Source organism: Streptomyces sp. BE20 (assembly GCF_036322525.1).
Lineage (GTDB): Bacteria > Actinomycetota > Actinomycetes > Streptomycetales > Streptomycetaceae > Kitasatospora.
The window spans coordinates 56107-108702 of sequence record NZ_JAQYWW010000448.1; the positions used below are offsets into that span (position 1 = coordinate 56107).

Consider the following 52596-nt stretch of genomic DNA (forward strand, 5'->3'; position numbering starts at 1 on the left):
GGCAAGCTCTACGGCCTCCCGGTCACCAACTACAAGATGGGCCTCATCTACAACCGCAAGCTCTTCACCCAGGCCGGTCTCGACCCCGACAAGCCGCCGACGACCTGGGCGGAGATCCGGACGGCCGCCCAGAAGATCTCCGCGCTCGGCAACGGCGTCAACGGCTACGGCGAGTACAGCGCGACCAACCAGGGCGGCTGGCACTTCACCGCCGAGCTGTACGGCCTCGGCGGCAGGATGACCGGTGACGACGGCAGGAAGGCCGCCTTCAACACCCGCGAGGGCAAGCAGGTCCTGCAGAACCTCCACGACATGCGCTGGACCGACGGCACGATGGGCGCCGCCCAGGGGCTCAAGTGGCCCGACCTGATGACCCAGACCTCCACCGACAAGCTCGGCATGTACATCGGGGCGCCGGACGACATCACGTACATGGTCCAGACCCTCAAGGGCAACTACGCCGACTACGGCATGGGTCCGATGCCAGGAGGCAGGGCCACCCTGCTCGGCGGCGACACCCGGCTCTTCAAGAAGGGGTCCACGCCCGACCAGATCAAGGCCGGCATCGCCTGGGTCACCTTCAAGTACCTGACCATGGGCAAGGGCCAGTTCGACTACGCCCGCAACAGGTCGGACAACCTGCCCGTCGGCATCCCTCAGCCCAACTTCTTCACCGGTTCGACCCTCGCGGCGGACAACGCGGCCAAGGCCGCCAGTGCAACCGTCCCGGTCCGGAACTACGCGCCCTACATCTCCGATCAGGTCCCGGGAAAGACCGAGCCGGCCAACGCCCAGCAGCTCTACAAGGTCCTCGACAACGCGGTCTCCGCCGTGCTCACCGACCGGGGCGCCGACATCGACAAGCTGCTCGCCGACGCCGAGTCCCAGGCCAACAAGGTCCTGGCGAGCCTCGGTTAGCCGACGCGGGGGACAACCCGCCCCGGGCCTCAGCCGCCCACGGCCACCCCGACGGACACACACGGATACGAAGACCGACCGACAAGCAGACCGACCGACAAGCAGACCGACGGACATGCAGACCGGCGGACCGGGCACCGCCGACCCGCCCGACCCGCCGGTCCAGCCGGCACACCAGGAGCACCGATGGCCGGGACCATCTCCCCCTACAAGACCACCCGCCGGGCCAGTCGCATCCCGGCCGACCGCACGGGTGGCTCCGGAGGCCGCTCGCCCAAGCGTCCGGAACTCGGCCGGACCGTCCGCCGCAACGTCTCCGCCCACGGTTTCCTCTTCGGCGCCCTGGTGTGCTTCGGGTTCTTCACCTGGTACCCGATGGTCCGCGAAGTCGTCATGAGCTTCCAGAAGACCAGACGCGGAAAGACCACGTGGGTCGGGCTGGAGAACCTCGAACGGATCTTCGGCGACCCCGACTTCTGGACCGCCTGGCGCAACACCTTCCTCTTCACCGCGCTCGCGCTGCTCCTGGGCTTCGCGGTGCCGTTCTTCGTGGCCGTGCTCCTCAACGAGCTCCGGCACGCCAGGGCCTACCTGCGGATCCTGGTGTACATCCCGGTGATGATGCCGCCCGTCGCCGCGGTGCTGCTGTTCAAGTACTTCTACGACCCGGAGTACGGCCTCTTCAACTCGATCCTGACGACCCTCCACCTCCCCACCTCCGCCTGGCTCAACTCGCCGGACACCGCGATGGTCTCGGTGGTCGTCGCGGCCACCTGGATGAACATGGGCGGCGCCACCCTCATCTACCTGGCCGCCCTGCAGGGCATCCCCGGCGAGCTGTACGAGGCGGCCGACCTGGACGGCGCCGGCCTGTTCCGCAAGATCTGGCACGTCACCGTCCCGCAGACCAGGCTCATCCTCTCGCTCCTCCTGCTGCTGCAGATCGTCTCCACCATGCAGGTCTTCGTGGAGCCGTTCCTGCTCACCGGTGGGAACGGCCCGCAGAACTCCACGATGTCGGTCGTCTACCTGGTCTACGAGTACGCCTTCGACATGGGAGGCAACAACTACGGCGTCGCCTCCGCGATGGGCCTGGTCATGCTCGTGGTCCTCGCCGGCTTCTCGGCCCTGTACACGCGGCTCAGCCGCACCGACGACTAGGAAGGGCTCCGGCCATGGCAGCGAACGAACCCCGGACCCGGACGCTCGTCGCACAGACCCAGCTCGACCGACCGCTCGGGAAGGCCGTCTACCGGACGGTGCTCGTCCTCGTGGTCCTCGTCTTCACCGCCGTCTTCGTCGGCCCGCTCTACTGGCTGGTGACCGGCGGCCTCAAGAGCACCCAGGAGGTGATCCGGAGCCCGCCGACCCTCTTCCCGTCCGAGATCCACTGGGGCACCTACGCGGAGGCCTGGCGCCAGCTCAGGATGGGCCGCCTGCTGACCAACACCCTCTACTACGCGCTCGGGGCGCTCGCCTTCCAGCTGGTGTTCGACGTCGCCGCGGCCTACGCGCTCTCCAAGCTGCGGCCGATCCTCGGCAACGTGATCCTCGGCATGATGCTCGCGACCCTGATGGTCCCCTCCGCGGTCCTGATCGTGCCGCAGTACCTCACCGTGCTGGACCTCCCGCTGCTCCACCTCAACCTGATCGGCACCCCGTGGGCGATCTGGCTGCCCACCGTCGCCAACGCCTTCAACATCTTCCTGCTGAAACGGTTCTTCGACTCCGTCCCGGAGGACCTGCTGGCCGCAGCCGCGATCGACGGCGCCTCACCGACCCGGGCCCTGTGGTCGATCGTGCTGCCGATGTCCCGACCGATCCTCGGCGTGGTCTCCATCTTCGCCGTGGTCGCGGTCTGGAAGGACTTCCTCTGGCCGATGCTGGTCCTGCCGGACCCGGCCGACCACACGCTCAACATCGGCATCCGCTCCCTCGCCACCGGCCTGCCGCAGAACGTCGTGATCGCCGCCCTGGCCATCGCCTCCGCACCGACGATCGTCTTCTTCCTGATCTTCCAGCGCAGCATCGTGTCCGGCCTCACCTCCGGCGGCCTCAAGGGCTGAGCGCCCCGCCCGGAAGCGGTCGACCACCACGCCCCTCCCGTCCGGTCGAAAGGACCCCCCACCGTGGGACAGAACTCCAGCCGCCAGCCCGAGCACCCGGCCTGGTGGCGCGACGCGGCGATCTACCAGGTCTACCCGCGCAGCTTCGCCGACGGCAACGGCGACGGCACCGGGGATCTCGCCGGGGTCCGGTCCCGCCTCCCGTACCTCGCCGAACTCGGCGTCGACGCCATCTGGGTCAACCCCTGGTACCCGTCCCCGATGGCGGACGGCGGCTACGACGTCGCCGACTACCGCGACGTGGACCCGCTGTTCGGCACCCTGGAGGACGCCGAGAACCTGATCACCGAGGCGCTCGCTCACGGCATCCGCACCATCGTCGACATCGTCCCCAACCATGTCTCCGCCGAGCACCCGTGGTTCAGGCGGGCCCTCGCCGCCGTCCCCGGCAGCCCCGAGCGCGAGCTGTTCCACTTCCGCCCCGGCCGCGGCCCGGACGGCGAACTGCCGCCCAACGACTGGGAGTCCGAGTTCGGCGGCTGCCCCTGGACCAGGACCACCGACCCGGACGGAACGCCCGGCGAGTGGTACCTGCACCTCTTCGCCAGCCAGCAGCCCGACCTCAACTGGGCCCACCCGCAGGTCCGCAGCGAGCACGTGTCGATCCTGCGCTTCTGGTTCGACCGCGGAGCCGCCGGCGTCCGCATCGACTCCGCGGCCCTCCTCGTCAAGGACCCCGAACTGCCCGACTTCCGCAAGGGGGTGGACCCCCATCCCTTCACCGACCGCGAGGAGCTGCACGAGATCTACCGGTCCTGGCGCAGGATCGCCGACTCCTACCCGGGCGAGCGCATCCTCGTCGGGGAGGTGTGGCTGCCCGACGCCGAGAGGTTCACCCGCTACCTGCGCCGCGACGAGCTGCACACCGCGTTCAACTTCGACTTCCTGGCCCGCCCGTGGGAGCCGGAGGCGCTGCGCGAGTCCATCGACTCCACCCTCGCCCTGCACGCCCCGGCCGGGGCCCCCGCGACCTGGGTCCTCTGCAACCACGACGTCACCCGCACGGTGACCCGCTACGGCCGCAGGGACACCCGTTTCGACTTCGCGGCCAAGGCCTTCGGAACCCCCACCGACGTCGCCCTCGGCCTGCGCCGGGCCCGCGCCGCCGCGCTGCTCTCCCTCGCCCTGCCGGGTGCCGTCTACCTCTTCCAGGGCGAGGAGCTCGGCCTGCCCGAGGTGGAGGACCTCCCGATCGATCGTCTCCAGGACCCGATGCACCTGCGCTCCGGCGGCACCGACCCCGGCCGGGACGGCTGCCGCGTCCCGCTCCCGTGGTCCGGCCCCCTCCCGCCGTACGGCTTCTCGCCGGCGGGCACCGAACCGTGGCTGCCGCAGCCGGAGGGCTGGGCCGCGCTGACGGTGGAGGCGCAGAGCGCCGACCCGGACTCCGTGCTGTCGCTGTACCGCGCCGCGCTCCGGATCCGCCGGGGATCGCCCGGTCTGCGCGGCGACAAGTTCGAGTGGCTGCCCGGCGACCGCGGCGTCCTCGCCTTCCGCCGAGGCGCCGAGTTCGCCTGCGTCGTCAACCTCTCCCCGGCGCCCGTCGTCCTGCCCGCGCACGACACCGTCCTGCTCACCAGTCGGCCGCTCGACGGAAACCTCCTTCCCGTGGACGCCGCGGCCTGGCTGCGGTCGCGGTGACGGCCCGCCATCACCGGGCCCTCCCTCGCGGATCCTGCCGGGCGCAGGATCCGACCGAAAAGGGCTGAAGCGGTCGGCCAGCCACGGCCGCCCCTGCGCTCCCCTGCGCTCCCTGCCCTCCCCGGCGGCGCCGGCCGGTCCGGTGCCGTCGCCCGTCCTGAGCTCGTCGGCCCTCCCCGGAGGATCCAGATGATGTCGGCTCGGTCACCGCCCCCTCTCGCCAGGCCCCTCCGCGACGCCCGCCCGGACCGCCCCGCCGGTCGGGGCCGCGGCACGCACGCGCCCACTCCCTCCCGGAGAGGCTCCGCTTTCCGGGCCTGTCCGCCCCCCCACCTGTCATCCTGATGAGATCCAGAGGACTCCCGTGAGATCGACAGCTCCGATTTCCCGACTCGTGGCAGGGCTGGCCTCGGCCTGCCTGCTGCTCGTCGCCGGCCCGTTACTGCCCGCCCGGGCCGCCGGCGGCCCCGACCTGGCCGCCGGCAAGCCGGCCGCCGCCGGCAGCGCCACCGCCGGCCGAGGCGCCGCCTTCGTCAACGACGGCGACCAGAACACCTACTGGGAGAGCGCCGGCACCGCCCTCCCGCAGTGGGTCCAGGTCGACCTCGGCAGCACCACCGCCGTCGACGAGGTGGTGCTCAAGCTCCCCGCGAGCTGGGGTGCCCGCACCGAGACGCTCGCCGTTCAGGGCAGCACCGACGGCACCGCCTTCTCCACCCTCACCGCCTCGGCCCCGTACTCCTTCGAACCGGGCGCCGGCAACACGGTGAGGATCGGCTTCCCGTCGACCGGTACCCGCTTCGTCCGGGTGGACATCTCCGCCAACACCGGCTGGCCGGCCGCGCAGATCTCCGAGCTGGAGGTGCACGGCACCACCGGCTCCAGCGCCAACCTGGCCCGCGGCCGGGCCTTCACGGCCGGCAGCAGTTCGGGCGGCTACGGCGCGGGCAACGTCGACGACGGCAACCAGGGAAGCTACTGGGAGAGCGCGAGCAACGCGCTCCCGCAGTGGATCCAGGTCGACCTCGGGACGGCGGTCGCCGTCAGCCGGCTGGTCCTGAAGCTGCCGACGGGCTGGGAGCGGCGGACCCAGACCCTCGTCGTGCAGACCAGTACCGACGGCAGCACCTTCACCGACCGGGTCGCCTCCGCCGACTACGTCTTCGACCCGGCCACCGGCAACACGGTGACGGTGGACACCGGCACCACCACGGCCCGGTACGTCCGGCTGAAGGTCACCGCCAACACCGGCTGGCCGGCCGCCCAGCTCGCGGAGTTCGAGGTGTACGGCCCGGTGACCGGGGACACCCGGGCGCCGACCGCGCCCGCGAACCTGACGTACACCCAGCCGTCCTCCGGGCAGGTCCGGCTGGCCTGGAGCGCGGCGAGCGACAACACCGGGGTCACCGGCTACGACGTCTACGCCGACAACGCCCTGGTCAGCAGTGTCGCGGGAAACGTGCTGACGTACACCGACAGCCGGGCCGACGGCGCCACCGTCTCGTACTACGTGAAGGCCAGGGACGCGGCCGGCAACCAGTCGGCCGCCAGCAACACCGTGACCCGCACGGGCGCCCCCGGGGACACCCAGGCGCCGTCCGCGCCGACGAACCTGACGTACACCCGGCCGACCTCCGGGCAGGTCCGACTGGCCTGGGGCGCGGGCGCCGACAACGTCGCGGTCACCGGGTACGAGGTCTTCGCCGACGGCGCGTTGCAGGCCGAGGTGGCCGGCAACGTGCTGACGTACACCGACAGCCGGGCCGACGGCGCCACGGTGTCGTACTACGTGAAGGCCAGGGACGCGGCCGGCAACCGCTCCGAGGCGAGCAACACCGTCGTCCGGACCGGCAACGACGGTGGCGGTGGCACCAACCTGGCCGGGGGCAAGCCGATCACGGCCGACTCCAGCATCTACACCTTCGTCGCGGCGAACGCCAACGACGACGACGTGACCACCTACTGGGAGGGCGCGGGCGGCAGCTACCCCAATGAGCTGACCACGCGGCTGGGTTCCAACGCGACCGTCGGTTCGGTGGTGCTGAAGCTCGACCCGGCCGCGGCCTGGGCCACCCGCACCCAGACCGTGGAGGTACTCGGCCGGGAGCAGAACGCGACCGGATTCACCAGCCTGGTGGCCGCGAAGCCCTACACGTTCTCCCCGGCCTCGGGCAACACGGTGACGATCCCGCTGACGGCCACCGCGGCCGACGTCCGGCTGCGGATCACCGCCAACTCCGGTGCCGGAGCCGGGCAGATCGCGGAGTTCCAGGTGATCGGCACCCCGGCGCCCAACCCCGACCTCACGGTCACCGCGGTCTCGGCCTCTCCGGCCGCTCCGGTGGAGACCGACCCGCTCACGCTCTCGGCGACGGTCAGGAACGCCGGCACGGCCGCCTCCGCCGCCACCGCCGTCGACCTCTACCTGGGCGGTGCCAAGGCCGGCACCGCGCAGCTCGGCCCGCTGGCCGCCGGTGCCTCCGCGACCGTCTCGGTCCCGACGGGCCCGCAGAACGCGGGCAGCTACCAGCTGCGAGCCGAGGCCGACCCGGCCGGCGCCGTCGTCGAACGGGACGAGACCAACAACGCCCACACCGCGCCGGCCCCGCTGGTGGTGAGTCAGGTCGCCGGTTCCGACCTGGTCGCCGCGCCCGTCAGCTGGACCCCGGGCAACCCGGCGAGCGGCAACGAGGTCACGTTCTCGGTGGCGGTCAAGAACCAGGGCACGACCGCCTCGGCGGGCGGCGCCCACGGCATCGGTCTGACGGTGACCGACGCCACCGGTGCGGTCGTCAGGACCCTGACCGGCAGCCACACCGGCGTCATCGCGCCCGGTGCCACCGGCTCCCCGGTGAACCTGGGCAGTTGGACGGCGGGCAACGGCCGGTACACCGTGAGGACGGTCATCGCCACCGACGCCAACGAACTGCCGGTCAAGCAGGCGAACAACACCTCCACCCAGTCGCTGTTCGTCGGCCGCGGCGCCAACCTGCCGTTCGACACCTACGAGGCCGAGGACGGCGTGCTGGCCGGCGGCGCCGCGGTGGTCGGGCCCAACCGGACCGTCGGCGACCTCGCGGGCGAGGCCTCCGGCCGCAAGGCCGTCACCCTGAACACGACCGGCGCCTCGGTCGAGTTCACCACCAAGGCGCCGACCAACACCCTGGTGACCCGCTTCTCAATCCCGGACGCGCCGGGCGGCGACGGCATCGACGCGAAACTCGACGTCTACGTCGACGGGGTCTTCCTCAAGGCCCTCGACCTCACCTCCAAGTACTCCTGGCTGTACGGCAGCGAGACCGGTCCGGGCAACTCGCCCGGCGCCGGCGGCCCCCGGCACGTCTACGACGAGGCGAACCTGCTGCTCGGCACCACCCTCCCGGCCGGCAGCAGGATCAAGCTGCAGAAGGACGCCGGCAACAGCACCACGTACGCCATCGACTTCGTCAGCCTGGAGCAGGCGACCCAGCTCCCCAACCCCGACCCGGCCCGGTACGCGGTGCCGACCGGCTTCACCCACGGCGATGTGCAGGCGGCTCTGGACCGGGTCCGGATGGACACCACCGGCGCCCTGGTGGGCGTCTACCTCCCGAGGGGGGACTACCAGACCGCCAGCAAGTTCCAGGTCTACGGCAAGGCGGTGAGGGTGGTCGGCGCGGGCCCCTGGTTCACTCGGTTCCACGCCCCGTCCTCGCAGTCCAACACCGACTTCGGCTTCCGGGCCGACGCCTCGGCCAACGGCTCGACCTTCACCGGCTTCGCCTACTTCGGCAACTACACCTCCCGCATCGACGGCCCCGGCAAGGTCTTCGACTTCGCCAACGTCGCCGACATCACCATCGACGACATCTGGACCGAGCACGTGGTCTGCCTGTACTGGGGCGCCAACACGGACCGGATGAAGATCACCAACTCCCGGATCCGCAACACCTTCGCCGACGGCGTCAACATGACCAACGGCTCGACCGACAACCTGGTCTCCAACAACGAGGCCCGGGCCACCGGGGACGACTCCTTCGCGCTGTTCTCGGCGATCGACGCGGGCGGGGCGGACGAGAAGAACAACGTCTTCGAGAACCTGACCTCGATCCTGACCTGGCGGGCCGCCGGCGTCGCGGTCTACGGCGGGTACGCCAACACCTTCCGCAACATCTACATCGCGGACACCCTGGTCTACTCGGGGATCACCATCTCCTCGCTGGACTTCGGGTACCCGATGAACGGCTTCGGCGCCTCGCCGACGACCGATCTGAAGAACATCTCCGTCGTCCGGGCCGGCGGCCGCTTCTGGGGGGCGCAGGTCTTCCCGGCGATCTGGGTGTTCTCGGCCTCGAAGGTGTTCCAGGGCATCAGGGTCACCGACGTGGACATCGTGGACCCGACGTACAGCGGCATCATGTTCCAGACCAACTACGTGGGCGGTCAGCCGCAGTTCCCGGTCGCCGACACGGTGTTCAGCAACATCTCGATCTCCGGTGCGCGGCGCAGCGGTGACGCCTCCGACGCCAGGTCCGGTATCGGCGTCTGGGCCAACGAGCTGCCCGAACCGGGGCAGGGCCCGGCGGTCGGTTCGGTGACCTTCGACCACCTGCGGTTCAGCGACAACCACCAGAACATCCGCAACACCACCTCGACGTTCACCATCAAGGTCAACCCGTAGGGAGGGGAACCTCCCGGTGACGGGCGGTTCCGTGCCGCCGGGAGGTCTCCGACCTCCCGGCGGTCCTTGCGTTCCGGCGCGGCGCCCCACCTGGCATACCGGGCTCAGGGCTTGCGGGGATCGGCAAGCGGCGTGCGGTTCCTGTCCGATCGACCGTTGGAATTTGCGTCTTCGTCGCAAGACCATGCAATTTCCTTGCGTGGCGGAGCTAGAATGGCCGCATGACACGACGACTGGCCCAGGTGGCGAAGAAGGTCGGGGTCAGCGAGGCCACGGTCAGCCGGGTGCTGAACGAGAAGCCCGGCGTCTCGGAGACGACCAGGGCGGCGGTGCTGACGGCGCTGGACGTGCTGGGATACGAGCGCCCCACCCAACTGCGCGGTGAGCGGGCGCGGTTGGTGGGCATGGTGATGCCGGAGCTGCAGAACCCGATCTTCCCGGCCTTCGCCGAGGCGGTGGGCGGCGCGCTGGCCGGGCAGGGGTTCACCCCGGTGCTGTGCACGCAGTCCGCGGGCGGGATCTCGGAGGCGGACTACGTGGACCTGCTGCTGGCCCAGCAGGTGTCGGGGGTGGTGTTCTTCGGTGGTCTGTACGCGCAGGCCGACGCCGCCCACGACCACTACGAGCGGTTGGCGGAGCGCAGTCTGCCGACGGTGCTGCTGAACGCGGCGATCGAGGGCCTGGACTTCGCGCGGGTCTCCTGTGACGACGCGGTGGCCGTGGAGCAGGCGATGGGGCACCTGCGGCAGCTCGGTCACCGCAGGATCGGCCTGGTACTGGGGCCGGCGGACCACGTGCCGTCCCAGCGGAAGTTGGACGCGGCGCGGCGGGCCGCGGCCTCGGCGGGCCTGGAGCTGCCGGACAGCCACGTCAAGCGCGCGCTGTTCACCCTGGAGGGGGGCCAGGCGGCCACCACGCGGCTGCTGGGCGAGGGGGTGACCGGGATCGTCTGTGCCAGTGACCCGCTGGCGTTGGGCGCGGTGCGGGCGGTGCGCCGGGCGGGGCTGTCGGTGCCCGGCGACGTGTCGGTGATCGGCTACGACGACTCCTCGTTCATGACCTGCACCGATCCGCCGCTGACCACGGTGCGCCAGCCGATCGAGGCGATGGGCCGGGCGGCCGTGGACCTCCTGGCGGGGGAGATCGCGGGCGCGAGGATCACCCACGACGAGCTGCTGTTCGAGCCGGAGCTGGTCGTGCGCAGCTCCACCGGGCCGGCCCCCGCCGCCGGCTGACCGCACGCGGCCCTACACAGCCCCACGCGGCCGCAGGCCCCGCCGTTCCGGTCCATCGGAACGGCGGGGCCTGCGGCGCTTCGGGTTCTGCCCGGGGGACGCGGGGTCAGGAGGTGTAGGCCTCGAACTCGGCGAGCTGGGCGGCCGGCCAGCCGGTGTTGCCGGTGAACGAGAGCCGCAGGTGACGTGCGGTGGTGCCCGGTACGGCGAGGGTGACCGTGTTGCCGGTGGCCGGGTCGAAGCGGTGGGCGGCTTCGGCCCTGGCCGTGGTCCACGTCGTGCCGTCGGTGCTCGCGAGCACCGCGAGGGTCTGGGTCCGGGCGGTCCAGGCGGGGGCCGGCGGCAGTTTCAGCACCAGCCGGCCGACGGCGGTGGGGGCGCCGAGGTCGGCGGTCAGCGACTGCGGGAAGGCGTGGCCGGTGCTCTCCCAGTAGCTTCCGGTGTCGCCGTCGGCGGCCTGGCCGGGGCCGTAGCCGCCGACCGAGCCGGTGGCGGTGAGGGGCTTGCCCGCGAGGAGGTTGGTTCCGGCCGGGGGTGTGGTGGTCGGCGTGGTGGGCGTCGGGGTGGCGGTCGCGCCGGTGGCCCGGATCTCCAGCTCGCCGAGCTGGGCGGCCGGCCAGCCGGTGTTCCCGGTGACGGTCACCCGGACGAAGCGGGCGTTGCTGCGGGGGAGTCCGATGGTGACGGCGTTGCCACCGGCCGGATCGAAGGTGCGCCCGGCGGCGGGGGCCAGGGTGGTGAAGGCGGTGCCGTCGGCGGAGCCCTCGACGGAGAGGGTCTGGGTGCGTGCACCCCACGAGGCGGGGAGCCTGGCGGTGACGCTGTCCACGCCGGTCACGGCGCAGAGGTCGACGGTCAGCGCCTGGGGGAACGCGTCGTTGGCGCTCTCCCAGTAGGTGGCGGCGTCGCCGTCCACGGCGTTGGCGGCGGTGTAGGTCTGGTTGCGGCTGGTGGCCGTGGTGTTCTTGCCCCGGGCCAGGTTGCCCGTGCCGGGATCGCAGGCCGGCGGTGTGGTCGGGGCGGTGGTCGTCGGCGAGGGTGCGCTGGGGGAGGGGGTCGTCGGGGTGGTGGGCACACTCGGTGTGGGGGACGGCGTCGGGGTTCCGCCGGTCGGGCGGCCGCCGTAGGTGAACCGCGGGGCGGGCCACAGGCCGGAGCAGGTGGAGCCGGACCAGCCGGAGTTCCCCCCGCCGTCGGTGACCTTGAATCCGGCGCCGACGCAGTTGTGGGTCGGGGTGGCGCTCTGGGCGATGTTCTTCGCGGTCACGTGGGTGAACCGCATGTCGGCGGCGGCCTGGGCCTGGATCGCGTAGGTGCCGGCCCCGTCGATGGTGGTGTTGGTGAACTCGATGCCCTCGGACGAGCCCTCGATGGTGTGGATCGCCGCGTAGGAGCTGTCGAGGACGTCGGTGTCGGTCACGGTGATGTGCGCGCCCCTGATCGGCTCGTTGAGGCCGCTGAACCAGATGGCGCCGACGCCGAAGTTCCAGTTGTAGTCGCTGTTGCCGGTCCGGATCAGGGTGTTCCTGGCAGCGGTGATGGTCCCGGCCACGGCGGTGCCGTTGCCGGAGCCGACCCCCGGGTAGCGGTTGGCGATGTGCAGGCCGCCGCCGTTGGTGACGGTGTCGGCCATCACGTTGTCGGAGATGGTGAAGTCCTTGCCGCCGTAGGTGACGATGTTGTTCGCCAGGATCGGCAGGACCACGGTGTTGCGGGTGAAGCTGTCGCCGACGTTGGGCACCCGCTCCGGCCAGGAGGCGAGGCCGTCGTCGCCGGTATTGCGGACGAAGGTGTTGGTGACCGTCGAGCCGGTGACGCCGGTGTGGAAGTTCACGCCGTCGGCGGTCTGGTCCAGGATGCGGCTGTTCCTGAGGGTGAAGCGGTCCATCGGACCGTCCATCCAGGCGGCCACCTTGGTGTGCTGGATCCAGAGGTTGTCGACGGTGGAGTTGCTCATCGCGCCGCCGATGGCGTTCACCTGGTCGTCGTCGACGCGCTCCCTGATGTCGCCGATGACGGCGAAGTCCTTGAGGATGACGTTGCGGCTCGGGCCGTTCGACTCGTGCGGGCGGACCGCCCCGCCGTACCCGCCGCCGGGGGCGTACTTGCCGTAGATGCCGGCGGCCCGGTTCCGGTTCACCGGGTCGCGTCCGCCGAGCACGCTGTACCAGGGCCCGGCGCCGGCCAGCGTGACGCCGTCCACCACGACGTGGTCGTAGAGGGTGAAGCTGCCCGGCGGGACGAAGACCGTCCGGCCCTGCGCCTGGCCGGCGTCGACCGCGGCCTGGAACCTCGCGGTGCTGTCGGCGGCTCCGGTGGGGTCGGCGCCGAAGTCGGCCACGACGTCGATGGCGCCGGCGGGTGCGGCGATCGGCGCGGCGACCTGCTCGAAGTCGGCCAGGTCGACGGTGAAGGTCGGCGACTGCGCGGTCGAGGTGACCTGCAGCCGGATCCTGGTGCCGGTCGGCAGCGAGGAGCCGAACATGGTCCGGGTCTCGTCGTAGAAGTGGTGCGGGTTGGTGTCCCCGGGGTTGTTGTTGAACGGGTACCCCCCGTAGTACCAGCCGTACTTGGAGGTGACCGGCAGGTCCTTCAGCTTCACCCCGTCGACCAGGAGACCGAGCGAGGCGTCCCGGCCCCGGCCGTCCGCGCTGTCCGGGAGGGAGTACCGGAAGCTCATCGCGTTGGCCGGTGCGGTGAGGGTGAACTCGACGTACTCGCCGGGGGCGTCGAGGGTGACGGCCTGGCGCCCGGAGGCCTCGGAGGGGAGCGTGCCGTACGCCCGCTCGGGGCCGATCACGGTGCCGTTGGTCGCCGCGTACTCGGCCTCCTGCTCCTTGAACGGCACGGTGGCGCCCCGGGCGGGGACGTCCAGCGGGGAGAGCGTCGGCACCGCGGCGGCGTGGGCGGGGGCGGCCGTCGTGACGGCGGCCGCGGTGAACAGGCCGGCCGCGCCCACCGCGACGGCGGTGAACGCGGCGAGGCCGTTCCGGAACCGGATCCGTGGCTGCGGGCGGCGTTGTCGTTGCATGGAGTCAGCACATCCTTGCCGGTCGTGGGGGTGATGGCGGGGTGGTGGTGACGGGGTGGTGATGGCGGGGTGGTGGCGGTGGGGTGCGAGCCCGCGAGGTCGGCCGTCGCCACGGGCGGGGCGCCCGGTGAACGGAGCGGAGCGCACCGGGAGTTGGGGAGCGGCGCGGGGGTTGCCGCCGAGGCGAGAGACTACGGTCGGTCATCGCATGAAGTCCATAGGAAAGAGCAAAGATGTGACACAGGACTGCAAGACATCGATTCTCATTCGCCCAGGACTGACCGTCCCCTCCCTCGCCTCCACGGGGATGTCCGGCAGGGTGCCGTCCACTTGATGCGAACGGACTTGGGCGGGGGATCAAGTGTCCTGCGGGCAGGGATCGGTCGGGTTCGTTGACACGCTCGTCGCCGGCCTGTATTCCTGGGAGCTCATCCCTGCGCAAAAGATGAACAGATGCATGTCGTCTAATCGACCGACTGTCTCTCCTCGGCAGGCAGCGGGAGCGGCGACGTCATGGGGACCGCCGTGCGTCCGCGGCCGTCCGCGGCGCCGCCCGGGCGGCGCCGGGGGAATCACCGGGCCGAGGGGCCGGACCGTCCGACCTGCCCCTCGGTTGCCCGGCTCGTGAGGTGCCACTGACGACTCGTCGGGCACGCGTACACCCGCTTCGGGTAGTAGCCGAGATCACGCCGACTCGTGATGGCCAGGAGCGCCTCCAGGGCGAGATCCCAGGAGTCGTAGCGGACCTTCCCGCACCGACACCCGTCGGCGTCGGTCCTCCGGGGATCCTCCAGCGGGCCGAGGCGGCCCGTGGCGAGGTACTGACACACCTCCGGAAGGGTCTTGAGGACGCCGGGCCCGAGGTGCGACGACTCGGCCGCGCGGTGGAGACCGGCGAACGTGGGGTGGGTCGGAGGCTCGACGCTCCGGACCGCGCGGGAGAGCCGTCGGCCGGTCCATCCGAGCAGGGTCTCGGCGAGGGGGTGCGGCTGCGGGAACTCGCCCGTGTCACGGACGTGCTGGAGCAGGTCGTCCGCGGTTCGGGACGCCAGGACGATCGTCACGTCGTCCGAGTGTTCGGCGGCCACGAGGCCCGCCAGCACGCCCAGCACGGCGGCTTCGTCGGTGTTGCGGGCGAGGGGGCCGGTCCGGAACCCGAAGACCTTCTTGTTGCCCGGGCTGTCCTTCCGTCCGGCGAAGGTACCGTCCGGCTTCCTCACGTTGATGATGCGCCGTATGTGGCAGGTCGCCTCGTCGCGGTTCCAGGCGGCCCACACGAAGATGCGGTGTCGCCTGCCGGCGTCCTCCGGTACGTGGTTCATCGGATCATCTTCCTCCGGGTGGTGGCGCCTTGACACGGAACCCGGGTCTTCCTTGCGGATCCTGCCTTCGTCCCGCGCCGTGGACTGCGGAGTCCGTCCGCCTTGCCGTGCGGCCCGCTGGTCACGGTCCTGCGGGCCGGACGACGTCAGGTGTCTGCCTGTGCTGCGTGAGGAAGGCGGCGAGCTCCTTGTCGTAGGCGGCGGGATCGGCGTTCCACGCGCCGGTGTGGCTCGCTCCTTCGACGGTGACGAGGGTGACCTTGCCGGGCCAGTCGCGGGCGAACTCGGCGCTGGTGGCGTAGGGCACGACGCTGTCGCCGGTGCCGTGGAAGAGCAGGACGGGCTGCTCGGGGCCGCCGGTGCGCCGGTTGACGGCCAGGGCGTCGATGTCGTCGAAGTCCACGTCCGCGCGCAGGCCGATGATCCCGGTCTCGAGGGCGGCGACGGGTGCGGGCAGACCGAGGCCGGTCACGATGGAGTCGAGGGCCGCGCGGTAGTCCAGGGCGGGCGAGTCGAGGACGACGGCGCTGACGGCGTCGGTGTCGGCGGCGCGCTGGAGGTAGGCCTCCACGACGGCCCCGCCCATGGAGTAGCCGATCAGGACGACATCGGTGGCCCCCTGGCTGCGGGCGTACCGGACGGCGGCGTCGAGGTCGCGCCACTCGGTGTCGCCGAAGTGGCGCTTGCCGCTGCTGTCCCTGGGGGCGCCGGGGTCGTTGCGGTAGGTGATGTCGAGGACGGGGTGGCCGAGTTCGTGCAGTTGGGGCATGGTGCGCAGTCCGGCGGCGCGGCCGGCGCCGAGCCCGTGGACCTGGATGGCCCAGGTGGTGCCGGTGCCGGGGACGAACCAGGCGGGCATCGGGCCGAGTTCGCCGGGGTAGGTGACGTCCTGGAAGTCGAGCCCGGCGGCCTGCCGGGGGTCGGAGTTCCAGACGGTGACGATGATCTTCGCGTTGGCGCCGGGGGTGGGCACCGTGTCGGCGGTGAGCTCCCTGGTGACGGTGTCGCCGTCGGTGGTGAGGACGGACCCGAGGATGCCGTGGTGGCGGCGGTCGGCGGTGTCCTGCCAGACCAGGCCGTAGGTGCCGGCGTAGCGGCTGTCGGTGGTGGCGGGGAGGGTCACCGTGCCGGGGCCGGAGGCGAGGACGCGGGTGTTGAGTGGGGTGTCGTCGATGGGGCTGACGATTTGGCCCGCGGCCAGCCAGAGCAGACCGGCGGCGGCGCCGAGCGCCAGGACGAGAATGCCTGCGACGACCGTGAGCAGGCGGCGGCGCAGCTTGGCGCGGCGAGTCCGGCGAACGGGCGTGGCGGGCGTGGTGGGCGCGGCCGGTCGGGGCTGGGGTGAGGGGTTCTGCGGCATGGTCGGCGAGGGCTCCCGGTTCACGAGTGCTTCAGGGTGGTCGGGCCTGCGGAGAGGGTGAGGGCGAGGCCGGTCGGAGTGACGGCGAGGGCGGTGGGCGAGAGGCCCAGTGGGTAGCCGCCGCCCTGCTTCCTGGCGGTGAGGCGCTCGTTGATCCGGTCGAGCTGGGGCCCGGTGATCGTGCGGCCGAGGAATTCGAGCGCGGTGGCGGTGATCGTCACCCTGCCGTCGGTGAGGGCGGGCTTGAGCGTGAGCCGGCCGGTGCCGCCGGAGCCCAGGCCGAGTTCGATCGTGCCGGCGGCCGGATCGGTGCGGGCGGCACCGACCGGAAGGCTCTGGCCGGAGTCGCGCACGGTGGCGGCCAGGGCGTCGGCGGGGACCGTGATCTGCGCCGACACCCCGGCCGCACTGGGTACGGACGCGGCGAACCGCACGTCGGTCAGCGTGATCCGGGCCGAGGCGCCGCTCAAGCCGCCGAGCCGGGCGTTGTCGGCGCTCAGGGTGACGTGCTCCAGCCGCCGGTCGAGGATCTTGACGAGGGCCGGACCGCTGCCGGTGTCCACCTCCACCGGGGCACCGAGGGCCTTCGCGGTACTCTCGGCGATCCGGCTCTCCAGTACGTGCCCGGCGGCGACCTCCGCACCGGCGGCGAGGACCAGGACGGTGGCCACGGGCACCGCGACAGCGCGCGCGATCCGGCCGCGCCGGGTGGCGGGGCGCAGCATCCGGCGCAGCCGGCCGGGTGAGGGTGCCGGGGAACGGGGTGGGGCGGGACGGCGGGTCATGCTTCTCCTCGGGATGACTCGGGACGGCTCGGGACGGCTCGGGGCGGCTCGGGATGACGTGGGTCGGCTCGGGGCTCGGCACGCGGGCTCAGGTCCGGCGGCGGAGGCCGCGGGTGCGCGGACGGCTGCGGGTCCGGGCGAGCAACCCCGCGCCGGCGGCGAGCAGGACGGCCGTGGCCGCCACGCCGGCCAGTACCAGCGCCCTCGGATCCGTGACCACCGGTGCCCTCCTTCGCGTCCGGGCCCGCCGGTCGGGGGGCCCGGGAACAGGCTGGACCGGGGCTGCAAGCGGTGGGTTCGGCGAGTGTTCGGGGCGTGTAAGGATCACCGGCGGCGCCCCGGAGCGACCCGTTCGGCGCGTTAGCATCGGAGCAGTTCGAGACCCGCGACCGGAGCGTGCGCGGCGGCGGAGGTCGGAAGAGGACGGCGATGACACCGAGCAAGGGCCTGGTCCTGGTCGTGGAGGACGAGCGCCACATCGCCGACCTCCAACGCCTCTACCTCGCCCGCGAGGGCTTCGGGGTGCACACCGAGAGCGACGGGGTGGCCGGTCTGGACGCGGTCCGGCGGCTGCGGCCGGTGGCGGTCGTCCTGGACATCGGGCTCCCGGGCCTGGACGGCACCGAGATCTGCCGCCGCCTGCGTGCCGCCGACGACTGGACGCCGGTCGTCCTGGTGACGGCGCGCGACGAGGAGGCCGATCGGATCCTCGGCCTCGAACTGGGCGCCGACGACTACGTCACCAAGCCGTTCTCCCCGCGCGAGCTGGTCGCCCGGGTGAAGGCGGTGCTGCGCCGGACCGCCGGACCGCAGGCCGTCGGCGCCTACAGCGTCGGACGGCTGCGACTGGACCCGGAGCGCCGCACCGTGCACCGCGACGGGGAGCCGGTGGAACTGACCACCACCGAGTTCAACCTGCTGGCCCATCTGCTGGCCCGGCCGGGCCGGGTGTTCGGCCGCGACCAGCTGCTCTCACAGGTCTGGGGGCACGCCGACTACCGGGACAGCAGGGTCGTCGACGTCTACGTGTCCCAGCTGCGGGCCAAGCTCGGCGGCGCCAGCCCGATCCGGACCGTTCGCGGCGTCGGCTACAGCGCCCAGGACGACGGGCGGTGAGGCTGCGCCCGCCGGCCCTTGCGCGAGCGGGTGCCCGTACAGGACCGGGTGCCCGTACGCGCGGCCGTACGCCGGGCGGTTCGCTGACCGGAAACCTGGTCCTGCTCGCCACCGTGGTGGCGACCGTGGCGGTGCTGCTGGCCGGGTTCGCGGGCTGGCGGACGGCCCGGTCCAACGCCGAGGCCCAGTACCGGGAACGGCTGGTCCGCCAGGCAGCCGTGCTGTCCGTCGCCCCCAACCTGTCGGTGCTGCTGCTCGACCAGGCGCAGCGGCTGACCGGGGCCACCGGTGTCCAGGTCGCCGTGATCGCCCCCGACGGCCAGGTGGCCGGCCCGTCGGCCGGTGCCGTCACCCCGGCCGACCGGGACGCCCTGCTGGCCGGCGAGGACATCTCCACCACGGCCGTGCTCGGTGGCGCGCGCGTCCTGCTGGAGGGCCGCCCGGCACGCGACGGCGCGGTGGTCCTCACCCAGCCCTTCACCGAAGTCGACGCCGCCGCCGACCGGATCCGCGCGGGCCTGACCCTTCCCCTGGTCGCCGGGCTGGTCGGGGCGGCGCTGGCCGGTGCCCTCCTCGCCCGGCGGATCGCCCGCCCCCTGGTGGACGCCGCCGCCGTCGCCCACCGGCTCGCCGGGGGCGAGCGCGACCTGCACTGCGCGGTCCACGGTCCCGCGGAGGCCCGCGAGGTGGCCCGCGCCCTCAACACCCTCGGCGCCGCCCTCGAACAGAGCGAAGGTCGCCAGCGCGCGTTCCTGACCTCGGTGTCCCACGAGATCCGCACCCCCCTCACCGCGCTGCGCGGCTTCGCCGAGGCCCTCGCCGACGGCGTGGTCGAACCCGGGCAGCAGGAGGAGGTCGGACGGATCCTCCTGTCCGAGACCGAGCGCCTGGACCGGTTCGTCACCGATCTCCTCGAACTCGCCCGCCTCGACGCCGACGACTTCCACATCACCCGGGAACCCGCCGATCTCGACGCCCTCGTCCGGGAGACCGCGCGGGCCTGGACCCAGCAGGCCCGGCGGCAAGGGCTGGACCTGCGCCTGGAACACCCCGACGAACCGGTGACCGCGGCCACCGACGCCTTCCGCGTCCGCCAGCTCCTCGACGGCCTCCTCGCCAACGCCGTCCGTCACACCCCGCCCGGCGCACCCGTCGTCCTCGCCCTCCGGCGCACCGCCGAGGGCCAGGCGGAACTACAGGTCCGCGACGGCGGACCCGGCCTCACCGAGGACGACGTCCGCATCGCCTTCCGACCGGGCGCCCTGCGCGACCGCTACGCCGCCACCCGCCCCACCGGTACCGGCCTCGGTCTCGCCATCGCCCAACGCCTCGCCGAGCGTCTCGGCGCCACTCTCGCCCTTCGCGGCCACGGTCCCGAAGGCGGCGCCCACTTCACCGTCACCCTTCCCGGGGAGGGCTGACGCCCTGGCCCCGACCCCGTCCTCTGCCCTCATCGGACGGGAAGATTCCCATGAATACGGGCTGATCAGCCGGGCAGACGGTCCTCCGACACTGACTACGGAGGTCGACTCATGGTTCCCCTTCTTCTCGTCCTGCTGCTGGCCCTGCTCCTGTTCGGGGCAGGTTTCGCGGTGAAGATCCTCTGGTGGGTGGCCATCATCGTCCTGGTGCTCTGGCTGGTCGGATTCGTCGCCCGCGGGACCCACTCCTCCGGTCGCCGCCACCGCTGGTACCGCTGGTGACCACAGGTCCGTCCGCACCCGGGAACGGGGGCGGGACCCGCGCACATGCGCCGGGTCCCGCCCCCGTTCCCGGGTACGGCCTTCCCGCCTCCGGCCCGCACCCGCCGTACGTCGAGGTCCACGGAGGGGCAGCCGGGTCCGCGCGCGCCGCCCGGAGCGGGCGACGGGCTGGGCGATGCCGAGGCGCCTGTCCGCGTTCCCCGTCGGTCGCCCGCCCCACGCCGCTCCCGCCTGCCCGCCCGCGAGTCTTTTTGTCCGCATTGCCCGGAACGTTCTCCGCCAGACGTGCGCGCGCCGGGAAGGACGGCTGCATCCGGCACCCCCACCAGTGAGAATGGTCCCGCAGCCGGGCTGCTCGCCGCGCCTGCCGGACGAAGAGTCCGAGACCCGAGGAGGCCGACATGGCACGCGATCGGATCGGACCGGCCGAGGTACTGGCCGCGGCGGAGGACGCCGCGCCGATGGACTCCCTCGACGTCGTGGCACGCAACCTGCGCGACCGCTTCGACGCGCGGTACGTGTCACTGCTGTTCGTCGACGTCGTCGGCCGGCGCCTGCTGCGGGTCAACGACACGGCGGCCACGCACGGAGAACGCCCCGCCGAACAGGTCCCCCTCGCGGGCAGCACCGTCTACGACGAGGTCCTGCGCACCCAGAAGCCGGTGCGGGCACCGCAGGACGGGCAGGGGGAGCGGGTGCTCGCCCCCGTCACCAACCGCGGCGACACCATCGGCGTCCTGGAACTGTTCCTCGACCGGGTCACCCCGGACGTGCTGGAGCAGGTCGAGGAGGCCGCGCACGCGCTGGCGTACATCATCATCGCGGACCGCCGCTTCACCGACCTCTACCACTGGGGCAACCGCACCACCCCGGTCAGCCTGGCCGCCGAGATCCAGCGCCAGCTCCTGCCCTCCGCCCCCTCCTGCGAAGCCGCCGAGTTCGCCCTCGCCGGCGCCCTGGTCCCGGCCGCCGACATCGCCGGCGACACCTACGACTACACCCTCGACCACGACACCCTGCACCTGTCCATCACCGACGCCATGGGCCACGACGTCGACGCCTCGCTCATGGCCACCCTCCTGGTCAACGCCTCCCGAGGCGCCCGCCGCGCCGGCACCGACCTCGCCGAACAGGCCCAGCGGATCCACCGGGCCCTCCTCGACCACGGCCGACAGACCTACGCCACCGGTCAGCTGCTGCGCATCGCCCTGGACGGGAGCGGCGCCCGGCTCGTCAACGCCGGCCACCCCTGGCCGCTGCGGCTGCGCGACGGCACGGTCGACGAACTGCGCCTGGCCGTGAACCTGCCCTTCGGCGTCCTCGGACAGGGCCCGTACCGGGTGCAGGACATCGACCTGCACCCCGGGGACCGCCTCGTCCTCTACACCGACGGCATGCAGGAACGCCAAGCGCACCAGGTCGACCTTCCCGGCCTCATCCGCAAGACCGCCGCCGAGCACCTGCGCGAAGTCGTGCGCACCCTGGTCGCCGCGGTCGCCGACGCCTGCGACGGCCGTGTCAGGGACGACGCCACCGTCCTGTGTCTGGACTGGTACGGCCCCCTCTCCGCGGACCGCGGGGCCGCCCGGGCCGGCACCTGACCTCGCGCGCGGCCCGGCCCGGCCGCGTCGGGACCGCGAAGCGTCGGTCGCGCCGGACGGACGGGGCCGATGCGGTGTCAGAGGCCGCCGAGCCCCGGGGGGTCGTTGACGGGCGTTTCGGTACTGCGCGGACGGTCGGGCCAGTTGAGGGCCCCGGACAGGGGTCCGAGCCTGCCGCCGAAGCTGCCCCCCTGCACGCCGGCGGCAAGCAGCTCGGCGTCCTGCGGGGACAGGCGGTCGTTGGTACGGGGGATCCACGGCTGGTGGCGGGCGTAGTGGGCCTTCAGTGCGGCCCGCCCCTCCTCCGTCGTGCTGCAGAACCAGTAGTGACCCCTCACCTTCGGGCTGGCGGCCCTCCAGCCGGCCGCGAGGAGGACGGCCGTGGCGGCGAGCGGGATCAGGAACGTCCGACCGCCCTCGGCACCGGCCAGTCCGACGGCGGTCAGTCCCATGGCGATGCACGGCACCTGGATCCACACCAGCCGGTCGTGGCCGCGCGCCGCCGCCCGGGACCGCCCGGGGTGACGCACCAGCCCCTGGTCCCCCAGCCTGTTCCCGATCGCGAGGATGGCGCGGCTGCGCCCGAACCGGCCCATCCGCCGCCAGGTCCTGCGGCTCGGCGAGAGACCGATCACCTTGAGCACGTCGGCTTCGACCGCATCGCGCGGTACGGGGTCGGTGACGGTGAGGACCTTGTCCCGGACCTTCATCCGGCCGCCCAGGATCATCGCCGCGATCGCCACCTGGGCGACCCGCTTCTCGTAGAGGGACAGGAAGGCGACCTCGTAGAGCGTGAACTCGTCGTCGGGCGGGCGCGGACGCACCGGAGCGTCCAGGAAGACGCGGAGCGCCCGGCGGTAGCGGAGGGCGCAGAGCGCGGTCGACCCGTAGGCGACGACAAGCAGGACCCACCACGGCACGGCGCACCCCCGGCCCGCCCCATACCCCGCCCGGTGGCACCTGACACGGAGAAGGGTTGACCACCGCGTTCCCGTGACGTCCCCGCTCGCCCCGACGCCGGTCCCGACGCCGACCCTGACACGGACGTGCCGCGACGCCCGGGCGCGCCGACGCCCGTAGGACGGGGCATCGCCTCGTCGACGAGAAGCAGGGTGTGCGGATGTCCTCGGAACGGGATCGCCGGCGGATGCTGCGCGACGCCCACAAGGCGGAGCACAAGCGCGCGGAGCGGGACCTGCTCGGCCTCGACCGCGAACAACTCGACGATCTCCTCGACCACGTCGAGGAGCGCCTCGCGGACACCGACTGTGATCACACCCTGAGGCACTCCCGGGCCTGGGCCGACGCCTGGTCGGTGCCGTGGTCCGCGCCGGAAGCGGGCCTCCTGGCCAACGGTGCCGGCTGCGACTGCGAGGTGCTCGCGAACCTCGACCCGGACGAAAGGGTCTGATTCCGCTCCGCCGCCTCCGGACGGGCCGGTGCCGGTCAGGGCAGGAGGACGGCCTTGCCGGTGAGGGTGCCGGTCTGGATCGCGTGGTGGGCCTCGGCGGCCCCGTCGAGGGGGCGGACGAGCCCGAGGTGGGGGCGCAGACCGGCGGCGAGCGCGGCGACGGTCAGGGCACGGCGGGCCAGGGGATCGGCGGCCTGGCCGCCGTAGCCGACCAGGGCCACCCCTCGGTACATCAGATCGGCCGGAGTGATCTCGGGCCAGTCGCCGCCGACGGTGCCGTAGGCGACCAGGCGGCCGGTTCCGGGGTTGAGCAGGCCGAGGGCGGTGCGGGAATGGGAACCCCCGACGGTGTCGAGGACGACGTCGACGCCGGCGGGCCCTGCCGCGTCGGCGACGAGGCCCGGCCAGTCGGGATCCCTGGAGTCGATGACGTGGTCGGCGCCGCATTCGCGGGCGAGGGACTGCCTGGCGTCGCCGTGGGCGAGGGCAAGGATCCTGAAGGCTCCGGCGCCGCGCAGCAGTTGGAGCAGCAGATGGCCGACTCCGCCGCCCGCTCCCTCCACCAGGACGGTCTCCGTTCCCGTGAGGCGTGCGGCGGCGACCACGCCGACGGCGGTGCTGCCCGCCACCGCCAGGGCGACCGCGTCGGCGGGCCCCAGCCCTTCGGGGAGAGCGATCAGGTGGCCGGCGGGGACGCCGGCGTACTCGGCGTATCCGCCGCACCCCGCCGCCAGGACGGCGACGACCCGGCGGCCGACCAACGCGGGGTCGGCGTGCGCGCCGACCCCGACCACGGTGCCCGCGACCTCGCCGCCGGGCACGACGGGGAAGCGGGCAGGCGGGGCGTGGCCGATGCTGTGCAGCCTGCCGGAGCGCAGCCAGGTGTCGGCGAAGCTCACGCCCGCGGCGGCGACCCTGACCAGGGCATCGTCCGGTCCGGGGGACGGGTCGGGGAAGGCGCGGTCCACCTCCAGTACGTGGGCCGGACCGTGACGGTGGAAGACGACGGCGCGCATGCTGATCTCCTGATCTGCTGACGACAGGGGGGACGGGGCCATGCCCGCGACGGGGCAGCCCGGCAGTGATCGGCCGGATCGCGGACCGGCCTTGTCTGCCTCGATCCGATGCTGCTAGAACGGCGCGGATGAGGGAAGAACGCACTTTGCTGTCCGTTGCTCACACTCCTGTTCCTGCCCGCGCCCGGGACGTGCTGGAGGAGTGTCCGGCCCGCGAGGCGCTGGACCGCCTGGGGACAAGTGGACCCCGCTCGTCGTCGCGCTACTGGCGGACCGTCCGCGCCGGTACGGCGAGTTGAACCGCCTCCTGGAGGGGGTGTCGGCGCGCATGCTGACCCTGACGCTGCGGCGTCTGGAGCGGGACGGGTTGGTGCTTCGCCGGGTGACACCGACCATCCCGCCGCGTGTCGACTACGAACTCAGCTCGGCAGGAGAGGAGTTGTGCGAGGTTCTGGCCGCAGTGGCCCGGTGGGCCGACCGGCACGGCGGCGGCATCCGGCGCAGCCGCGCGGACTACGACGCCGGGCGCGTCGCCCGGCCGGCTCCGATCGGACCAGTGGGACGTGGGGCCGGGCATGCCGTCGACTGACGCCTCGACCGGCCGACGGCACCGCCGTCCCTCCTGAACCGGCTCCGTTGGCCCGCCCGGCGAACGTCCACCGCCTCCCGCGACCGTTCCGGCGTACCCGCACGGGGCCGCGGCCACGGGGACGGGCACCGGACCCCTGCCGGACCGCGTACCCGCTGCTCGCCGGGCACGGACCGTGCCTCTACGCTGGCGGCGGGCGCCGGCCCCGGCGCGCACAGACCCGGGGGGACCGCGTGATCCGAGTTCAGCAGCGCACCTACACCCTGATCGCGTGGCCGTGGAACGCCATGTCCTGGGCCCGGGTGCCCGAGGGGTTCGGGTTCACCCTGTACGACGTCGTCGACCCGACGGCGCGCGGCGTCGAGGTGCCCGGAACGGAGCAGGACGCCACCCGCTGGAAGGTGGCCCACGACGCCTACCAGGACCTGCTGCGCCACGCCGAGGACACCGTGCGCCACGCCCACGGCGTGCGCAGCAAGGCCGGCTTCATGGTGGACCGGCGCACGGTGCGCCTGCGCCGCTACGATCTGGTGCCCGGGCGCGGGGCCCGCTCCCGACGGCTGTTCGCCGAGTGCGGGACCCTGATGCGGGCGGCCGAGGCGGCCTACCGGCCGATCCTCGACGAGATCGAAGCCCGCCTCGCGGACGCTCCGGGCGCGGCCTGAGCCGCCGGCGCCCCGGCCACGGGCCGGGGTCCGGTCAGAGGCTGATGATCTGCAGGCCGGAGCCGGCGGTGAGGTAGAAGGTGTGGCCGTCGGGGCCGAGGGCCAGGCCCGTCACCCAGGTGAGGCCGGTGATGCCCTCGCCCGGGACGAGGGTGTTGGTCGCGGTGTCCAGGGCGAGGACCGAGGCCGCGCCGTCGGTGCCGGTGAGGTCCTGCTGGACGAGGTACAGCCGGATGCCGCCCGCGCCCACCGACGGGTTCTGCAACCACTGGCCCGGGGCGATGTCGAGGGTGGTGAGGGTGCCGGTGGCGAGGTCGACGGCGTATCCGGTGCCGCTGCTCCCCACGCCGTGGAGCCGCGTGCCGTCGGGGGAGAGGGCCAGGCTCGGTACGGCGCCGATCGGGGCGGCGACGGCCCCGGCCACGGCGGGGGTCGCGGTGCTCGTGTCCAGGTGGACCAGGTTCTCGTCGGTGGCGGCGTACGCGGCGGCGCCGCCCGGCAGGGTGACGATCGAGCCCAGGTAGCGGCCGGGCACCGGCACGGCGGTGGTGAAGTCCTGCTGCTGCGGGGAGAAGGACAGGATCCGGGCGCTCGGTTCGGCCGGGCGGTGGAAGCGGGCCGGCCCGTTCTGGCCGACGTAGACCCTGGCGCCGTCGGGGCTGACCGCCAGTGAGGTGAGGGCCCCGGGGAGGGTTCCCTCGGGCCGGGGCTGGTCCGGTACCGCCGTGCTGGAGACCACGGCGTCGGTGGCCGTGTCGATGGCGGCCAGGGTGGACAGCGGTGCCCTGCGGGCGGTCGAGAACAGGACGTAGACGCGCGAACCGTCGGGGCTGACCGCGACCGGGCCGGGACCGGCCCCGAGTCCGGTGGAGAGCGTCACCACGGCGGTGATCGCCCCGCTCTGGGTGTCGACGACCTTCACCTTGGCGCCGTCGATGCTGTCCTTCACCGCGACGTAGGCCTTGTGCCCGTCCGGGCCGACCGCCACCGAGGCGGGCGACGAGTCCAGTTCGACGGTCCGCGGGACACCCGGGACCGGCCCGTCGGACGGGCCCGTGTCGGCGCCGGCGGAGCCGGATCCGGTGAGCAGCAGCGCCCCCACGGCGGCCAGGGAACCCAGCCAACGAGCCTTCGAGGCAAGCGAGTTCATTCAACCCTCCCCTTCGGACACCGCGGGTCCCCGCAGTGGAAGGCAAACGCTACGGGACGAACTCGGTATGAGTGCAGAGTTGTTGATGCATCATCAGGCCAATTCGAGAGTGACACCGGTCCGGTCCGGTGCCTCCACCGGGAGCCGCGCCCACGGGGTGATCCGCCGCCGGCCCGTCGGCACAGCGGGACCGCGGTGCCCGTGGCCGGTCTCCGCACCGCGAGCGGCGCCCTGCCTCCGGGCGCGGGTCGCGTCCGGAGGCAGGGCGGCGAAGCGCGCCGGTCAGCCTCCCGCGGGGGAGATGATGGCGTAGGCGCCGCGGGCCGCCGGGGAGAAGTGGCGGCGGATCACCTGGTCGCTGGAGTTGCCCTCGATGGTGTCGACGGTGCCGTCGGCGTTGGCCTTCTCGATGATGCCGACGTGGACGCTCGTGCTGGTGTTCTGCGGACCGGTGCCGAAGACGATGGCGTCACCGGGCTGCGGGTTGCTCAGACCGCTGTGCAGGGTGCCGTGGTTGCGGCCGTAGTAGTAGAAGTCCCCGCTGAACGCGGTGCTGAAGTTGACGCCGGCCTGGCGCCAGGCCCAGCTGGTGAACAGGGCGCACCAGGCCACGCAGGGGCCGTACGGGTTGCAGTTGTTGCCCCACTCGTGGACGCCGAGCTGGGAGCGGGCCGCCTGGACGATCTTGTCGCGGACACTGCCGTCCAGCGGGGGAACGGTGGGGGTTCCGCCGCTCTCGCCGCCCGGGGTGCCGCCGCCGAGCTCGCGGGGGATCCCCATCGACGCCATGGTCTGCGGCCCGGCGATGCCGTCGGCCTCCAGGCCGTGGGCGCTCTGGTAGCTGCGCACCGCGTTGATGGTGGCGGGGCCGTAGTCGCCGTCGGCGGGCGTGTTCGCCTTGCCCTGCACCTGCTTCACCTTTGCGGTCAGAGCCGCGTTGGTCAGCGGCCCGGCGATGCCGTCGACCGAGAGGTCGTTGTCGCTCTGGAACGAGAGCACCGCGTTCTTGGTGGCGGGGCCGTAGACCCCGTCCACACCGCCCTCGCCCAGGTAGCCGAGACCGGTCAGGTTGCGCTGGAGCAGCCGGGTGTCGTTGCTGCTGCCGGTGCCGCTGGAGGTGATGCGGTCGATGTTCATCGCGCCCATGGTCTGCGGGCCGGCGATGCCGTCGGCCTCCAGGTGGCGGGAGCTCTGGTAGCTGCGCACCGCGTTGATGGTGGCGGGGCCGTAGTCGCCGTCGGCCGAGACGCCGGCCTTGGCCTGGACCTGCCTCACCTTGGCGAGCAGCGCGGTCATCGTGTTCGTCCCGGCGACGCCGTCCACGGACAGGCCGTTGTCGCGCTGGAAGTGCCGCACCGAGTCGGTGGTCTGGGAGCCGTAGACGCCGTCGACGCCGCTGAGCGGGGCGTAGCTGAGCCCAGCGAGGTCGCGCTGGAGCAGCCGGACGTCCACCGCGTGGGCCTGCCCCGCGGTGGGGCCGAGCAGGAGGCCGAAGAGGATCATTGCCAGGGCCAGCGCCGTCGAGGTGAGCCGGGCGCCGGGAGCCCGGGTGGGTGGGCGGAGGTTCGTTGCGGACATGGACTTGCCTCTCGTTCTCGTTCTCGTTCGCCCGGGAAGCCCGGGACGGGTGGGCGAGGACGTGACGGGTCCACCGGTCGGCGGCGTCACGTCCTGGGGCGGTTCGGGGCCGGCGCCGAGGGGCCACCGGCGGCCGGGCCGCTGAGGCGCTCTCGGCCGCCGGTGGTCCGGCCGTACGGCCCGAGGGCCGCGCCGTACGGGGCGCGGAACGGGCGCGTGCAGTGCCTTTCGGTTCGCCACGCGGGTTCGTCCGTACTGGTCGTCCGTACGGACGGGTGCCGGTGGCGTTCGTCCGGCCGTTTCCCGCCCGACGGCGCCAACTCTGACCCGGCGTGATCCACGGGTCGAGGGGCGTCCGGATCTTTGAGACTTCGCGGAACGTCTCAGGCCGTGGACCTGCCCAGTGAGACACCGTCAGATTTATCCTGAGACGCCTGAACGCCTTCGGGGGAAAAGGCTCTGATGATGCGTCAGGACTGACTGTCCCGAATCGACTCCTTTGCCCTCGGGCCGCCTGCGGAGCCCACCGCCCGTGCCCCGCCGCCCGCTTCCCGTCGCCCGCTTCCCGTTGGTCGGCGGCAATCCCGTCGCCCGCGCATCTGCGACGGCCTGCGGCGGGATCCGGCCTGACCACCGCAAGTGACTACCAGGATCGTCCGATCGCGGACTTCGCGAACGACCTGCCCGTCGCGCGGGCCGCATGTGTCCCGGCCCGGCCGAAGCGATCGACCACGGTGACGGTGACTGCCGCCGGGTCGCGCCCTGGCCGCGGCAGCGCGAGTACCTCGCGAAGCTCTCATCTCCGCCACCCCCCCCCGAGCCTCGGTGACTGCTTCAGCGATCTGAGCGAACCCCCGCCCCTTTGTGTGCGCAACAGGCCTGTCTGCGCGACTTCTCAAGCCGCCTCCCCGGGCTTCCCCAGCTCGGACGGAAGGGCGCCGGACCGCACACGGTGACCTCTCCCGGTCGGTCAGGCGGTGTCCTGGACCGGCAGCGCCGCCACCATCGGGTGGTCCTTCTTGATCAGGCCGAGCTTCGCGCTGCCACCGGGGGAGCCGAGGTCGGTGAAGAACTCGGCGTTCGCCGTGTTGAAGGGCTGCCACGGATCCGGGGTGTCGTCCTCGAAGTAGATCGCCTCGACCGGGCAGACCGGCTCGCAGGCACCACAGTCGATGCACTCGTCGGGTTGGACGTAGAGCATCCGCTCCCCCTCGTAGATGCAGTCGACGGGGCACTCGTCCAGGCATGCCTTGTCCTTGACGTCCACGCAGGGCAGGGCGATCACATAGGTCATCGGGGCTGCCGTCCTCTCCGGGTCGGTGCTGCTCGCCGCTCTGGCACGGCCGACCGTAGGGCCTCAAGTAAGCTTGAGGTCAAGAGGAGGCGATGCATGGCGACCCACCAGCCCGGCGACGCCAGGGCCACCCCCGACGACTGGTTGGGCATCGGCGAGGTCAGCGCGCGGACCGGGGCGGCAGTTTCCGCCCTGCGGTTCTACGAGGAACTCGGCCTGATCGCCTCCGAGCGCGACGAGCGCAACCAGCGCCGCTACCCCCGGCACATGCTGCGCCGCGTCGCGCTGATCTCCGTGGCGAAACGGATCGGCATCCCGCTGCAGGACCTTCAGGAGGCGTTCGCAGACGTGCCGCTCGACCGGCCGCCGAGCCATCACGAGTGGCAGCGCGCCTCGCGCGGCTGGAAGCGCCGCTTGGAGGAGCGCCGGCAGACCATCGAACGGCTGGAGGCCGAACTCACGGGGTGCATTGGCTGCGGCTGCCTCTCGATGAAGGCCTGCGCCCTGCTGAACCCCGGCGACGCACTCGCCGAGGACGGTGTCGGACCCCGACGTCTGTGAGGGGTTCCGGGTCGAGGTCCACTCCTGTCCTCCCCGCGCAGGCGGGGCCGGCTGTACCTGCCCGTCTCCACGCCCACGCAGGAGAACTCCTTCCGCGCGGCTCGTGACAGCACCACCTGAGACGGCCTCGACCACGGCGTGTACCCGCCTGCTTCCGGGCGCCACAAGGCTCACCGGAGTGACGTGGCGAGACGCGTGCTGAGTCACACCTGACCGGTCAGCCCTTCGACCAGTTGCACCGTCGGCATCCCCGGAGGGCGGCCGAGGATCCTCCTCGGCCGCCCGCCGGCCGCCGCCACCGGGTCGCCGTACCGCACCGGCGCAACCGCCCTGGCCGGCCCCGACCGGCCCGATACGTCGGCGGCTCACACCGCAGGGGCTCCCGTTTCCCGGAGTGCTCCGTCGGCGAGCCGCAGCCAGCGGTTGACCCCGATCTCGGCGAGGAACCGTTCGTCGTGGCTGACCACCAGGAAGGCGCCCCGGTACGAGTTGAGCGCGCTCTTGAGCTGGCCCGCGCTGACCAGGTCGAGGTTGTTGGTCGGCTCGTCGAGGAGCAGCAGGTGCGGGGCCGGCTCGGCGCACAACACGCAGGCCAGGGTGGCGCGCAGCCGCTCGCCGCCCGAGAGTACGCCGACCGGCAGGTGGGCCCGGGCGCCGCGGAACAGGAAGCGGGCGAGCAGGTTCATCCGGTCCGCCTCGGGCCGCTCGGGGGCGAACGCGGCGAAGTTCTCCGCCACCGTGCGGTCCAGGTCCAGCAGGTCAAGGCGCTGCGAGAGGTAGGCGATCCGGCCGTCGTTGCGCGTGATCCGGCCGTCGTCCGGGGCGAGGTCACCGATGACCAGCCGCAGCAGGGTGGACTTCCCCGCGCCGTTGGGGCCGGTCAGCGCGATGCGCTCGGGGCCGCGGACGTTCAGGTGGACACCGCCGTCGGCGAACACGGGCCGGCCGGCGTGGCGCACCTGCAACCCCTCGCCGAGGAAGAGGTTGCGCCCGGCGGGTACCTGGGTGTCAGGCAGGTCCAGGGAGAGACGTTGCTCCTCGCGCAGGGCACGCCCGGCCTCGTCGAGCCGGGCCTTGGCCTCGTTGACCCGGGAGGCGTGCATCTGCCCCGCCCGGCCCGCGGACTCCTGTGCGCCGCGCTTCATGGTGCCGGCGAAGATACGGGGCAGGCCGGCGTTGTTGAGGTTGCGGGCGGCGTTGCTCGCACGGCGGTCGGCGCGTTCGCGGGCCTGCTGCAACTCCCGCTTCTCCCGCTTCAGTTCCTGCTCGGCGTTGCGGACGTTCTTCTCGGCGACCTCGTGTTCGGCCCGCACCGCGTCCTCGTACGCGGTGAAGTTTCCGCCGTAGAAACGCAGTTCGCCGCTGCTGAGCTCGGCGATGTGGTTCATGCGATCGAGCAGCGCGCGGTCGTGGCTGACCAGCAGCAGGCAGCCGTTGAAGTCCGCCAGCACGTCGTAGAGCTTGTGCCGGGCCTCCGTGTCGAGGTTGTTGGTCGGCTCGTCGAGCAGCAACACGTCCGGGCGCCTGAGGAGTTGGGCGGCGAGGCCGAGGGAGACGATCTGGCCGCCGCTGAGCGTGCTCAGGCTGCGGTCCAGGGCGAGGTGAGCCAGGTCGAGCCGGTCGAGCTGGGCGCGGGTGCGCTCCTCGATGTCCCAGTCGTCGCCGATGACGGCGAAGTGCTGCTCGTCGACGTCGCCGGACTCCACCGCGTCGATGGCCTGGACGATGTCGGCGATGCCGAGTACCTCGGCGACCGTGAGGTCGGCGGTCAGGGGGAGACTCTGACGGAGGTGGCCGAGCTTGCCACTGACGGTCAACACGCCGGTCGCGGGCTGGAGTTCTCCGGCGATCAGCTTGAGCAGGGTGCTCTTTCCGGAGCCGTTGGGGGCGACCAGGCCGGTCCGCCCGGTGGGCAGGGTGAAGGACAGGTCGTGGAAGACCGGGGTGTCGTCCGGCCAGGCGAAGGAGACGTTCGAGCAGATGACGGCGGCGTCGGACATGGAAGTGACCTCGAAAGAGACTGAGGGCAGGACTGGGAGCTCTGCCCCGGGCAGATACGGGAAAGGGGCACGACGAAGAAGACCACCTCGGCTGCGGCGCTCCTGAAGCACCGGCCGGTGGCCGTCAGATCCGGATCTCACCCGGAGATGTCGTCGTCACCCGCCACGTCTGCCACTCCTCGATCACTCGGATTTCAGGTCGTACGCAGGCTAGCAGGTGTCGTTCGTCGTCTGCCGGTATTTCCAGCGGCCATTCCGTGTCGGCTCATTGGCAGGTGCGGAGTGCGATGCCGGCATGCCTTGACGGTGTTCACATCTGTGCGGAGGCCCACCACTGCGCCCGGCCGGAGAGGTGGCCGGCCCTCCGGGGCGCCTCCTGCTGGAACGCATTGACCACGACGGGACAGCCGAGACGGCGATCCCGCGCGAGCGGTCCCGGAGTCCGCAGCCGCCCATGGTGTCCTCGGGCTTCGTGGTCGGCGGAAGGCGGCAGCCGCGTTCTGCGTGGGGAAGGGCGGCCGCTACCCTTAGCCTTCCCTCACCAAGATCCGGCCCGCGACGCGCGGGCTGCCCTTGCCTGCCCTTTTTTCCGAGAGGACGCCCATGTTCAAGGTCAACGAATACTTCGACGGCACGGTCAAGTCGATCGCCTTCACCGCGGAGGAAGGACCGGCGACCGTCGGCGTCATGGCACCGGGTGAGTACGAGTTCGGCACCGCGAAGCGGGAGATCATGCACGTGGTCTCCGGCGCCCTCACCGTGAAGCTGCCCGGCTCCGAGCAGTGGGAGACCTTCAAGGCCGGTGACCGGTTCAACGTTCCGGCCGACAGCAGGTTCCAGGTCAAGGCCGCAGTCGCGACCGCCTACCTCTGCGAGTACCGCGACTGACGCCGAGACCGTTGCCGATGGGCGAGGGGCGCCGGAGGCCGGGAGCGCTCCAGCGCGGCCGACCCGGCCTCCAACCCTCGCTCCAGCACGCTCGCCCTCGCCCGCCCCCGTCTCCTGACCGCCGCACACCGGGCATCCGTGTGCCCGCCGCCGCAGTGCGTGAGGCCGCCCGGAATCCGGATGGGCCGGCGGGCCGGTACGGCGTAACCGCCGCCACGGGGGCTGGGGACGGTGGGCCGCGCCCGACCGGTCAGGCCGTGGATTCCCCACTCGTTGACCTCCACCTCCCGGGCAGCGGTGACAGGACGTCTCGCCGCCGCGCAATCTCCGCGACGGGTGGCACCTCCGTGATCTACCGACCGGCGGTTCTGCCGACCGGGCGTACGTCCGGCCGCCGGCTCGATTGCGCGGAGCCGGTGACCTTCTGGCCGGTCGGATCAGGTCGGGTTCGTGGGTGGGGTGGCCGGCGGGGGTGCTGCGCCGGGCCACCGGTGGGGGTCGATGCTGCTCAGTTGAGGAAGTCGACGCGGTCGATCAGGCCTCCGCGCACCCGGTAGGCCACCAGGACGCGGACCGGCCCGTCGGCCAGCCCGTGGGCGATCTCGTGGTCCACCACCCGGTCGCCTTCGACGAGCCGCCCCACGATCTCCGCCCGGCAGCGGCCCTCGGCGAACTGTCCGGCGTACTTGTCCCGCAGGGCCTGCCGGCCCCGCAGCCGGCTTCCGTCGGCCCGGTGGACCGTGACGTCCTCGGCGTAGGTGGCGACGAAGGCGTCGATGTCGTGGTTGTTGTAGGCGGCGAGCTGCTGCTCGACCACGTCGCGCGGGTCGGACATGTGCGTGATTGTTCCTTCCTGGGCGAACGGGTTCAGGCCGCGAGACGGCGGGTGGCGAGTTCGGCGTAGAGCGCGGCTCCGTCGGGGAGCACCGCGTCGTCGAACTCCGCGTAGGGCGAGTGGTTGAGCGGCAGGTCGGCGGGGTCGTCGATCCCCTTCGGGGCGGCGCCGAGCCACGCGAACGATCCCGGAACGGCGGCAAGTATCCGGGAGAAGTCCTCCGCCCCGGTCATCGGGTTCGCCATCGTCTGGAAGCGCTCCTCGCCGAAGACCTCCCGGACGGTGTCCGCCAGGAAGTCGGTCTCGGCTCCGTCGGTCACGGTCACCGGGTACTCGAAGCGGTGCTCGACCTCCGCCCGCAGACCGTGGGCGGCCGCGATGGACTCCACCAGCTCCACCACGACGTCGGCCACCTTCGACCGCGTTTCGGCGGAGAAGGTCCGCACGGTCGCCTCGAAGCGGGCGGTCTCGGGGATGATGTTGCGCTGGGTGCCGGCCCGGAGGAGCCCGACGGTGATCACCACCGGATCGAACACGTCGAAACGGCGGGTCACCATGGTCTGCAGGGCGGTGACCATCTCGCAGGCCGCCGGGATGGGGTCCTTGGCCCGATGCGGCGCCGAGCCGTGGCCGCCCGCACCGTGGACGGTGACGTTCAGCGCGTCGGAGGCGGCCAGGATCGGACCGCGCCGGGAGCTGAACTCCCCGTGCGGCAGGGCCGATGCCACGTGCAGGGCGTACGCGGCGACCGGGAGCCTGCCCGCCGCGTCCAGCACGCCCTCGGCCAGCATGGCTCCGGCGCCGTCCCAGCCCTCCTCACCGGGTTGGAACATGAAGACCACGTCGCCGTGGAGCTGCTCCCGCCGTGCCGCCAGAAGGTGTGCGGCGCCCGCGAGCATGGTGGTGTGCAGGTCGTGCCCGCAGGCGTGCATGGCGCCGTTGTCGGCGGCGAACGGCAGCGGGGCCTTCTCGGTGACCGGCAGACCGTCCATGTCGGCGCGCAACAGCACCGCCGGCCCCGGCCGTCCGCCGCGCAGCACCGCAGTGACCGAACTCAGTGAGGTGCCCAGGCTCACCTCCAGCGGCAGTCCGTCCAGGGCCCTCAGCACCCGCTCCTGGGTGCGGGGGAGGGCGAGGCCCAACTCGGGGAACCGGTGGAGGTCGTGGCGGAGCCGGACCAGGTCCGGGGCCAGACCGAGAGCATCGTCGTGCAGGGACACAGGTACCTCCATCGAGCCCGCGCGTGGCGGGAACTTGTGCAGAGCGATCTGCTCCGTGATTCTGGTTCTTTCGGCGGGAGTTTCCCGTCATTTCGCAGGATCACGCCACGAGAGGCCCTTCAATGCACGGATCCACCGGCAGTCGACGGTGACCCGCTCCGACGTGACCGCGGATGAGCTCGACCTCGCCCTGGTGAACGCGATGCAGCTGCGGCCCCGGGCCCCCTGGTCGCTGCTCGGCCAGACCCTCGGGATCAGTCCGGTCACCGCCGCCCGCCGCTGGCGCCGACTCTCGGAGGCCGGGATCGCCTGGGTCACCGCCTACGGACTGCCGCACCCCGAGGACCCCGGGTGCGTCGCCTACCTCGACCTCGACTGCGCTCCCGACCGGCTCGGCCAGATCGCCGACGACCTGGCCGAGGATCCGCACGTGATGAGCATCGACCATCTCTCCCAGGGCTGCGACCTCGTCGTCACCGCGGCCTTCACCGACCTGGCGGCGGTCTCCCGGTACACCGCCGAACGGCTCGGCCGCCTCCCCGGGGTCAACGCCGTCCGCACCCACCTGGCGACCGGCTTCTACGCCGAGGGGATCCGCTGGAGGCTGGACTCGTTGGACCCCGCCCAGCGGGTGGAAATGCATGACGATCACTCGACGGCCAACGGGCCACCACCCGCCGTCCGAGCCGAAGTCCGTCAGGAGGACCGAGAGTTGCTCATCAGACTGGGCGTCGACGGCCGCCTCGACCAAGCCGAGCTGGCCGCCGCCACCGGGCTCAGCCCGTCCACGCTGCGCCGCCGCCTCGACCGGCTGGCCGCCTCCGACGCGATCCGCTTCCGCTGTGAGATCGCCGCCCGCGACGCCGGCCGACCGGTCATGACGACCTTCCGGGCGGACCTTCCCCCGGACCGGCTCGACGAGGTCGGCCCCCAGCTCGCCAGACTCCCCGAGGTCCGGTTGTGCGTGTCCGTCGCCGGCGCGCACAACCTCGTCCTCTCCGTCTGGCAGCGCTCCCTCGCCGACGTCCAGCGGCTGGAGGCCGCACTCACCCGCCGGTTCCCCGACCTGCGGGTGGCAGATCGCCGGGTGTCGCTGCGTACCGTGAAACGGATGGGCCGGATCCTCGACGCGGACGGACGCGCGGTCCGCGCCGTTCCTATGGACATCTGGCGGGACCCGGTGCCGGTCCGCTGACGGTCTCGGCCGCCGCCTCGCAGGGCACTCCCGCGCTGGGGCGCACCCCCGTCGGGAGGGCCGTGACCTCGTTCGGAGCGGGCCACAGGGTGCCGCGGACGGCGGGGCCCGGCGATGCCAGAGTTATCGGGGCCGCCGACGTACCTGCCGGACGGCAGGCTGCGCGTGGGCCCCACCGCCGACAGTCGGCGGACGGCTGCTCTCCGACCTCCACGGGCAGGAGCCCCTCCCCGGAAGACTCACAGTCGAATTGACGCGCCGTCTCCGAACACCGGCGAGTAACGGCCGCGCAGCCCCGTTCGGCTGCCCCGGCGTACAACCGGGACTGCCCGCGCCTGCGGCGACCCACGGTCGGAGCCCCGCCGGCCCCAGCTCCGCAGTACCCGTGCCCAACCAGGCCGGTTCGGCCGCCCGCGAAGCGCCCACTGCCCAGACGGGCAGCGCCGGGGTTCCCCGGCCGGCCCGCGCGCGGGGGCGACATGGTCGAGGCGTCCTCGTCGAGCCGCGCGGGCCGACGAGGAGGAGGCATCGAGGCGTCCGATCAGAACAGGACGGCGAACGGAGCGGCCACCGCGAGCCCGATCAGGCCGACCCCGGCCGCCGTGGCCGGTGAGGCGAGTGAACTCGCAGGCCCAGCACATCCGTTGGTGATGCGGCGGCTCCTGCTCGGTCAGCTCGGCCACCACCGAGATGCCCCGCAGGTGCAGCCGACGTTCCCGCCACGCCGACCGCGCCGCGAACAGCACGACAGCACCGAACCCCGCGATCAGCCAGCCGCAGAACCACCCCAGGACCACCTGGACGACCCCGCCCTGGTCGCCCGCCGCGATCGAGAGCCCGACCGGGCACAGAAGGAACAGCACCAGCAGCTCACGCGCAGGTCCCCACCCGTGATCGGAACGATGGGTGGATGAGTAGCCGGTCACATGAGCCACGGGGCAGTTCCTAGTCGGCCAGCAGCGCGCACACGAAGTCCTCCTCTACGGCGCGCAGGTGGGCCAGCAGGTCCGGGTTGACCCGCTGGTTCACCTGGCTGGTGACGGAGACGGTGAGGCTGCGGCGCCCGTCCGGGGTGCCCGCGCCGAACTGCGTGTAGCCCGCGGTGTTGCCCGTGTGCCCGAGCACGACGCCGCAGCGGGTGGTGTACTCGAAGATCGCCAGCCCGGCACGGTTGGCGCCCGGGCCGGCCGGCTCGGAGGCGCCCTCGATGAAGGCCCGCTGCTGCTGCCGGGTCTCGTCGCTGATCAGCGGGCCGCCCGCGTACCCGGCCGCGAACGTGTTGAAGTCCCTCGGAGTGGACACCAGGCCGCCCGAGGCCCAGGCGCCCGAGGCGCCGAACTGCGTGCTGACGTCCTCCGGCGGGTCGGGCGGCTGGACGGCGTAGCCGTGCAGGTAGGGCTCGGGCAGCTCGTACCCGGAGGGGAGGCTGGTCTGCGTGAGCCCCAGCGGCCGGTAGACCTGGGAGGCCAGCAGGTCCTCGTAGCGCTGCCCGGTCGCGGCCTCGGCCATCAGGGCGACGGCGATGTTGTCGGAGTTGGAGTACTGGTAGCGGGAGCCGGGGGTGAACTCCAGGTCCTCGTCGGCGACGAAGTCCAGCAGGTGCTGGGAGTCGAACACGTGGTGCGGGTCGGCGATGATCAGGTCGACGAAGCCCTGCGCCATGCTGTAGTCCGGCAGCCCGCTGGTGTGGCGGAGCAGCTGACGCAGCGTCACCGCGCCCCAGTCGCCCGGCAGCGAGGGCAGCCGGTCGGCGATCGTGTCGTCCAGTCCGAGGAGCCCGCAGTCGACCAGGCGCAGCGCGGCCGCGCCGCTGAACGCCTTCGCCGCGCTGGCCAGCCGCATGTGGTCGGTGGAGCGGGGCGGGCGGCCGGTGCCGACCTCGGCGACTCCGGCCCGGAGCACCCGCACGTGCCCGTCCTCGCGCAGTACGGCGATGGCGCCGGGCGGGCCGTCCGGACGGTCGACCAGCTCTTGCAGGCGGGCCCGAAGCTCGCGGTCGTCGCCGCGGGGCTCCGCCGCGGCGGGAGCGGCCGGTGCCAGGGCCATCGAGGCGGCGAGCAGTGCGGTGACCGCGTGCCCTGGACGGCGGGTGGGCCGCGGTCGGGCGGTGAGCGGCGAACGGCGGGAGCGCAGTGGCACGGCGGGGCCTCCGGAGGGCGTCGCGGCGACGGGAACGCCCGCCGCTCTGGCCGGAGAGGGATCACCCGTTCGCGGGCCGGAGAAACGGTCGGGCCCCTGCCGTGACCCGCCCGGCCGAGTCGTACCGGCCGAGCGGCCGCAGGCCGCGCGACGGCGACCGGCAGGTCGCGCGTCAGCCGTCGGAGCGGTGCCGGGCGGCTTCGATGTGTCCGAGGTAGCGGTGGGTCCAGTCGCACAGCCCGTCGATCGTCACTCGCAGGGCCTGGCCCGGCTCGGTGAGGGTGTACTCGACCCGTGGCGGCACGACGGGGTGAACCGTCCGCTCGACCAGGCCGTTGCGCTCCAGCATGCGCAGGTTCTGGGTGAGCATCTTGTGACTGATCCCCTCGACCGTGTCCCGCAGCTCACCGAAGCGCAGGGTGCGCTCCCCGAGGGACTCGATGATCAGGAGCGCCCATTTGTTGGCGACGTCCGAGAAGATCTCCCGCGCCAGGGAGTCGGCCCGCCGCAGGTCTGCGTTGTCGGTCGAGCCCGTGAACTGCTTGGTCACCATGAGGTTCCTCAGTCACCGAAAAGTGCGTTCTTCCATGTCAGCGCACACTCTCCTACGGTTCCCAAGTAACCACAAGAGAGCGGACGCATCGTGGCTCGACGGCCTCGGACCGCGGGCGACCCTGGCGAGGGAGACAGCAGCATGGCCATCACCCTGGTGAACCCCGGTGGACTGCCGGAGATCGACGTCTACCGGCAGGTGTCGATCGCGACCGGCTCGAAGCTCGTCTTCGTCGCCGGACAGGTCGCGTGGGACGCCGACGGGGTCACGGTCGGCGACGGCGACCTCGCCGTTCAGGTCGAGCGGTGCTACCTCAACATCGGCACGGCCCTGGCCGGGGTCGGTGCTTCCTTCGACGACGTGGCGAAGCTGACGGTCTACGTCGTCGACTGGACCCCCGACAAGATGCCCCTGCTCCTGGAAGGGATCGCCCGGGCGGCCGCGAAGCTGGGCGTCACGCCCGTGCCGCCGGGCACGCTGCTGGGTGTCGCGGCGCTGGACGTCCCCGAGCATCTGGTCGAGATCGAGGCCACGGCCGTCATCGACTGATCGGGCGCTTCCGAACCGCCGGACGTGTGCGGATCGTTGTCGGGTGCGGAGCGGTCGAACGGGGCACCGGTCCCGGCGGCGGGGCGGGGGACCGGTACGGCGCGCCGCCCCGGCACCAGGCCCGGGAGCGGTCACGAACGCACGGCCGAGGGCGCGGAGGCGAGCCCGGCGGAGAACGCCTTCGGTGCCCGGCCTGCTACGGGACGGCGATCTGCTCGGTCCTGTTCGCCCCGATCACCTCGATTCCCCTGGTCCCCAGGATGCCGTCCAGCGGCAGGGAGACCGTGTACGGGGTGGTGGCGGGGAGCCCGATGCCGGGCAGCGAGCCGATGACCTCGATGCCCCAGTACTCCGGACGCTCGATGTAGACCAGCGGCGAGAGACGAACCGTCATGTTCACGTAGGGCATGACGCCGTTGACGACCAGGATGAAGGTGCCCGGAACGATCCCCGGGACGGCCTTCGCCTCGTCGAAGTCGATGATGCGCACGGACTCCGGCGTCGGCAGATCCGCGTAGTGCTTCACCATGGTCGGTCCTCTCGTCGCTGTGACGTCACCAGTCACTTCGTCGACGCAGACTAGTGGACAGTCGCCTACGAACCGTATGTCCAACACGCCCGCGCACCAGGCAGCGGAACGCGGCTCAGCCCGGCTGCGCGGCAGCCTCCTCCTCGGCGGCCTCGCGGACCATCTCCTCGTACCGCGCTTCGGCCTCCTCGCGGGTGTCGGCCTCCTCGACGTAGCGGGAGTACGGCCCGAACCGGGCGGCGCCGTAGACGATGACGCCCTGTCCGGCGTCGTAGCTGATCAGCTCGATCCACAGGTCGTCGGACACGTCCGTACGGAGCAGGGTGGTCTCGAACCCGTCGTTGAGGAGTTCCTCGACGTGCTCGTAGTGGGGGAAGTCATCGGGGTGGGCGAAGATCAGGCGCACGGGGTCTCTCGGGGGTCGGCGGTCGACGGCGCGCGCGGCCTCGCCCGGGGGGTGGGGACACGTGCAGGCCGGGAGTGCGGGCCGCGCTCCCGGTGCCACCGTAGTCACCCGCACCGACAGCACGTCGCATCGGACGGAGGCACCCGGCACGCGCTCAGATCCACCCCTCCTCCCAGGCGCGGCGGGCCGCTTCGTGGCGGGTGCGGACGGCGAGTTTGGTGATCGCACCGGAGAGGTAGTTGCGGACGGTGCCGGGAGCGAGATGGTGCTCCGTGGCGAGGGCACTGATGGCCTGGCCGTGGTGGACGGCGCGCAGCACGTCCAGTTCGCGGGGGGTGAGGGGGCAGGGGGTTTCGGTGAGGGCGTGGGTGGCGAGCTGGTGGTCGATGTAGCGGCCGCCGTCGTGGACGTCGCGCAGGATCGCGGCCAGGCGGGTGGCGGGGGTGGTCTTGGGGACGAAGCCGTGGATGCCCGCGGCCAGAGCGCGGCGCAGTACCCCGGGCCGGGCGTGGCGGGTGACGAGGACGGTGGGGACGGGGCGGTGGCGATGGATGGCCTGGGCGGCGGAGATGCCGTCGAGGTGGGGCATCTCCAGGTCCAGGAGAGCGATGTCGATCGGGTGGCGGGTGGCGGCTTCGACCGCTGTGGGGCCGTCAGGGGCCTGGGCGACGACGGTGAGGTCGGGTTCGAGGCCGAGGAGCGCGGCGAGGGCGCCGCGGGTGAGGTCCTCGTCGTCGGCGAGCAGGATGCGGATCACGCGGGGGTCTCCCGGTGGCTGTGGCCGGTCAGTTCGAAGTGGCCGTCGGGCTGGGTGGCGATGCGTACGTACCCGCCGATGGCGTGGAAGCGTTCCTGCAGTCCGGCCAGGCCGCTGCCGGGCTCCGCCGGGCGTGAGGGTGCTCCGTCGTTGCGCAGCAGGACGCGGGCCCGGCCCGGGTCGGCGGTGATGGTGATGCGGCAGTGGCGGGCGCGGCTGTGGCGGAGGATGTTGGTGACGCCCTCGCGGACCAGGGCGGCGAAGGCCGGCTGGAGCTGGTGGGGGATGCGTGCGGCGTCGCCGTCGATGGTGGTGGCGATCCCGGCGGCCTCCAGGATTCCTGCGGCGTTGGCCAGTTCGGTACTCAGGCTGGCTCGCCGGTAGCCGTGGACGACGGCCCGGGACTCCTCGAGTGCGCTGCGGGCCAGTTCGGAGATCTCCCGGACCTGTGTGCGTGCCTCGTGGTCGCTGCGGCCGATCAGCCGCTCGGCCAGCTCGCCCTTGAGCGTGATGACCTGGAGCCGGTGGCCCTGGAGGTCGTGCAGATCGGCGGCGAACCGCAGCCTCTCCTCGGCCACGGCGAGGGTGGCCGTGGTCTCGCGGAGGTGTTCGGCCTCCAGTACCGCCCGCCACAGCCGGACCAGCATCAACTCCACCCCGGCGATGAACAGCACCATCCCCGCGCCGGTCGCCGCCGGCACCCCGGGCAGTAGTTCGGGGTGGTCGTGACGCCACTGCGCCACTGCCTCGCCCAGCACCGCGCAGCCCACCGCGACCGCCGTCAGCATCCGGCGGCGCGCCCGGGCGGGCAGGGACAGGGCCAGCGCCGCCGCCATGGCCCCGGGCAGCATGGCCCAGTCGAGTGCGGTGTACGGGCGGTCCGCCATCTCGCCCCACAGCGCGATCGCCGCGGCCAGCAGCAGGAAGCTCCACCGCCCTCCGGCGGTCGCGGAGCCGTGGAGGGGGGCCCGGCCCGCGCGGCCGACGGGGACCGCCCGGCGGATGAGACGCGTGTGCTGGACCGCGACGGCGATCAGCACCGGAGCAGCCATGACCTGGGTCCTGGTGCCCAGGTTGAACGCGAGGTCGTTCGCGGCCAGCAGCAGCCAGAGGGGGCCCAGGGCGAGCAGCGGCCAGCCGGTCAGGCGGCCCAGCCGCCCCGGCTCGGCCGTCCTGGGCCCCGCAGGTGAGATGATCATTTCCGGTCAGCCTAGAGTCCGCCGTCGCCGTCTGTCTGTGGCCGAACCAGCCAAACGTTATGACAGTTGTCACCGGCCGACCATGACACGGCCCGCCCGGCTCATGGCATCGGACACTACCGGCGCCCGGTGCGCCACGACGAGACTTTTCCTCACCCGGACCGCGGAGGTCCACGGTCCGGGCGCGTACCGACCGCCGGCCGGTACGGACCCCGACCCCGGCTCCTGTCCCGCGCATGCGATCTCCGAGGAACCGATCCGGGCAAGGGTCCTCAAGCTTCTGGACACAGAGGTCCGCCTCACGCAGAGCGCCGCTGCCGTCGTGTGCCTCACCACGGCAGCGGCACTGCTGCGAGGCCTGAAGCATCGCCAAGGACGCATACGCACGCGCATGACCTTCCTGCCCCTGTACGAGGCGTGTGTGCGCACTCGTCGTCGAGCGCACGTCTCATCCCTGTTTCCGCGACCGCTGGAGAAACACAGATGACCACCACCCGCAAGGCGCGCCTGCGCACCGTCGCCGCCTCGGCCACCACCGCCGTCGCGGTGGGCCTGCTGGGCCTGGGCACCGCTCCCGCCGCCCATGCCGACCCCCTCCCGACCCTTTGCAACCCCGCCGTGGACCACGCCACCACGGAGCCCTTGAACCTGCAAGTCACCCCCCTCGTCACCGACTTCCTCATCTACAACGTCACCGCGGGCACCACCGGACAGCACAGCGACACCCTGAGCCGGGTCAGCTCGGTGACCACCACCGTCGACAACAGGACCGAGATCACCGCCGGCGCGAGCGCGCTGTTCGCCAAGGTCGAGGTCAAGATCGGCTTCTCGGTCCAGAAGACCACCTCCAGCACCACCACCCAGACCGTCAGCGACACCTGGAACCTCGTTTCGCCCGGACGGTACGGCCTCTACCGTGGGACCCGCGTCGTCACCGGCCAGTACGTCAACCGCATCTGCGCCCAGACCGGCCCCACCACCGGCATCTGGGTCACCACGTCGTCGAGCCCCGGGACCTTCACCACCTACGAGTCCCCGGAGATCGGCTCGGTCGGCTGCGCCCCCGCCCAACCGGCCGGCACCGTGCGCCGGGCGGCCCAACTCCTCATCAGCAGCTGCTGACCGTGCCCACCGACCTGACGACGGAGGACCTCGTGACGAACCCACTGCGCCACCCCACCACCCGCCGGGGCACGTCGCTGCGGGCCCTCGGCGCCGCCGCCCTCGCCTCACTGGCCGGCCTCACCCTGCTCGCCGGCCCCGCGTCGGCCGCGCCCCGGGGTCTGGCGTCGAGCGAGTGGCACGGCTACGTCTGCGACGACGGCTACTACCGGATCAAGACGCCCTTCGGACAGCTCGTGGAGAGGAACCAGGCCAGCCCCTGGGGGCAGGCCATTCAGAGCCCCGACAGCGGTGGCTACCACCAGCAGTGGAAGATGTGCCACTACAACGCCGACAACCAGATCTTCATCTTCCGCAGCCGGCAGAACGAGAACACCTGCCTGGGCCTCTGGAAGCAGAACCCGAACGACACGACCGAGGGACTGGCCGACGGCGCCAACTTCAACGTGTTCGACTGCTCGGGGTGGATCTACCTCAACCAGCTCTTCACACTGGTCCACACCTCGCCCGGCTCCAGCGAGGTACTTCTCCGGATCGCGCACAGCGGGAGCTTCGCCACCGTCGCCGACCCGGCCGGCTCCGCAGGTTCGCCCGTGGCCCAGTACTCCTACCGGGCAACCCTCTTCACCCTGGAGCACCTTGCGGGGTGACGACCCCCCACACCGCCCGGGGGCCCGGCTCGTACAGCCGGCCCCCGGGCCCCACCCGTGGCCCGGTAGCCCCGGTCACGCGGTCGAGGTGATGACGACGGCGGCGGATTCGCGTGATCGTCGCAACGCCGCCGGTCTCGTCGCTGACCGAGTGGTGACGGTGGCATCAGCGGGCGACGGCCGACAGGTGGCTCCGACCGGCGGGGAGTGCTGCCCCGAGCGTGTGCTGTTCCTCTGCGCTACGGTTCGAGCCCTTCGAGCCACTCGGCCACGTTCAGGGACTGTTGCAGAGCGATTTCGAAGCGGGCGGGGTAGACCTGAGCGAGGCTTCGGCGGATGGCGACGGCTTCTCGGACGGCGGCCAGGCCTTCTTCGCGGCGGCCCGCACCCCCCAGTTCGACGGAGAGGTTGTTGAGGGTCAGGGCGAGGTTGGGTCGGTGGGCGCTCGGGTCGGCCGCCACGAGGGTGCGGTAGTGGCCGGTGGCTTCCTCGATCGCGGCCAGGCCGTCGTCCCGCCGGCCCGCACCACCCAGTTCGACGGAGAGGTTGTTGAGGGCCATCGCCAGGTCGGGTAGGTAGGCGCTCGGGTCGGCCGCCACGAGGGTGCGGTAGTGGTCGGTGGCTTCCTCGATCGCGGCCAGCGCTTCGTCCCGCCGGCCCGCACCACCCAGCTGGGTGGAGAGGTTGTTGAGGGCCTTGGCGAGGTTGGGTCGGTGGGCGTCGGGGTTGGCCGTTGCGAGGGTGCGGAAGTGGCCGGTGGCCTCAGCGGCGGCGGCCAGGCCTTCGTCCTGTCGGCCGACGTCGCCCAGCCTGGCGGAGAGGTTGACGAGGGTCAGGGCCAAGTTGGGTCGGTAGGCGTCGGGGTTGGCGGTTGCGAGGGTGCGGTAGTGGCCGGTGGCTTCCTCGATCGCGGCCAGCCCTTCGTCCCACCGACCCACCTCGCCCAACTGGATGGAGAGGTTGTTGAGCGCCATCGCCAGGTCGGGTCGGTAGGCGTCGGGGTTGGCGGTTGCGAGGGTGCGGTAGTGGTCGGTGGCTTCCTCGATCGCGGCCAGCCCCTCGTTCCACCGACCTGGCCCGCCCAACCGGACGGAGAGGTTGGTGAGGGCCATGGCGAGGTCGGGCAGGTGAGCGCCCGGGTTGCTGCTCGTGAGGGAACGGTAGTGGCCGACGGCCTCCGCAGCGACGGTCAGTCCCTCGCTTCCGCGCCCGACGTCGCCCAGCCCGACCGAGAGGTTGGTGAGGGATTTGGCGAGGTCGGGCAGGTGGGCGTCGGGATTCGTCGCGACCAGCGTGCGACGGATGGCGGTGGCCTCCGCGGCCGCGGCCAGCCCTTCGTTCCGTCGGCCCACGGCTCCCAGCCGGGCGGAGAGGTTGTTGAGCGCCTTGGCGAGGTCGGGCAGGTGGGCACCGGGGTCGGCCGCTTCCAGGGTGCGGTAGTGGGCGGTGGCCTCAGCGGCGGCTGCCAGCCCTTCGTCCAGCCGGCCCACGTCCGCCAGCCGGACGGAGAGATTGGTGAGGGCCATCGCCAGGTCGGGTAGGTGGGCACCGGGGTCGGCCGCCACGAGGGTGCGGTAGTGGTCGGTGGCTTCCTCGATCGCGGCCAGCCCAGCGTCCAGCCGGCCCGCACCACCCAGTTCGACGGAGAGGTTGTTGAGGGCCATGGCGAGGTTGGTCAGGTGGGCACCGGGGTCGGCCGTCGCGAGGGTGCGGTAGTGGTCGGTGGCTTCCTCGATCGCGGTGAGGCCCTCGTCCCGCCGGCCCACCTCTGCCAGCCGGACGGAGAGGTTGTTGAGGGTCATGGCGAGGTCGGGGAGGTGGACGCCGGGGTCCGTTGCCGCCAGGGTGCGGTGGTGTTCGACGAGTTGGTGGCAGAGGCGGGCTGCGGTGGAGGCAAGACGCTGGCTGGCGTGGGGGAGTAGGCCGTAGAGCCCGGCGAGACGGTGGGGTGGGGTGCTGGAATCACCGGTGATGGCGTCGAGGGCGGCGATCAGGGGCCCCGGGTGGTCGGTGCGGATGGCGGTGGTGACGATGTGTCGGGCCATCTGCCGGGCGTGGCGCAGACAGAGGTCGGTGAGGTGGTTCTCAAGGCGCTGGTGGAAGACGGGGTGGGCGGCGGCGCGGCTGTAGACGGTGAGGAGCTGTACGGCCCGGCCTTCGTCGGCGCCGGTGAGGAGGTGGTCGGCGAGACGGGGGTCGGTGTCGAGGGTGCGGCCGATGTGGCGCTCGGCGAGACGGTCGGGCTGCAGTGATCCCCAGGGCGGCCCGCCGGGGGCGGCGTCGGAGGGGTAGAGGGTGGCGAGCCAGGCGGTGACCTGGTCGCGGCGGTCGCGGGGCTGGTCGGCGAGTGCCGGGAGTCGTCGCCAGAGCCGGTCGGCGTGTTCGTGGTCGGCGGCGCCGACGAGGTGGGCGGCGGCGAGTGCGGTCTTCAGGGTTGCCGTGCTCAAGGCGGGGCTGAGGCCACGGGCGGTGGCGCTGTCGCGCCAGTACCGGCTCTCGTGGCCGAGCAGCCGGTCCTCGACGTCCTGTGCACGCCCGTGTGTCCCGCCGTTTCCCGCCGGTCCGGGTCCGCCGGTTCGGGGTTCGGGCCCGGTGGCGTCGAGGAGGTCGGCGAGGGCGGTCATGTGGAGGGTGAGGGCGTTGCCGTAGGCATCGCGGCCGAGGTGCCGGGGCACGGGCAGGGAGTCGGCGGCCGCGGTCCAGTCGTGTCCGGCGAGGCCGTGGACGAGGGGGAGGGCCGCGGCGAGGGCGTGGACGGCTTCGCGGTAGTGGCCGGTCCGCCGGCCGGGGTCGTCTTCGAGGGGGGTGAGGCGGTGGGTGCGGGCCGCGGCGAGGTGGTCCTCGGCCTGGCGGGTGGCGGTGGTGGCCTGGTGCCACCAGTCGCCGGCGGTCCGGGCGAGCAGGAGCAGCCTGAGGGGGCTGGTCCCCGGGTGTTCGGCGGCGGCTTCGATCAGGGCCCCGAGCTGCTCGGGGCGGGTCTCGGCGTAGTCGAGGACGACCAGCACCGGCTTCGCCGCCCGCCGCACGTCCAGCAGCTGGGCTGTCGTGGCGGCGGCCCGCGGCCACAGCACCGCCCAGCCGTCGCCAGTCAGCAGATGGGCGAGGTGGTGGGCGAGGCGGGTCTTGCCCTGACCGCCCGGACCGTGCAGCAGCCACACCCCGAACCCGCCCAGCGCGCACCACGCGGTCATCTCGGCGAGCAGGTCCTCGCGGCCGTGGAAGGGAACGGTCTGCCGCCCGGCCTCCAGCAGCGCCGCCGGTGTTGCAGGAACGGGCCGGCCGGCAGGAGCGTCGGCGCGGTCGGTGAGGTCCTGGAACTCCACCGGCTCCAGACCCCCGACCGGGCCGGCACCGTGCTCGGCCAGGGCGGCGCGGAACGCCGGGTCGTGGTGGAGGACGTAGGCCGGGACGACGTTCAGCCGGCCGTGGGCGGAGTGGTCCCGATCGGCGGCCACGACGCCGGTCAGGTAGCGGTCGCAGAACATCGCGGCGCCGGACAGACCGCCCCACGGCGACGTCCCGCCGCCGCGCCACCCGGACACGGGCGTGCGCAGGTCCATGACGTACTGGTTACCGACGAAGCCACTTCCCGGGTTCACCTCCCCGCGTAGCTGGGAGGCCTCGATCGGACGGCCGTGGCGCTGGGCCTCGTCCGGTACGCCCCAGGTCTCGCACCGCGCGCCAGGGCGTCTGGTGACCGTGCGCCCCCACCGGACGGGCGCGGTCGGCGGCTGCCAGTGCTCGGAGTCGTCGACCAGGACCAGTGCGGCGTCGTCACGCTCCTTCGGTGTGCCGGCCCACACCACGCGCCCGCCCGCGCTGCCGGTACCGCCCGGGTGGAACACCTCCACCCTCGTGCCGACAGGTCCGGTGACGTGGGCGGAGGTCAGGACGAGCCGGCCACCGACCGCGTATCCCGACCCCGATCCGGGACCGGTCCCCCTCGGCCCGGTCACGGCGGCCACCCGTTCCTCTTCCACCCCGACCGAACCCGTCCTGTGTACCTGACGCACGGTCACGCCGATGCGAAACACCGTAGGACCCCGGGCCGGGCTCCCGCAGCTGATCCGCCGAGCCCGTGGCCGCTGCGGGGAGCGGAGCGACGGGTTCGGCTCCGGCCGGGGTGGACGCTCAGTACGGCGTCGGCCCAGGTGCCGTTCTCCGGGCACGAGTGCGATCTGCGGGACGGGCGGTGCGACGAAGCCGTCCCGTCGCCCGTCCCGCAGGCCGTCCCGCAGGCCGCTCGGGATCCTCAGGAGGAATCGGTGGCCTGGTAGAGGGTGGTCCAGAAGTCGTGGATGAGCCGCGCCGAGTCCGGGGTGGACATCCCGACCTGGGTGAGCAGGATTCCGGTGAGCCGGTCGTCCGGGTCGGCGTGGACGGTGGTGCCCGTACCGCCGTCCCAGCCGAACTGACCGACGGGTGCGTAGTCGCTGCGATGGGTGCGCACCGCCATCCCGAAGCCCCAGCCGCCCTGCTGCCCCTGGCCGACCGTCATGTGGGCGATGCTCCGGTACATGGCGTCCCGGGAGGTCTGCTGCCCGGGTGCGAGGCGGTTGGTGGTCATCAGTTCGACGGCGGACCGGGACAGGACCCGTTCGCTGCCGTGCACCCCGTGATCGAGCAGCATCCGGAAGTAGGCGTGGTAGTCGTCGACGGTGGAGACCAGCCCGCCGCCGGCACCTTGGAAGACCGGGGGCCGGCTGGACCTTCCGCCCTCCGCCTCGTCCCAGACGTGGAACTCCCCGGTCTGCGGGTCGGGCCCGTACAGGGGCGGCAGCCGGTCGATCTTCTCGGCGGGTACGTGGAAGGCGGTGTCCTTCATCCCGAGCGGTTCGAGGACGCGTTCGCGCAGGAACGTCTCCAACGGCCGACCCGTGACCCTGGAGACCAGCACGCCGAGTACCTCGTTGCTGAGGTCGTACTGCCACCGCTCTCCGGGCTGGTACGACAGCGGCAGTTCCCCGAGGCGGCGCATCCACTCGTCCGGGTCCGGTGCCGGGCCGGACGCCACGCTGTAGTCGAGGCGTTCGAAGGTGGCGGCCCGGATCGGGGACTCCAGCAGATCGAAGTCCAGTCCGAGCCCGAACGTGGAGGTCAGCAGATCCCGTACGGTGATCGGCCGCCGCGCGGGCACGGTGTCCTCCAGCGGGCCGTCGGGCCGCTTCAGGACCCGGCGGTCGGCGAGCTCGGGGAGCCACGGGTCCACCGGCTCGTCCAGCCGAAGCCGGCACTCGTCGAGCAGGATCATCGCTGCCGCCGTCGTGACCGGCTTGGAGGTGGACGCCATCCGGAAGATCGTGTCCCGGCGCATCGGCGCGCCCCCGTCGTGCCGCATGGTCCCGAGCGCTTCGACGTGCGTCCGGCCGTCGCGGCTGACCAGGGCGACGAGCCCGGGAATCCTCCCGGACTCGACGTGCCGTGCCAGCACGTCGTGCAGCCGGCGCAGCCCTGCCTCGGAGAAGCCGCTGTCGTTCCTTGCCATCATGAATCCCCTTGTCCACGGTGTTCGATTCCACGGCGGCCCCGGTGGCTGCCCGGCCCCTTCGTGGCGGCCTCGGAAGGAGCGTGCACCTTGACCCAAGGTCAAGGTCAACGCGACACCGAGGGGGCGGGCGGGAGACGGACGGGAGCGGACGCGCGCTACCCTCACCTCTGTGATCATCCGCAACCCGCAGCTCACAGTGAGCGCGAAGGCCGCCTGCGGCCACCGCTCGACCGTGCCCGAGGACGTCCGGGCCGACGCGGCTCGCGGGGACGCGGACGCCCACGATCTGCGGGTGCGTTGAGCCGATGGCAGGGGGGCTCACGATCGGTCAGGCCGCGGCGTTCGTCGGCGTCACGATCAAGACCGTGCGGCACTACCACCGGCTCGGCCTGGTCGCCGAGCCGGAACGTGACGGTTCCGGCTACCGGCGTTACGGGTCGGCCGACCTCCTCCGGCTGGTCCAGGCCCGGACCCTGGCCGGAGCGGGCGTCCCGCTGGCCGAGATCGGCGAGCTGCTCGATGCCGATCCCGAGCGGTTCGCCGCCGCCCTGGACGATGTCCACCGTCGGCTCACCGCACAGGTCGAGGACCTGATCGCGCGACGCGACACGCTGCACCGGCTCGCCCACGGCGACCGCGCCCTCCTGCCCGACCGGGCCTGCGCGGTCCTGGACCGGCTCGCCGGCCTCGGTTTCGGCCCCGACTACGTCGCCACGCAACGGGAGGCCCTGGTGCTGGCCCGGGCGCTGGCCCCGGAGGTCTTCGACACCTTCCTGACCAGGCTCGAACACGGACTGGGCGATCCCGAGCTCGTCGAACTGACCAAGCGCGGCCTGGAGGCGGCGTCCTGGCAGCCCGACGACCCGCGGATCGAGGAGCTGGCGACCTCGCTGGCCGACAAGCTGCTGGCCGGCCGCGCGCTGCTGGAGGTGCCGGCGGGCTCCCGGCGCCGGTCCGACGCCTCTGCCCGGTACGGACTGATCAACCACCACCGGGAGGATCAGGAGCCGGCCATCGCCCGGCTGAACACCCTGGTCGAGGCGCACCTGCGCGTCGCCGGCATCGAAATCCCGCACCAGTGACGGTCGACCGGTAGGACTGACACCGCGGGAGGTACGCCGTACCCCGCCGCCTCCGGACCTGGTCGGCGGCCGGACGGGCCCCGGTGCGACGGCGCCCCGCTCGACGTCGGCGCCCGGAGCCGTCAGTACGGGCAGGCGATGCGCCCCCGGGGGGACGGCCTGCGCATGCGTCGGAACGCCTGCGCAGTAGTCGGGTCCGCGCCGCCTCACATCCGGGATCTCAGGACGTCGACCTCACATCCCGGCGCGAACGGGTCGAAGCCGTGCTCGATCAGCCAGCGAACCACCAGCAGGCTTCGCAACGACCACCACGCGTGGATCACGTCGAGGTCGACGTCGGTGCCGTAGCCGGCGACGACGTCGTCGAGGTGCTCCTCGTGTCCGAGCGTGAAGGTGGCGAGGTCGTACAGGGCATCACCCTGGCCCGCCTCGGACCAGTCGATGATGCCCGTGACCTCGTCGCCGTCGACGAAGACGTGCGCGATCTGCAGGTCGCCGTGCGTGAACGCCGCAGTCCACGGCCGGAGCGCGGCCTCGGCGACCTGGCGGTTGCGGGTGACCAGGTCAGCGGACAGGAGACCCTTCGTCACGAGCAGCTCGCACTCGTCGTCGAGTTCGGCCGCCAGCGCGGCGGTGCCGCGGCCGGCCCGGCCGGGCCAGGGCGGCAGCGGTGCGTCGTGCAGCTTCCGGATGGCGGCGCCCGCCGCGGCCCACGCCGCCGACGACCCGGTCGACGGCCCACCGAGGCGCCCGAGTGTCGTCCCCGGGAGCGCGGCGATCGCGAGTACGGGCGGGTTGCGCCACAGGACCTCGGGGGTCGGAACCGGCGCGAGGGACATCGCCTCGACCTCGACGTCGACGCGCGCCTGATCGGCGTCCACCTTCAGGAACACGTCGCCGACGCGCAGGGTGGCGCGCTCGGGATGGGCGACAACGACTTTGACCTCATCCATGGGCGACCAGTATCCCGGGGACAATCGCCGACGTCGCCAGGTTTGTCGCGTGCGACGACGCGGCCGACCAGGTCCTGCTACCCGGCGGCCTCGCGCACGACACCGACCGCTGACCGGCTCAGGCCCACCACCTCCGTCAGGAGTCCTGAGCGCGGCCGAAGAGGCCCTTCTTCCTCGGAGCGGCCACGGGCGCGGGCTCGGTCTCGGCCACCACCTCGACGAGGTTGCCCAGGGTGACCCGGAACGTTCTCCTCTGGTGGCCCTGCGTGACCTCCACCAGCCAGGACCGGTCCGTCAACTGGTAGATACGCCGCCCGTGGTGCGGGTTCCAGTGGTCTCCCAGTCAGCCCCCGGGCCGGAAGGTCCGGGCGGTCTCCACGGCCGCCTCCCGGGCCTGCTCGAAGGTACCCGCCTCCTCCTGGCGGCCGAGCCGCCAGGAGGTACCGCCGTCGTCGGTCCTGCCCTCGTAGCTCTCCTCGACCAACACGAACCATCTGCCGTCGACCGTCATGCCCGGTCCCACCCCCTTGATCAACGTCGAACCTAGTGTCCTGACCACGCAGGAGGCCACTCAACGGCCTGCCCGGATGATCCCGGCGAACCATTCCTCCCAGGGCACCGGCGATCACGTTCCAGATCGCTCAGGAGGGTGCGACCTCACAGAGCCGATCCACCGGTTCCGAGCAGGCCCCGGCATCCGGGTGGGACGGGTTCCAGAGCCGGTCGGCTTCGCCCCGGGCGACATGCTCCTCGTAGATCCGCACCTTGTGCCGCATCACGTCCAGGGTCTCCTGCAGCTCCCGGACCTGGGCCTCCACGTGGTCCTGGTGCCGGCGCAGCAGTTCGAGCCGTTCGTGCTCGTTGCCCGTGCCCTGGCGGACCAGCTCGATGTACTGCCGGATCATCGCCAGCGACATGCCGGAGGAACGCAGCTTCGTGCAGATCGCCAGCCATCCCAGATCCTCCTCGTGATAGATCCGGCGGCCGTTGGACAGACGGCGTACCGGGTTGGCGAACAGGCCCTCCCGCTCGTAGAACCGCAACGCGTGCACGCTCAGCCCACTGCGCTGCGCCACCTCACCGATGCTCAGGTCCATGAGCGCCCCCTCACCCAGCTGTTGATCTAGACCCAATGCCGTGTAGATAGAGCCGTGGGTGGCCGCGTCAAGTCGCCTGAAATGGGACGGAGCTCCTGCTAGAACCGTGTCGACCAAGATCACTGTTCGGTAGGAGCTCCGTTGGGTGCCCAGTCTGTCATCTCTCGTGAGG

General features: G+C 72.3%; 46 protein-coding genes (1 of these 46 only partly in view). 21 read left to right on the top strand and 25 right to left on the bottom strand.

Going from position 1 to position 52596, the window contains the following annotated elements; all coding sequences use genetic code 11:
• The 6 genes from PUR61_RS04765 to PUR61_RS04790 all read left to right on the top strand — a co-directional run.
• Positions 1-918: the 3' portion of an extracellular solute-binding protein gene (locus tag PUR61_RS04765; protein ID WP_329875943.1), read on the top strand. The gene continues 483 nt to the left of window position 1, outside the view; only the last 918 of its 1401 coding nucleotides appear in the window; the start codon falls outside the window, past its left edge; the stop codon is at positions 916-918.
• Between the two features lie 186 nt (positions 919-1104).
• Positions 1105-2079 carry a carbohydrate ABC transporter permease gene (locus PUR61_RS04770; protein ID WP_443034535.1) on the top strand — a complete coding sequence of 325 codons (975 nt, stop codon included), beginning with the start codon at positions 1105-1107 and terminating at the stop codon, positions 2077-2079.
• A 14-nt stretch (positions 2080-2093) separates the two neighbouring features.
• On the top strand, positions 2094-2984 hold the full coding sequence (locus tag PUR61_RS04775) for a carbohydrate ABC transporter permease (protein WP_329875944.1): 891 nt from the start codon (positions 2094-2096) through the stop codon (positions 2982-2984).
• Positions 2985-3047: 63 nt separating this feature from the next.
• Positions 3048-4685 carry a glycoside hydrolase family 13 protein gene (locus tag PUR61_RS04780; RefSeq protein ID WP_329875945.1) on the top strand — a complete coding sequence of 546 codons (1638 nt, stop codon included), beginning with the start codon at positions 3048-3050 and terminating at the stop codon, positions 4683-4685.
• A gap of 394 nt (positions 4686-5079) precedes the next feature.
• On the top strand, positions 5080-9345 hold the full coding sequence (locus PUR61_RS04785; protein WP_329875946.1) for a discoidin domain-containing protein: 4266 nt from the start codon (positions 5080-5082) through the stop codon (positions 9343-9345).
• Between the two features lie 221 nt (positions 9346-9566).
• Positions 9567-10580: a LacI family DNA-binding transcriptional regulator gene (locus PUR61_RS04790; protein WP_329875947.1), complete on the top strand. Its 1014-nt coding sequence runs from the start codon at positions 9567-9569 to the stop codon at positions 10578-10580.
• A 106-nt stretch (positions 10581-10686) separates the two neighbouring features.
• Here PUR61_RS04790 and PUR61_RS04800 read toward each other — a convergent pair whose 3' ends face one another.
• The 5 genes from PUR61_RS04800 to PUR61_RS04820 form a co-directional block, all read right to left on the bottom strand.
• Positions 10687-13611 (bottom strand): discoidin domain-containing protein, encoded by a 2925-nt coding sequence (locus tag PUR61_RS04800; RefSeq protein WP_443035123.1) that lies wholly within the window; start codon positions 13609-13611, stop codon positions 10687-10689.
• Between the two features lie 572 nt (positions 13612-14183).
• Entirely contained in the window at positions 14184-14933 is a 750-nt protein-coding gene (locus PUR61_RS04805) for a hypothetical protein (RefSeq protein WP_329875948.1), read from the bottom strand.
• Between the two features lie 121 nt (positions 14934-15054).
• Positions 15055-16317: an alpha/beta hydrolase gene (locus PUR61_RS04810; protein WP_329875949.1), complete on the bottom strand. Its 1263-nt coding sequence runs from the start codon at positions 16315-16317 to the stop codon at positions 15055-15057.
• Complete coding sequence (locus PUR61_RS04815) at positions 16314-17078, bottom strand: LmeA family phospholipid-binding protein (RefSeq protein ID WP_329875950.1); 765 nt, start codon at positions 17076-17078, stop codon at positions 16314-16316. The genes PUR61_RS04810 and PUR61_RS04815 overlap by 4 nt, the downstream gene beginning before the upstream one ends.
• A gap of 88 nt (positions 17079-17166) precedes the next feature.
• On the bottom strand, positions 17167-17298 hold the full coding sequence (locus tag PUR61_RS04820; RefSeq protein ID WP_329875951.1) for a hypothetical protein: 132 nt from the start codon (positions 17296-17298) through the stop codon (positions 17167-17169).
• Positions 17299-17507: 209 nt separating this feature from the next.
• On the opposite strand from PUR61_RS04820, the gene PUR61_RS04825 reads away from it, so the two are divergent.
• The 4 genes from PUR61_RS04825 (at position 17508) to PUR61_RS04840 (ending at position 21498) form a co-directional block, all read left to right on the top strand.
• Entirely contained in the window at positions 17508-18194 is a 687-nt protein-coding gene (locus PUR61_RS04825; protein WP_329875952.1) for a response regulator transcription factor, read from the top strand.
• On the top strand, positions 18191-19615 hold the full coding sequence (locus PUR61_RS04830; protein ID WP_329875953.1) for a HAMP domain-containing sensor histidine kinase: 1425 nt from the start codon (positions 18191-18193) through the stop codon (positions 19613-19615). Before PUR61_RS04825 ends, PUR61_RS04830 begins: the two co-directional genes overlap by 4 nt.
• 111 nt (positions 19616-19726) lie before the next feature.
• Positions 19727-19897 (top strand): hydrophobic protein, encoded by a 171-nt coding sequence (locus PUR61_RS04835; RefSeq protein WP_329875954.1) that lies wholly within the window; start codon positions 19727-19729, stop codon positions 19895-19897.
• A 401-nt stretch (positions 19898-20298) separates the two neighbouring features.
• On the top strand, positions 20299-21498 hold the full coding sequence (locus PUR61_RS04840) for a PP2C family protein-serine/threonine phosphatase (RefSeq protein WP_329875955.1): 1200 nt from the start codon (positions 20299-20301) through the stop codon (positions 21496-21498).
• Positions 21499-21575: 77 nt separating this feature from the next.
• On the opposite strand, the gene PUR61_RS04845 is transcribed toward PUR61_RS04840, so the two are convergent.
• A complete protein-coding gene (locus PUR61_RS04845; RefSeq protein WP_329875956.1) occupies positions 21576-22418 on the bottom strand; it encodes a TIGR04222 domain-containing membrane protein in 843 nt (280 codons plus the stop codon).
• A gap of 200 nt (positions 22419-22618) precedes the next feature.
• Here PUR61_RS04845 and PUR61_RS04850 point away from each other — a divergent pair, with 200 nt between their 5' ends.
• Positions 22619-22909, top strand: coding sequence for a DUF2695 domain-containing protein (locus PUR61_RS04850; RefSeq protein ID WP_329875957.1), 291 nt, complete (start codon positions 22619-22621; stop codon positions 22907-22909).
• A 35-nt stretch (positions 22910-22944) separates the two neighbouring features.
• On the opposite strand, the gene PUR61_RS04855 is transcribed toward PUR61_RS04850, so the two are convergent.
• On the bottom strand, positions 22945-23925 hold the full coding sequence (locus tag PUR61_RS04855; RefSeq protein ID WP_329875958.1) for a quinone oxidoreductase family protein: 981 nt from the start codon (positions 23923-23925) through the stop codon (positions 22945-22947).
• 202 nt (positions 23926-24127) lie between these two features.
• On the opposite strand from PUR61_RS04855, the gene PUR61_RS04860 reads away from it, so the two are divergent.
• Positions 24128-24514 (top strand): winged helix-turn-helix transcriptional regulator, encoded by a 387-nt coding sequence (locus PUR61_RS04860; RefSeq protein ID WP_329875959.1) that lies wholly within the window; start codon positions 24128-24130, stop codon positions 24512-24514.
• A 233-nt stretch (positions 24515-24747) separates the two neighbouring features.
• Positions 24748-25179, top strand: a complete 432-nt coding sequence (locus tag PUR61_RS04865; protein WP_329875960.1) for a hypothetical protein — start codon at positions 24748-24750, stop codon at positions 25177-25179.
• Between the two features lie 34 nt (positions 25180-25213).
• Here PUR61_RS04865 and PUR61_RS04870 read toward each other — a convergent pair whose 3' ends face one another.
• The 3 genes from PUR61_RS04870 to fdxA form a co-directional block, all read right to left on the bottom strand.
• Complete coding sequence (locus PUR61_RS04870) at positions 25214-26329, bottom strand: YncE family protein (protein ID WP_329875961.1); 1116 nt, start codon at positions 26327-26329, stop codon at positions 25214-25216.
• A gap of 282 nt (positions 26330-26611) precedes the next feature.
• Positions 26612-27907, bottom strand: coding sequence for a peptidoglycan-binding protein (locus tag PUR61_RS04875; protein WP_329875962.1), 1296 nt, complete (start codon positions 27905-27907; stop codon positions 26612-26614).
• Positions 27908-28877: 970 nt separating this feature from the next.
• On the bottom strand, positions 28878-29201 hold the full coding sequence (gene fdxA, locus PUR61_RS04880; protein ID WP_329875963.1) for a ferredoxin: 324 nt from the start codon (positions 29199-29201) through the stop codon (positions 28878-28880).
• A 96-nt stretch (positions 29202-29297) separates the two neighbouring features.
• Between fdxA and soxR the strand changes: the two genes are divergently transcribed.
• Positions 29298-29762, top strand: a complete 465-nt coding sequence (gene soxR, locus PUR61_RS04885) for a redox-sensitive transcriptional activator SoxR (protein WP_329875964.1) — start codon at positions 29298-29300, stop codon at positions 29760-29762.
• 365 nt (positions 29763-30127) lie between these two features.
• On the opposite strand, the gene abc-f is transcribed toward soxR, so the two are convergent.
• On the bottom strand, positions 30128-31762 hold the full coding sequence (gene abc-f, locus PUR61_RS04890) for a ribosomal protection-like ABC-F family protein (protein WP_329875965.1): 1635 nt from the start codon (positions 31760-31762) through the stop codon (positions 30128-30130).
• A gap of 603 nt (positions 31763-32365) precedes the next feature.
• Between abc-f and ppnP the strand changes: the two genes are divergently transcribed.
• On the top strand, positions 32366-32650 hold the full coding sequence (ppnP, locus tag PUR61_RS04895; RefSeq protein ID WP_329875966.1) for a pyrimidine/purine nucleoside phosphorylase: 285 nt from the start codon (positions 32366-32368) through the stop codon (positions 32648-32650).
• 508 nt (positions 32651-33158) lie between these two features.
• Here ppnP and PUR61_RS04900 read toward each other — a convergent pair.
• Positions 33159-33485, bottom strand: a complete 327-nt coding sequence (locus PUR61_RS04900) for a nuclear transport factor 2 family protein (protein WP_329875967.1) — start codon at positions 33483-33485, stop codon at positions 33159-33161.
• A gap of 32 nt (positions 33486-33517) precedes the next feature.
• Positions 33518-34705, bottom strand: coding sequence for a M20 metallopeptidase family protein (locus tag PUR61_RS04905; protein WP_329875968.1), 1188 nt, complete (start codon positions 34703-34705; stop codon positions 33518-33520).
• Positions 34706-34868: 163 nt separating this feature from the next.
• On the opposite strand from PUR61_RS04905, the gene PUR61_RS04910 reads away from it, so the two are divergent.
• Positions 34869-35900: an Lrp/AsnC family transcriptional regulator gene (locus PUR61_RS04910; protein WP_329875969.1), complete on the top strand. Its 1032-nt coding sequence runs from the start codon at positions 34869-34871 to the stop codon at positions 35898-35900.
• A 945-nt stretch (positions 35901-36845) separates the two neighbouring features.
• On the opposite strand, the gene PUR61_RS04915 is transcribed toward PUR61_RS04910, so the two are convergent.
• Together PUR61_RS04915 and PUR61_RS04920 are read right to left on the bottom strand one after the other, a co-directional pair.
• Positions 36846-38039 carry a serine hydrolase domain-containing protein gene (locus PUR61_RS04915; RefSeq protein ID WP_443034537.1) on the bottom strand — a complete coding sequence of 398 codons (1194 nt, stop codon included), beginning with the start codon at positions 38037-38039 and terminating at the stop codon, positions 36846-36848.
• Positions 38040-38211: 172 nt separating this feature from the next.
• Positions 38212-38592 carry a winged helix-turn-helix transcriptional regulator gene (locus PUR61_RS04920; protein WP_329875970.1) on the bottom strand — a complete coding sequence of 127 codons (381 nt, stop codon included), beginning with the start codon at positions 38590-38592 and terminating at the stop codon, positions 38212-38214.
• Positions 38593-38733: 141 nt separating this feature from the next.
• Between PUR61_RS04920 and PUR61_RS04925 the strand changes: the two genes are divergently transcribed.
• Positions 38734-39141, top strand: a complete 408-nt coding sequence (locus PUR61_RS04925) for a RidA family protein (RefSeq protein ID WP_329875971.1) — start codon at positions 38734-38736, stop codon at positions 39139-39141.
• 196 nt (positions 39142-39337) lie between these two features.
• Here the strand turns inward: PUR61_RS04925 and PUR61_RS04930 are convergent, their stop codons facing one another.
• The 4 genes from PUR61_RS04930 to PUR61_RS04945 all read right to left on the bottom strand — a co-directional run bounded on the left by PUR61_RS04930 (position 39338) and on the right by PUR61_RS04945 (position 42032).
• Positions 39338-39670 carry a hypothetical protein gene (locus PUR61_RS04930; RefSeq protein WP_329875972.1) on the bottom strand — a complete coding sequence of 111 codons (333 nt, stop codon included), beginning with the start codon at positions 39668-39670 and terminating at the stop codon, positions 39338-39340.
• A gap of 115 nt (positions 39671-39785) precedes the next feature.
• Positions 39786-40076 (bottom strand): hypothetical protein, encoded by a 291-nt coding sequence (locus tag PUR61_RS04935; protein ID WP_329875974.1) that lies wholly within the window; start codon positions 40074-40076, stop codon positions 39786-39788.
• A 154-nt stretch (positions 40077-40230) separates the two neighbouring features.
• Positions 40231-40833: a response regulator transcription factor gene (locus tag PUR61_RS04940; protein ID WP_329875976.1), complete on the bottom strand. Its 603-nt coding sequence runs from the start codon at positions 40831-40833 to the stop codon at positions 40231-40233.
• Positions 40830-42032, bottom strand: a complete 1203-nt coding sequence (locus PUR61_RS04945) for a sensor histidine kinase (protein ID WP_329875978.1) — start codon at positions 42030-42032, stop codon at positions 40830-40832. Before PUR61_RS04945 ends, PUR61_RS04940 begins: the two co-directional genes overlap by 4 nt.
• Before the next feature lie 483 nt (positions 42033-42515).
• Between PUR61_RS04945 and PUR61_RS04950 the strand changes: the two genes are divergently transcribed.
• Positions 42516-43154, top strand: a complete 639-nt coding sequence (locus tag PUR61_RS04950) for a hypothetical protein (RefSeq protein ID WP_329875979.1) — start codon at positions 42516-42518, stop codon at positions 43152-43154.
• 32 nt (positions 43155-43186) lie between these two features.
• A complete protein-coding gene (locus tag PUR61_RS04955; RefSeq protein ID WP_329875981.1) occupies positions 43187-43804 on the top strand; it encodes an RICIN domain-containing protein in 618 nt (205 codons plus the stop codon).
• Between the two features lie 239 nt (positions 43805-44043).
• On the opposite strand, the gene PUR61_RS04960 is transcribed toward PUR61_RS04955, so the two are convergent.
• Entirely contained in the window at positions 44044-47769 is a 3726-nt protein-coding gene (locus PUR61_RS04960; RefSeq protein WP_329875983.1) for a tetratricopeptide repeat protein, read from the bottom strand.
• A 287-nt stretch (positions 47770-48056) separates the two neighbouring features.
• Positions 48057-49289 (bottom strand): serine hydrolase domain-containing protein, encoded by a 1233-nt coding sequence (locus PUR61_RS04965; protein WP_329876003.1) that lies wholly within the window; start codon positions 49287-49289, stop codon positions 48057-48059.
• A gap of 172 nt (positions 49290-49461) precedes the next feature.
• Here PUR61_RS04965 and PUR61_RS04970 point away from each other — a divergent pair, with 172 nt between their 5' ends.
• Together PUR61_RS04970 and PUR61_RS04975 are read left to right on the top strand one after the other, a co-directional pair.
• Entirely contained in the window at positions 49462-49593 is a 132-nt protein-coding gene (locus PUR61_RS04970; RefSeq protein ID WP_329875985.1) for a hypothetical protein, read from the top strand.
• Positions 49594-49597: 4 nt separating this feature from the next.
• On the top strand, positions 49598-50374 hold the full coding sequence (locus PUR61_RS04975; protein ID WP_329875987.1) for a MerR family transcriptional regulator: 777 nt from the start codon (positions 49598-49600) through the stop codon (positions 50372-50374).
• Positions 50375-50580: 206 nt separating this feature from the next.
• Here the strand turns inward: PUR61_RS04975 and PUR61_RS04980 are convergent, their stop codons facing one another.
• From PUR61_RS04980 to PUR61_RS04995, 4 genes are all read right to left on the bottom strand, one after another.
• Positions 50581-51327, bottom strand: coding sequence for a phosphotransferase family protein (locus tag PUR61_RS04980; protein ID WP_329875988.1), 747 nt, complete (start codon positions 51325-51327; stop codon positions 50581-50583).
• A gap of 136 nt (positions 51328-51463) precedes the next feature.
• Positions 51464-51625, bottom strand: a complete 162-nt coding sequence (locus PUR61_RS04985; protein WP_329875989.1) for a hypothetical protein — start codon at positions 51623-51625, stop codon at positions 51464-51466.
• A 45-nt stretch (positions 51626-51670) separates the two neighbouring features.
• On the bottom strand, positions 51671-51838 hold the full coding sequence (locus PUR61_RS04990; RefSeq protein WP_329875991.1) for a hypothetical protein: 168 nt from the start codon (positions 51836-51838) through the stop codon (positions 51671-51673).
• Positions 51839-51968: 130 nt separating this feature from the next.
• A complete protein-coding gene (locus PUR61_RS04995) occupies positions 51969-52424 on the bottom strand; it encodes a MerR family transcriptional regulator (RefSeq protein WP_329875993.1) in 456 nt (151 codons plus the stop codon).
• Positions 52425-52596 lie beyond the last annotated feature (172 nt).

Bases quoted from the DNA above. Each gene is read 5' to 3' on its own strand.
- PUR61_RS04980 (WP_329875988.1), bottom strand. From the start codon at position 51,327: ATGGATGAGGTCAAAGTCGTTGTCGCCCATCCCGAGCGCGCCACCCTG.
- PUR61_RS04975 (WP_329875987.1), top strand. From the start codon at position 49,598: ATGGCAGGGGGGCTCACGATCGGTCAGGCCGCGGCGTTCGTCGGCGTC.
- PUR61_RS04815 (WP_329875950.1), bottom strand. From the start codon at position 17,078: ATGACCCGCCGTCCCGCCCCACCCCGTTCCCCGGCACCCTCACCCGGC.
- soxR (WP_329875964.1), top strand. From the start codon at position 29,298: ATGGCGACCCACCAGCCCGGCGACGCCAGGGCCACCCCCGACGACTGG.
- PUR61_RS04800 (WP_443035123.1), bottom strand. From the start codon at position 13,611: ATGCAACGACAACGCCGCCCGCAGCCACGGATCCGGTTCCGGAACGGC.
- ppnP (WP_329875966.1), top strand. From the start codon at position 32,366: ATGTTCAAGGTCAACGAATACTTCGACGGCACGGTCAAGTCGATCGCC.
- PUR61_RS04790 (WP_329875947.1), top strand. From the start codon at position 9,567: ATGACACGACGACTGGCCCAGGTGGCGAAGAAGGTCGGGGTCAGCGAG.
- PUR61_RS04850 (WP_329875957.1), top strand. From the start codon at position 22,619: ATGTCCTCGGAACGGGATCGCCGGCGGATGCTGCGCGACGCCCACAAG.
- PUR61_RS04770 (WP_443034535.1), top strand. From the start codon at position 1,105: ATGGCCGGGACCATCTCCCCCTACAAGACCACCCGCCGGGCCAGTCGC.
- PUR61_RS04855 (WP_329875958.1), bottom strand. From the start codon at position 23,925: ATGCGCGCCGTCGTCTTCCACCGTCACGGTCCGGCCCACGTACTGGAG.
- PUR61_RS04870 (WP_329875961.1), bottom strand. From the start codon at position 26,329: ATGAACTCGCTTGCCTCGAAGGCTCGTTGGCTGGGTTCCCTGGCCGCC.
- PUR61_RS04990 (WP_329875991.1), bottom strand. From the start codon at position 51,838: ATGACGGTCGACGGCAGATGGTTCGTGTTGGTCGAGGAGAGCTACGAG.
- PUR61_RS04950 (WP_329875979.1), top strand. From the start codon at position 42,516: ATGACCACCACCCGCAAGGCGCGCCTGCGCACCGTCGCCGCCTCGGCC.
- PUR61_RS04840 (WP_329875955.1), top strand. From the start codon at position 20,299: ATGGCACGCGATCGGATCGGACCGGCCGAGGTACTGGCCGCGGCGGAG.
- PUR61_RS04835 (WP_329875954.1), top strand. From the start codon at position 19,727: ATGGTTCCCCTTCTTCTCGTCCTGCTGCTGGCCCTGCTCCTGTTCGGG.
- PUR61_RS04775 (WP_329875944.1), top strand. From the start codon at position 2,094: ATGGCAGCGAACGAACCCCGGACCCGGACGCTCGTCGCACAGACCCAG.
- PUR61_RS04965 (WP_329876003.1), bottom strand. From the start codon at position 49,289: ATGGCAAGGAACGACAGCGGCTTCTCCGAGGCAGGGCTGCGCCGGCTG.
- PUR61_RS04875 (WP_329875962.1), bottom strand. From the start codon at position 27,907: ATGTCCGCAACGAACCTCCGCCCACCCACCCGGGCTCCCGGCGCCCGG.
- PUR61_RS04920 (WP_329875970.1), bottom strand. From the start codon at position 38,592: ATGGTGACCAAGCAGTTCACGGGCTCGACCGACAACGCAGACCTGCGG.
- abc-f (WP_329875965.1), bottom strand. From the start codon at position 31,762: ATGTCCGACGCCGCCGTCATCTGCTCGAACGTCTCCTTCGCCTGGCCG.
- PUR61_RS04945 (WP_329875978.1), bottom strand. From the start codon at position 42,032: ATGATCATCTCACCTGCGGGGCCCAGGACGGCCGAGCCGGGGCGGCTG.
- PUR61_RS04925 (WP_329875971.1), top strand. From the start codon at position 38,734: ATGGCCATCACCCTGGTGAACCCCGGTGGACTGCCGGAGATCGACGTC.
- PUR61_RS04825 (WP_329875952.1), top strand. From the start codon at position 17,508: ATGACACCGAGCAAGGGCCTGGTCCTGGTCGTGGAGGACGAGCGCCAC.
- PUR61_RS04995 (WP_329875993.1), bottom strand. From the start codon at position 52,424: ATGGACCTGAGCATCGGTGAGGTGGCGCAGCGCAGTGGGCTGAGCGTG.
- fdxA (WP_329875963.1), bottom strand. From the start codon at position 29,201: ATGACCTATGTGATCGCCCTGCCCTGCGTGGACGTCAAGGACAAGGCA.
- PUR61_RS04930 (WP_329875972.1), bottom strand. From the start codon at position 39,670: ATGGTGAAGCACTACGCGGATCTGCCGACGCCGGAGTCCGTGCGCATC.
- PUR61_RS04805 (WP_329875948.1), bottom strand. From the start codon at position 14,933: ATGAACCACGTACCGGAGGACGCCGGCAGGCGACACCGCATCTTCGTG.
- PUR61_RS04900 (WP_329875967.1), bottom strand. From the start codon at position 33,485: ATGTCCGACCCGCGCGACGTGGTCGAGCAGCAGCTCGCCGCCTACAAC.